The organism is Ruegeria sp. AI2, from assembly GCF_056541275.1.
The window spans coordinates 399,113-454,077 of sequence record NZ_JBQFYB010000001.1 but is presented as its reverse complement, the minus strand read 5'-3'; the positions used below and the strand labels follow the sequence as shown (position 1 = coordinate 454,077).

Annotated in this window: 60 protein-coding genes and 3 tRNA genes (1 of these 63 cut by a window edge); 33 read left to right on the top strand and 30 right to left on the bottom strand. The window is 57.5% G+C overall.

All coding sequences use genetic code 11. From position 1 onward, the window contains the following. Nucleotides 1-688: the 5' portion of a ribose-5-phosphate isomerase RpiA gene (rpiA, locus tag ACR0LL_RS02270; protein ID WP_480583566.1), read on the bottom strand. Its footprint begins 101 nt before the window's first position; only the first 688 of its 789 coding nucleotides appear in the window; it begins with the start codon at nt 686-688; its stop codon lies off the left edge, out of view. 167 nt (nt 689-855) lie between these two features. On the opposite strand from rpiA, the gene ACR0LL_RS02265 reads away from it, so the two are divergent. From ACR0LL_RS02265 to ACR0LL_RS02250, 4 genes are read left to right on the top strand one after another with little or no spacing between them, the layout of a single operon-like run. Then, nucleotides 856-1,557: a glutathione S-transferase family protein gene (locus ACR0LL_RS02265; protein ID WP_480583563.1), complete on the top strand. Its 702-nt coding sequence runs from the start codon at nt 856-858 to the stop codon at nt 1,555-1,557. 1 nt (nt 1,558) lies between these two features. Further along, complete coding sequence (locus tag ACR0LL_RS02260) at nt 1,559-2,932, top strand: L-serine ammonia-lyase (RefSeq protein WP_480493463.1); 1,374 nt, start codon at nt 1,559-1,561, stop codon at nt 2,930-2,932. A gap of 20 nt (nt 2,933-2,952) precedes the next feature. Next, nucleotides 2,953-3,369 carry a GFA family protein gene (locus ACR0LL_RS02255; RefSeq protein WP_480583561.1) on the top strand — a complete coding sequence of 139 codons (417 nt, stop codon included), beginning with the start codon at nt 2,953-2,955 and terminating at the stop codon, nt 3,367-3,369. 45 nt (nt 3,370-3,414) lie between these two features. After that, complete coding sequence (locus ACR0LL_RS02250; RefSeq protein WP_480583558.1) at nt 3,415-4,329, top strand: DMT family transporter; 915 nt, start codon at nt 3,415-3,417, stop codon at nt 4,327-4,329. Here ACR0LL_RS02250 and ACR0LL_RS02245 read toward each other — a convergent pair. Then, entirely contained in the window at nt 4,274-4,981 is a 708-nt protein-coding gene (locus ACR0LL_RS02245) for a thiamine diphosphokinase (RefSeq protein WP_480583555.1), read from the bottom strand. The two genes, ACR0LL_RS02250 and ACR0LL_RS02245, sit on opposite strands and share 56 nt — an antisense overlap. A 207-nt stretch (nt 4,982-5,188) precedes the next feature. On the opposite strand from ACR0LL_RS02245, the gene ACR0LL_RS02240 reads away from it, so the two are divergent. Then, nucleotides 5,189-6,808 (top strand): hypothetical protein, encoded by a 1,620-nt coding sequence (locus ACR0LL_RS02240; protein ID WP_480583553.1) that lies wholly within the window; start codon nt 5,189-5,191, stop codon nt 6,806-6,808. A gap of 200 nt (nt 6,809-7,008) precedes the next feature. Here ACR0LL_RS02240 and ACR0LL_RS02235 read toward each other — a convergent pair whose 3' ends face one another. The 5 genes from ACR0LL_RS02235 to nthA form a co-directional block, all read right to left on the bottom strand. Beyond that, entirely contained in the window at nt 7,009-7,245 is a 237-nt protein-coding gene (locus ACR0LL_RS02235; RefSeq protein ID WP_480583550.1) for a DUF2842 domain-containing protein, read from the bottom strand. Then, entirely contained in the window at nt 7,245-8,540 is a 1,296-nt protein-coding gene (locus tag ACR0LL_RS02230; RefSeq protein ID WP_209504287.1) for an adenylosuccinate synthase, read from the bottom strand. The genes ACR0LL_RS02235 and ACR0LL_RS02230 overlap by 1 nt, the downstream gene beginning before the upstream one ends. A gap of 223 nt (nt 8,541-8,763) precedes the next feature. Beyond that, on the bottom strand, nt 8,764-9,093 hold the full coding sequence (locus tag ACR0LL_RS02225) for a nitrile hydratase accessory protein (RefSeq protein ID WP_480583547.1): 330 nt from the start codon (nt 9,091-9,093) through the stop codon (nt 8,764-8,766). Next, nucleotides 9,090-9,767, bottom strand: coding sequence for a nitrile hydratase subunit beta (gene nthB, locus ACR0LL_RS02220; protein ID WP_480583544.1), 678 nt, complete (start codon nt 9,765-9,767; stop codon nt 9,090-9,092). Before nthB ends, ACR0LL_RS02225 begins: the two co-directional genes overlap by 4 nt. Then, nucleotides 9,764-10,378 (bottom strand): nitrile hydratase subunit alpha, encoded by a 615-nt coding sequence (gene nthA / locus ACR0LL_RS02215; protein WP_480583541.1) that lies wholly within the window; start codon nt 10,376-10,378, stop codon nt 9,764-9,766. The genes nthB and nthA overlap by 4 nt, the downstream gene beginning before the upstream one ends. A 150-nt stretch (nt 10,379-10,528) precedes the next feature. Between nthA and secG the strand changes: the two genes are divergently transcribed. The 4 genes from secG to ACR0LL_RS02195 all read left to right on the top strand — a co-directional run bounded on the left by secG (nt 10,529) and on the right by ACR0LL_RS02195 (nt 14,218). After that, the gene (gene secG / locus ACR0LL_RS02210; protein ID WP_267365950.1) at nt 10,529-10,888 is read left to right on the top strand and encodes a preprotein translocase subunit SecG; all 360 of its coding nucleotides are present in this window, start codon (nt 10,529-10,531) and stop codon (nt 10,886-10,888) included. Between the two features lie 160 nt (nt 10,889-11,048). After that, nucleotides 11,049-12,692, top strand: a complete 1,644-nt coding sequence (locus ACR0LL_RS02205) for a CTP synthase (RefSeq protein WP_480481546.1) — start codon at nt 11,049-11,051, stop codon at nt 12,690-12,692. A gap of 112 nt (nt 12,693-12,804) precedes the next feature. After that, the gene (locus ACR0LL_RS02200) at nt 12,805-13,287 is read left to right on the top strand and encodes a bacterioferritin (RefSeq protein WP_480583538.1); all 483 of its coding nucleotides are present in this window, start codon (nt 12,805-12,807) and stop codon (nt 13,285-13,287) included. 160 nt (nt 13,288-13,447) lie between these two features. Continuing rightward, a complete protein-coding gene (locus ACR0LL_RS02195) occupies nt 13,448-14,218 on the top strand; it encodes an isocitrate lyase/PEP mutase family protein (protein ID WP_480583536.1) in 771 nt (256 codons plus the stop codon). A gap of 161 nt (nt 14,219-14,379) precedes the next feature. Here ACR0LL_RS02195 and ACR0LL_RS02190 read toward each other — a convergent pair whose 3' ends face one another. Continuing rightward, the gene (locus tag ACR0LL_RS02190; RefSeq protein ID WP_480583533.1) at nt 14,380-15,384 is read right to left on the bottom strand and encodes a methyltransferase domain-containing protein; all 1,005 of its coding nucleotides are present in this window, start codon (nt 15,382-15,384) and stop codon (nt 14,380-14,382) included. Nucleotides 15,385-15,510: 126 nt separating this feature from the next. On the opposite strand from ACR0LL_RS02190, the gene ACR0LL_RS02185 reads away from it, so the two are divergent. From ACR0LL_RS02185 to ACR0LL_RS02155, 7 genes are all read left to right on the top strand, one after another. After that, a complete protein-coding gene (locus ACR0LL_RS02185) occupies nt 15,511-15,960 on the top strand; it encodes a tellurite resistance TerB family protein (protein WP_480583530.1) in 450 nt (149 codons plus the stop codon). 20 nt (nt 15,961-15,980) lie between these two features. Further along, on the top strand, nt 15,981-16,418 hold the full coding sequence (locus tag ACR0LL_RS02180) for a tellurite resistance TerB family protein (protein ID WP_480583528.1): 438 nt from the start codon (nt 15,981-15,983) through the stop codon (nt 16,416-16,418). Continuing rightward, nucleotides 16,415-17,164 carry a phosphate/phosphite/phosphonate ABC transporter substrate-binding protein gene (locus tag ACR0LL_RS02175; RefSeq protein WP_480583526.1) on the top strand — a complete coding sequence of 250 codons (750 nt, stop codon included), beginning with the start codon at nt 16,415-16,417 and terminating at the stop codon, nt 17,162-17,164. Before ACR0LL_RS02180 ends, ACR0LL_RS02175 begins: the two co-directional genes overlap by 4 nt. A gap of 128 nt (nt 17,165-17,292) precedes the next feature. Further along, nucleotides 17,293-18,069 (top strand): ABC transporter ATP-binding protein, encoded by a 777-nt coding sequence (locus ACR0LL_RS02170; protein WP_267365283.1) that lies wholly within the window; start codon nt 17,293-17,295, stop codon nt 18,067-18,069. A gap of 34 nt (nt 18,070-18,103) precedes the next feature. Beyond that, nucleotides 18,104-18,853, top strand: coding sequence for a transporter substrate-binding domain-containing protein (locus ACR0LL_RS02165; protein WP_267365285.1), 750 nt, complete (start codon nt 18,104-18,106; stop codon nt 18,851-18,853). Between the two features lie 79 nt (nt 18,854-18,932). Then, nucleotides 18,933-19,820: an ABC transporter permease gene (locus tag ACR0LL_RS02160; protein WP_480476942.1), complete on the top strand. Its 888-nt coding sequence runs from the start codon at nt 18,933-18,935 to the stop codon at nt 19,818-19,820. Nucleotides 19,821-19,911: 91 nt separating this feature from the next. Next, entirely contained in the window at nt 19,912-20,718 is an 807-nt protein-coding gene (locus ACR0LL_RS02155; protein ID WP_480583523.1) for an ABC transporter permease, read from the top strand. A 92-nt stretch (nt 20,719-20,810) separates the two neighbouring features. Here the strand turns inward: ACR0LL_RS02155 and ACR0LL_RS02150 are convergent. Continuing rightward, nucleotides 20,811-20,887, bottom strand: a tRNA-His gene (locus tag ACR0LL_RS02150). A gap of 48 nt (nt 20,888-20,935) precedes the next feature. Continuing rightward, the gene (locus ACR0LL_RS02145; RefSeq protein WP_480583521.1) at nt 20,936-21,418 is read right to left on the bottom strand and encodes an N-acetyltransferase family protein; all 483 of its coding nucleotides are present in this window, start codon (nt 21,416-21,418) and stop codon (nt 20,936-20,938) included. A 77-nt stretch (nt 21,419-21,495) separates the two neighbouring features. Between ACR0LL_RS02145 and ACR0LL_RS02140 the strand changes: the two genes are divergently transcribed. Further along, a complete protein-coding gene (locus tag ACR0LL_RS02140; protein WP_117869403.1) occupies nt 21,496-21,684 on the top strand; it encodes a DUF6324 family protein in 189 nt (62 codons plus the stop codon). A gap of 4 nt (nt 21,685-21,688) precedes the next feature. Here ACR0LL_RS02140 and ACR0LL_RS02135 read toward each other — a convergent pair whose 3' ends face one another. After that, complete coding sequence (locus tag ACR0LL_RS02135) at nt 21,689-22,120, bottom strand: MmcB family DNA repair protein (RefSeq protein ID WP_480481559.1); 432 nt, start codon at nt 22,118-22,120, stop codon at nt 21,689-21,691. 114 nt (nt 22,121-22,234) lie between these two features. Here ACR0LL_RS02135 and ACR0LL_RS02130 point away from each other — a divergent pair, with 114 nt between their 5' ends. Further along, the gene (locus tag ACR0LL_RS02130) at nt 22,235-22,555 is read left to right on the top strand and encodes an ArsR/SmtB family transcription factor (protein WP_480476940.1); all 321 of its coding nucleotides are present in this window, start codon (nt 22,235-22,237) and stop codon (nt 22,553-22,555) included. Then, nucleotides 22,552-22,977, top strand: coding sequence for an SRPBCC family protein (locus tag ACR0LL_RS02125; RefSeq protein ID WP_267365293.1), 426 nt, complete (start codon nt 22,552-22,554; stop codon nt 22,975-22,977). Before ACR0LL_RS02130 ends, ACR0LL_RS02125 begins: the two co-directional genes overlap by 4 nt. Nucleotides 22,978-23,364: 387 nt before the next feature. On the opposite strand, the gene ACR0LL_RS02120 is transcribed toward ACR0LL_RS02125, so the two are convergent. The 6 genes from ACR0LL_RS02120 to ACR0LL_RS02095 all read right to left on the bottom strand — a co-directional run bounded on the left by ACR0LL_RS02120 (nt 23,365) and on the right by ACR0LL_RS02095 (nt 28,008). Next, entirely contained in the window at nt 23,365-24,531 is a 1,167-nt protein-coding gene (locus ACR0LL_RS02120; protein WP_480583519.1) for an adenylate/guanylate cyclase domain-containing protein, read from the bottom strand. Nucleotides 24,532-24,796: 265 nt separating this feature from the next. Further along, the gene (locus ACR0LL_RS02115) at nt 24,797-25,102 is read right to left on the bottom strand and encodes a hypothetical protein (RefSeq protein ID WP_480481563.1); all 306 of its coding nucleotides are present in this window, start codon (nt 25,100-25,102) and stop codon (nt 24,797-24,799) included. 59 nt (nt 25,103-25,161) lie between these two features. Further along, nucleotides 25,162-25,644 carry a transcription antitermination factor NusB gene (gene nusB, locus ACR0LL_RS02110; protein WP_267365295.1) on the bottom strand — a complete coding sequence of 161 codons (483 nt, stop codon included), beginning with the start codon at nt 25,642-25,644 and terminating at the stop codon, nt 25,162-25,164. After that, nucleotides 25,641-26,192: a 6,7-dimethyl-8-ribityllumazine synthase gene (locus ACR0LL_RS02105; RefSeq protein WP_480583515.1), complete on the bottom strand. Its 552-nt coding sequence runs from the start codon at nt 26,190-26,192 to the stop codon at nt 25,641-25,643. The genes nusB and ACR0LL_RS02105 overlap by 4 nt, the downstream gene beginning before the upstream one ends. 2 nt (nt 26,193-26,194) lie before the next feature. Then, on the bottom strand, nt 26,195-27,316 hold the full coding sequence (ribB, locus tag ACR0LL_RS02100) for a 3,4-dihydroxy-2-butanone-4-phosphate synthase (RefSeq protein WP_480583513.1): 1,122 nt from the start codon (nt 27,314-27,316) through the stop codon (nt 26,195-26,197). Nucleotides 27,317-27,420: 104 nt separating this feature from the next. Next, nucleotides 27,421-28,008 (bottom strand): riboflavin synthase, encoded by a 588-nt coding sequence (locus ACR0LL_RS02095; protein WP_480583510.1) that lies wholly within the window; start codon nt 28,006-28,008, stop codon nt 27,421-27,423. A gap of 141 nt (nt 28,009-28,149) precedes the next feature. Between ACR0LL_RS02095 and ACR0LL_RS02090 the strand changes: the two genes are divergently transcribed. The 3 genes from ACR0LL_RS02090 to ACR0LL_RS02080 all read left to right on the top strand — a co-directional run bounded on the left by ACR0LL_RS02090 (nt 28,150) and on the right by ACR0LL_RS02080 (nt 32,666). Next, nucleotides 28,150-29,448: a capsule biosynthesis protein gene (locus ACR0LL_RS02090; protein ID WP_480583507.1), complete on the top strand. Its 1,299-nt coding sequence runs from the start codon at nt 28,150-28,152 to the stop codon at nt 29,446-29,448. 80 nt (nt 29,449-29,528) lie between these two features. Next, complete coding sequence (locus ACR0LL_RS02085) at nt 29,529-30,662, top strand: polysaccharide biosynthesis/export family protein (protein ID WP_480583505.1); 1,134 nt, start codon at nt 29,529-29,531, stop codon at nt 30,660-30,662. Between the two features lie 3 nt (nt 30,663-30,665). Further along, nucleotides 30,666-32,666, top strand: a complete 2,001-nt coding sequence (locus tag ACR0LL_RS02080; RefSeq protein ID WP_480583502.1) for a capsular polysaccharide biosynthesis protein — start codon at nt 30,666-30,668, stop codon at nt 32,664-32,666. 2 nt (nt 32,667-32,668) lie between these two features. On the opposite strand, the gene ribD is transcribed toward ACR0LL_RS02080, so the two are convergent. The 6 genes from ribD to ACR0LL_RS02050 form a co-directional block, all read right to left on the bottom strand. After that, nucleotides 32,669-33,769: a bifunctional diaminohydroxyphosphoribosylaminopyrimidine deaminase/5-amino-6-(5-phosphoribosylamino)uracil reductase RibD gene (gene ribD, locus ACR0LL_RS02075; RefSeq protein WP_480583499.1), complete on the bottom strand. Its 1,101-nt coding sequence runs from the start codon at nt 33,767-33,769 to the stop codon at nt 32,669-32,671. Next, nucleotides 33,766-34,236, bottom strand: a complete 471-nt coding sequence (gene nrdR, locus ACR0LL_RS02070) for a transcriptional regulator NrdR (RefSeq protein ID WP_267367325.1) — start codon at nt 34,234-34,236, stop codon at nt 33,766-33,768. The genes ribD and nrdR overlap by 4 nt, the downstream gene beginning before the upstream one ends. 120 nt (nt 34,237-34,356) lie before the next feature. Then, nucleotides 34,357-34,770 (bottom strand): secondary thiamine-phosphate synthase enzyme YjbQ, encoded by a 414-nt coding sequence (locus ACR0LL_RS02065; protein ID WP_480583497.1) that lies wholly within the window; start codon nt 34,768-34,770, stop codon nt 34,357-34,359. Between the two features lie 21 nt (nt 34,771-34,791). Then, nucleotides 34,792-35,196, bottom strand: a complete 405-nt coding sequence (locus tag ACR0LL_RS02060; protein ID WP_480583495.1) for a hypothetical protein — start codon at nt 35,194-35,196, stop codon at nt 34,792-34,794. A gap of 78 nt (nt 35,197-35,274) precedes the next feature. Beyond that, nucleotides 35,275-35,820 (bottom strand): DUF4166 domain-containing protein, encoded by a 546-nt coding sequence (locus ACR0LL_RS02055; protein ID WP_480583492.1) that lies wholly within the window; start codon nt 35,818-35,820, stop codon nt 35,275-35,277. A 2-nt stretch (nt 35,821-35,822) separates the two neighbouring features. Next, a complete protein-coding gene (locus ACR0LL_RS02050; RefSeq protein WP_480583489.1) occupies nt 35,823-36,260 on the bottom strand; it encodes a thiol-disulfide oxidoreductase DCC family protein in 438 nt (145 codons plus the stop codon). A 345-nt stretch (nt 36,261-36,605) separates the two neighbouring features. Between ACR0LL_RS02050 and ACR0LL_RS02045 the strand changes: the two genes are divergently transcribed. Beyond that, nucleotides 36,606-37,625, top strand: a complete 1,020-nt coding sequence (locus ACR0LL_RS02045; RefSeq protein ID WP_480583486.1) for a helix-turn-helix domain-containing protein — start codon at nt 36,606-36,608, stop codon at nt 37,623-37,625. Nucleotides 37,626-37,803: 178 nt separating this feature from the next. Here ACR0LL_RS02045 and rpoD read toward each other — a convergent pair whose 3' ends face one another. The 4 genes from rpoD to ACR0LL_RS02025 all read right to left on the bottom strand — a co-directional run bounded on the left by rpoD (nt 37,804) and on the right by ACR0LL_RS02025 (nt 43,777). After that, nucleotides 37,804-39,786 (bottom strand): RNA polymerase sigma factor RpoD, encoded by a 1,983-nt coding sequence (gene rpoD / locus ACR0LL_RS02040; protein WP_209504318.1) that lies wholly within the window; start codon nt 39,784-39,786, stop codon nt 37,804-37,806. Nucleotides 39,787-39,900: 114 nt separating this feature from the next. After that, complete coding sequence (gene dnaG / locus ACR0LL_RS02035; protein ID WP_480583483.1) at nt 39,901-41,850, bottom strand: DNA primase; 1,950 nt, start codon at nt 41,848-41,850, stop codon at nt 39,901-39,903. Between the two features lie 80 nt (nt 41,851-41,930). Next, nucleotides 41,931-42,227, bottom strand: a complete 297-nt coding sequence (locus ACR0LL_RS02030; RefSeq protein WP_267366003.1) for a hypothetical protein — start codon at nt 42,225-42,227, stop codon at nt 41,931-41,933. Between the two features lie 119 nt (nt 42,228-42,346). Beyond that, nucleotides 42,347-43,777: a Glu/Leu/Phe/Val family dehydrogenase gene (locus tag ACR0LL_RS02025; RefSeq protein WP_480583480.1), complete on the bottom strand. Its 1,431-nt coding sequence runs from the start codon at nt 43,775-43,777 to the stop codon at nt 42,347-42,349. Nucleotides 43,778-44,112: 335 nt separating this feature from the next. Here ACR0LL_RS02025 and ACR0LL_RS02020 point away from each other — a divergent pair, with 335 nt between their 5' ends. From ACR0LL_RS02020 to ACR0LL_RS02010, 3 genes are read left to right on the top strand one after another with little or no spacing between them, the layout of a single operon-like run. After that, nucleotides 44,113-45,750 carry a pilus assembly protein TadG-related protein gene (locus ACR0LL_RS02020; protein ID WP_480583477.1) on the top strand — a complete coding sequence of 546 codons (1,638 nt, stop codon included), beginning with the start codon at nt 44,113-44,115 and terminating at the stop codon, nt 45,748-45,750. Further along, nucleotides 45,747-46,277, top strand: coding sequence for a TadE/TadG family type IV pilus assembly protein (locus ACR0LL_RS02015; protein ID WP_480583474.1), 531 nt, complete (start codon nt 45,747-45,749; stop codon nt 46,275-46,277). Before ACR0LL_RS02020 ends, ACR0LL_RS02015 begins: the two co-directional genes overlap by 4 nt. A gap of 4 nt (nt 46,278-46,281) precedes the next feature. Beyond that, nucleotides 46,282-46,878 (top strand): TadE/TadG family type IV pilus assembly protein, encoded by a 597-nt coding sequence (locus ACR0LL_RS02010; protein WP_480481591.1) that lies wholly within the window; start codon nt 46,282-46,284, stop codon nt 46,876-46,878. On the opposite strand, the gene ACR0LL_RS02005 is transcribed toward ACR0LL_RS02010, so the two are convergent. Continuing rightward, nucleotides 46,840-47,319 (bottom strand): hypothetical protein, encoded by a 480-nt coding sequence (locus tag ACR0LL_RS02005; RefSeq protein WP_480481593.1) that lies wholly within the window; start codon nt 47,317-47,319, stop codon nt 46,840-46,842. The two genes, ACR0LL_RS02010 and ACR0LL_RS02005, sit on opposite strands and share 39 nt — an antisense overlap. A 157-nt stretch (nt 47,320-47,476) precedes the next feature. Here ACR0LL_RS02005 and ACR0LL_RS02000 point away from each other — a divergent pair, with 157 nt between their 5' ends. Beyond that, nucleotides 47,477-48,388, top strand: coding sequence for a pirin family protein (locus ACR0LL_RS02000; RefSeq protein WP_480583471.1), 912 nt, complete (start codon nt 47,477-47,479; stop codon nt 48,386-48,388). Nucleotides 48,389-48,409: 21 nt separating this feature from the next. Here ACR0LL_RS02000 and ACR0LL_RS01995 read toward each other — a convergent pair whose 3' ends face one another. Beyond that, nucleotides 48,410-48,997: a TetR/AcrR family transcriptional regulator gene (locus tag ACR0LL_RS01995; protein ID WP_267366137.1), complete on the bottom strand. Its 588-nt coding sequence runs from the start codon at nt 48,995-48,997 to the stop codon at nt 48,410-48,412. Between the two features lie 48 nt (nt 48,998-49,045). Here ACR0LL_RS01995 and ACR0LL_RS01990 point away from each other — a divergent pair, with 48 nt between their 5' ends. The 6 genes from ACR0LL_RS01990 (at nt 49,046) to ACR0LL_RS01965 (ending at nt 53,924) form a co-directional block, all read left to right on the top strand. Further along, nucleotides 49,046-49,348, top strand: coding sequence for a hypothetical protein (locus tag ACR0LL_RS01990; RefSeq protein WP_480583468.1), 303 nt, complete (start codon nt 49,046-49,048; stop codon nt 49,346-49,348). A 126-nt stretch (nt 49,349-49,474) separates the two neighbouring features. After that, nucleotides 49,475-50,761, top strand: a complete 1,287-nt coding sequence (locus ACR0LL_RS01985; RefSeq protein ID WP_267366139.1) for a homoserine dehydrogenase — start codon at nt 49,475-49,477, stop codon at nt 50,759-50,761. Between the two features lie 69 nt (nt 50,762-50,830). Next, nucleotides 50,831-51,814, top strand: a complete 984-nt coding sequence (gene glpX, locus ACR0LL_RS01980; protein WP_267366140.1) for a class II fructose-bisphosphatase — start codon at nt 50,831-50,833, stop codon at nt 51,812-51,814. A 93-nt stretch (nt 51,815-51,907) separates the two neighbouring features. Then, complete coding sequence (gene recJ, locus ACR0LL_RS01975) at nt 51,908-53,650, top strand: single-stranded-DNA-specific exonuclease RecJ (RefSeq protein WP_480583465.1); 1,743 nt, start codon at nt 51,908-51,910, stop codon at nt 53,648-53,650. A gap of 98 nt (nt 53,651-53,748) precedes the next feature. Next, nucleotides 53,749-53,823: transfer RNA gene (locus ACR0LL_RS01970), tRNA-Glu, on the top strand. 26 nt (nt 53,824-53,849) lie between these two features. Further along, a tRNA-Glu gene (locus ACR0LL_RS01965) sits at nt 53,850-53,924 on the top strand. A gap of 65 nt (nt 53,925-53,989) precedes the next feature. Here the strand turns inward: ACR0LL_RS01965 and ACR0LL_RS01960 are convergent. Continuing rightward, nucleotides 53,990-54,772, bottom strand: coding sequence for a DeoR/GlpR family DNA-binding transcription regulator (locus tag ACR0LL_RS01960; RefSeq protein WP_480583462.1), 783 nt, complete (start codon nt 54,770-54,772; stop codon nt 53,990-53,992). Nucleotides 54,773-54,965: the final 193 nt, after the last annotated feature.

Sequence of the window (54,965 nt, the reverse complement as noted above, 5' to 3'; positions counted from 1 at the left end):
CGCCATGGCCGATCACGACCTTGTCGCAGATGTCGATGAACAGGCCATTTTCCACAACACCGGGCACCTGGTTCAGGATCAGCGCCATCTGGCGTGGGTTGCCGATGCGCTTGAGGTGCAGGTCAAGGATGTGGTTGCCCTCATCGGTCACAAACGGGGCCTCGCCATTCATGCGCAGCGCCGAGGATGTCCCAAGCACATCCATCGTATCCAGCGCTTCCTCGATCAATGTGCGTGTTGTCTGCCAGCCAAAGGGAATGACCTCGACAGGCAGCGGAAAGGCCCCCAGAGTTTCAACTTCTTTGCCTGCATCGGCGATGACGATCATCTGGTCGCTGGCCGTGGCCACAATCTTTTCCTGCAGATGCGCACCGCCACCGCCCTTGATCAGGTTCAGGTCCTGATCGAACTCATCCGCGCCGTCGATGGTCATGTCCAGCCAACCGGCCTGATCCAGTGAAATGACGTCAATACCAACCTCGCGGGCAAGCTGCGCCGTGCGGGTCGAGGTTGGAACACCCTTGATCCGCAGGCCGTCTTCGCGCACCCGTTCACCCAGACGGCGCACCAGCCAGGCGGCTGTCGATCCTGTGCCAAGGCCCACGCGCATCCCGTCTTCAACCATGTCGGCGGCACGGTACGCAGCAACGTATTTCGCGGTGTCGATTGGCGACAGATCTCTGGTCATGGCAGCTTTCCCAGTTTATTCTGACGGAGTTATAGGGAATGCGTCAGACGACTGCGACCCCATTTTGCGATCCGACAGGTGTTAAGATGTCTCAGGACTACGCGTTTCCTGTCGGAAAAGTCGCAATCATGTCTTACACCCACATCTTTGCGCTGTAAGTTGCGCGCATGTTGACCCCGTACCGCCTGCACTATGCCCCTGACAACGCCTCGCTGGTGATCCGGCTGGCGCTGGACGAGATAGGCGTGGCTTATGAAACCGTGCTGGTGGACCGCCGCCAGAACGAGCAGGACAGCGACGCGTATCGGTCGCTTAATCCCAACGGGCTGATCCCGGTTCTGGAAACGCCGCAGGGCCCGATCTTTGAAACTGCGGCGATCCTGCTTTGGCTGACGGAGCGCCATGGTCAACTGGCACCGACGGCGGATAATCCTGAACGCGCCGGATTTCTGAAATGGCTGTTCTTCGCGTCCAACACGTTGCACGCGGATCTGCGCATCCTGTTCTACGCTGAAAAATACATAGACGCCTCACAGGCCGACACGCTGCGCGCGGGCATCCGACCCCGGTTGCTGCAGCACCTGCGGTTGCTGGATGCGCTGGCGCGACGCGGGCCTGAGTGGTTTCGCGCAGGTGTCCCATCGGTTCTGACCTATTATGTCGCCTGCATAATGCGCTGGATGGCCCTGTACCCCGTAAGTGCTGACCGCAGCTGGTATCAACTGGCCGACACGCCGCATCTGCAGAAAGTGCTTCTGCACCTTGAGACATGCCCCGCCACCCGTTCGGCAATCGCTGCGGAAGGTTTGGGCGTTACACCCTTCACATCCCCTACTTACGCTAATCCCCCGGAAGGCTCGGCTATCTGATATGTTCCTATCTGTCTTCGATATGTTCAAAGTGGGCATTGGCCCGTCTTCATCTCACACAATGGGCCCGATGGTGGCTGCGGCGCGCTTTCTGGACATGATGCGCGCGTCCCCCTTTGAATTTACGGGTCTGAAAGGTTCACTGCACGGCTCGCTGGCCTTCACCGGCGTCGGCCACGCGACCGATCGGGCGACCATTCTGGGTCTGGCGGGCTTTGTTCCCGACACCTATGACAACGAAAAGGCCGAGGCCGCGCTGGCCGATATCGCACGCACGCACACCGTCACGCCCGAAGGCCTGCCGACGCTTCATTTCGATCCCAAGGCGGATCTGATCTTTGACTACGACAACAATTTGCCCGGGCACGCCAACGGGATGATCCTGATGGCCACCGACGCACAGGGCGATGTCATCCTGCGGCAGGTGTATTATTCGATCGGCGGCGGCTTTGTCCTGACCGAGGAAGAACTGGCCGAGGGGAAAGACACCGATGAAGGCGACCCGGTTCCGTTCCCATTCAAATCCGCCGCAGAAATGCTTGAGATGGCCAAATCCAGTGGCAAGACCATAGCCGGGATGAAGCGCGCAAACGAGATCGCGCGGGGCTGCGCCGACAGTTTCGCGAAAGGATCGGCCCGTTTGTGGGACGTCATGAATGCCTGTATCGAACGTGGCTTGACCACTGACGGCATCCTTCCGGGTGGTTTGAAAGTGCGCCGCCGCGCGAAAGGCATCTATGATGCGCTGATGGCCGAGCGCGGCATGAACCTGACCGCGCCGCACACGATCAACGACTGGATGAGCGTCTATGCCATGGCGGTCAACGAGGAAAACGCGGCGGGCGGGCAAGTTGTCACTGCGCCCACCAACGGGGCCGCAGGTGTTCTGCCCGCTGTTCTGCGCTACTATCTGGATCACGTACCGGGCGCGTCCGAAAGCCATATCGAGGATTTCCTGCTGACCGCAGCGGCCATTGGCGGGTTGGTGAAGTACAACGCCTCAATCTCGGGGGCCGAAGCGGGATGTCAGGCTGAAGTTGGCAGCGCCGCCGCCATGGCGGCAGCCGGGCTTTGCGCCGTGATGGGCGGAACCCCCGAACAGGTGGAAAATGCCGCCGAGATTGCGCTGGAGCATCATCTGGGCATGACCTGCGACCCCGTTGCCGGGCTGGTTCAGGTTCCTTGTATCGAACGAAACGGGTTAGGCGCTATCAAAGCAGTTTCAGCCGCCTCACTGGCCTTGCGCGGGGACGGTCAGCATTTCGTGCCATTGGACGCGGTGATCGAGACGATGCGCCAAACCGGCCATGACATGCATGAGAAATACAAGGAAACCTCGCTGGGTGGTCTGGCTGTGAACGTACCGAACTGCTGAAACAGAAAGCGAGGGGCGACATGCGTGGGCATTGTCTGTGCGGCAAGATCCGGTTCGAGGTCGACCCTCCGGTACTTTCATGCGTCACCTGCCATTGCGACAGTTGCCGTCGCCAATGCGCAGCGCCGATGACAACGTATTTCGGAGTTCGCGATGGTCATTGGCGGTGGATCGGTGAAGAGCCCAAGCGCTTTAACTCCTCTCCCGGTGTCGAGCGCAGCTTCTGCCCGCACTGCGGCACGCCGATGTCCTTCCGTTCAACCGCCATGTCGGATGTGGTGCACCTATATGTCGCGACACTGGACTCTCCTGAAGCGCTGGAACCAACGTTGCATGTCGCGCATGAAGAAAAGCTGAAATGGCTGAAATTGGAGGATGGTCTGCCCACCTGCAACGGGCCGGATTACACCAAGGTTCAGCCCCCGCCCGACCGCTGACAACAGCGCTTCCCTCTGCGTCGCGAAACAGTTAGCGTCGCGCTCATGACTCAGGACAGACCCGTCTTTGGCATCTTCTTGATGCTTGGTTTTTGCGTGCTCGCGCCCTTGGGGGATGCGATGGCGAAGCTGTTGGGCGAGACCACACCGCTGGGTCTGCTGGTCATGGTCCGTTTCGCGGTGCAAGCGGTGATCCTGATCCCGCTGGTTGCGGTGACCGGGCGACCCTGGCGGATGCGCGGACGCATCCTGCGGCTGACCCTGCTACGGACGCTGCTGCATATCATCGGCATTTCAGCCATGTTCAGCGCGCTGCAATTCCTGCCATTGGCGGATGCCGTTGCTATTGCCTTCGTCATGCCGTTCATCATGCTGCTGCTGGGCAAATATGTTCTGGAGGAAGAGATCGGTTCCCGCCGTCTTGCTGCCTGCATCGTCGGGTTCATTGGCACGTTGCTGGTCATTCAACCCAGCTTTGCCGAGGTAGGTGCACCTGCGTTGCTGCCACTGATCGTTGCCGTAGTCTTTGCCTTGTTCATGCTGGTCACCCGGCAAGTCGCGAAAGAGACCGACCCGGTGTCGTTGCAGGCTGTGTCCGGCGTATTTGCGACAGTCCTTCTGGCTCCGGTCCTTCTGATTGGAACGCAAATGAACATTCAGGAGCTCTCGATGACCCTGCCGTCCAGCGATTTGAACTGGCTGCTGATTGCGATCGGGGTGTTGGGTACGGTCGCGCATCTGCTGATGACGTGGTCGCTGCGCTATGCACCCTCTGCCACACTGGCCCCGATGCAGTATCTGGAAATCCCGGTTGCAACCCTGATCGGATGGGTGATTTTCAGCGACCTGCCCGATGGATTGGCTGCGGTTGGCATCGTCATAACCATTGCCGCAGGCCTGTATGTCATTCTGCGCGAGCGGGCCAGCGCCCGGTCCGCCCTGACAGAAACACCTGCATAAGCGGATCAAGCGCTGCGCGCGGGATCATCACCAACAGGCCCGGCCCATCCATCTTCAGCTCGACAGGCGCCAATGCGCGGTTGGATGTTCCCACCTGCCCGTCCGGTCGAAAAGCCAGATCGTCAATCGGCCATTCCAGCCCGGTACTGCGCCCCGTCACGGGCTGCATCGGAAACAGCGAGACCACATCGCCGGGTGCAACCGGCAGCTTGATCTCCGGCGGCGCGTGAAAAACCAGTTCACGTTCGCCCAGCAATATGCAGGCCTGATCCTGCCGCCGGACCAGAACGTTCAGAACGGCCAGTTGATGATCAAGTCGCCCGCCAAGAAACCCGGCCCCAAGAACCAGCGGAGCGTGCAGATTGCGAAGAGCCTTGTCGAAATCGGTGCTGTCCTGTTCGCGGATGGCAAACAGGCGATCCGCGGGAATTTTCGCTTGCGTCGCTTTGCTCAGCGAATCGAAGTCACCAATCACCGCATCGGGAATCCGGCCTGATTCTGTCAAAACGTCCGCTCCGCCATCGGCGGCAACGACCGAATTGACGCGATTCAGCACCAGATTCAGGTCTCCAGATCCGATAAATCCCCCTCCGAACAGCCCAATTGGATCGGCAGAGCGTACAATTGGCTCGATTTCCCTAAGATTGGCCATTTTTCCCGGATTTGGACACATTAAGACCACAAAATGATAGGTTCATGCATAAAGTTCAGAGCCTTCGTGTGCTCCCGATTCCGGGTAAGTGGGCTCTCGTAGTTTGTAAAGGACGTGCGTCTGATGGTACAGAATAACAAGGTACTAACCGTTTCATATGGAACCTTCTCCTGCACTTTGGAAGGATTCGATGATTCCTTTGAAACGATGAAAGCCATCGCCGAATATTTCCGCGATCTCGCAGCGGATGATCGTTACTTCGGCTCGGAACCCCCGCAACCTGATGCCGAAATGCTGACCCGCATCGCCCGGCGCGATGCGTCGCAGCGCGTCGAAGCCCGTCAGAACGAATCCGGCCTGTTGCTGCGCGCCACTCAGACAACCGAAACCCCTGTCGCTGCTGAAGAGCCGGCCCCGCACACGGCCACGATCAATGTCGCCGAAACTCCCGCTCACGTTCAGCCACAACCGGCCCCTGCGCAGACCGGGTTCGCCGAAGCGGAACCTGTCGCGGACACCCCACCCCCGGCCGCTGACAGCATCGCGGCGAAACTGCAACGCATTCGCGCAGTCGTCTCTCATTCCGATGTGCCCGCGGCCGAGTATTCCGAAGACGAAGACTCACCGCTGTTGGCCAATACCGCCCCCCCGGTAGATGCAGTGGCCGCCGCGTTTGAGGCCGGTGCGCTCAGCGCGGAAGACTTTGCCGAGCCCACAGAGCCTGAAGCCCAGGAAACCGAAGTGCCTGCGACCCCTGTGATTGACGAGATGCAGGATCAGGAGGCTGAAGAACTGCAAGCGGCTGAGACAGCTGATGCGCTGATCCCCGAAGTTTCTGAAACTCAGATCGAAGAAGACGTTGACCTGCAGGCGCCCCTGACCCCCCAGCCCTTGCAAATCGACGAGATCGAAGACGCGCCGGTGGCGGATCAGACCGCCGCCGAGCCTCTGTTCGCTGATCTTGAAGACGTTGCCGAAGACGATTTTGACGAAGAGGATGCCCCCAACATCCTCAACGTAGAAGACGTAGCAATTGAATCCGACGATGAACCGGTCGAGGAAGACCTGACACAGGGTGTTTTGACGGCAGAAGACGAAATGCACCTGCTGACCGAAATTTCCGAGATCGAACAGCACCTGTCCGGTCGTTCGAGCCAAAAACTGGCGGACGATGCGGATCCCGATCAGGATATGTCACGCCTGATGGCAAAGACCGGTGAGCATATGGATGACCCCAGCAGCAGCGATGCGCGCGAAACCTATTCGCACCTGCGCACCGCCGTCGCAGCCACCGAAGCCGACCGCGACGGTCAGGCACGCTCGGAAGAGGCGGCCGACCGGGATTACCGCGGCGATCTGGCATCCGTGGTCAGCCCACGGCGACCCGAGATCAAGGTAACCAGCATGCGTCCGGCACCGGAAGCTCCGGCGCCGCTCAAGCTGGTGGCCGAGCAGCGGGTGGATGAACACGGAACATCCGCAAGCCCGGTCTCGCCACGTCGTGTCACCGCAGACCAGGACGCAACCGGATCGGAGGAAGGCGGTTTCGCACAGTTTGCACAGGAACAGGGTGCGCAATCGCTGCCTGATCTTCTGGAAGCGGCTGCCGCATATCTGTCCTTCATCGAAGGTCAGGAGCAGTTTTCGCGCCCGCAGCTGATGAACAAGGTGCGTTCACTGAAACAGGACGAGTTCAATCGCGAAGAAAGCCTGCGTTCTTTTGGGCAGTTGCTGCGCGATGGCAAGATCGAGAAAGCCGGAGGCGGGCGTTTCGCGGCATCCAACCTGATCGGATTTCGCCCCGATGACGAGCGTGCCGTTGGCTGATCACACTGGAAGGTTCACAAGCGAGGCCGGGTTTACCCCCGGCCTTTTTGCTTTTTGCCATTGGACCATACTCCTGCCCTGAATGACAAAGCCCGAGCGTTTCGACTGATACCAGACAGCCGACAATATACCTCCGAGGACCGCGCGTAATCCTGCGCAGTGCTCAGCAGGCCCGGTCATTTACACGTACCTGACGAGCGCTAGGACTTATCGGGGTCTTCTTTACCGACGCCGCGAAACACAAACTTGAACGGCAGGGCCCAAAGGATGCCCAGCACGATATAAACCAGCAGTTCGATCCAGATCGGAGGACGCCCCAGCAAGTTCACGATCGTCACAACAGCAATGATGTACAGCGGAAGACCAAGCACAAGGATCACCAGCGACCAGCGCCGGCGTGCCTTGTAACTCAACCCTGTCTTCTGTTTTTCGCGCATCAGTCGGCAAAGGGGTCTGTCACCAGAATGGTGTCATCCCGCTCCGGACTGGTGGACAAAAGTGCCACCGGGCATTCGATCAGTTCTTCGACCCGACGCACATATTTGATCGCATTTGCAGGTAAATCCGCCCAGCTGCGCGCGCCTTCGGTCGATTCGCTCCACCCCGGCATTTCTTCGTAAATCGGGGTACAGCGTGCTTGCTGATCAGCTGCGGTCGGAAGGTAATCCAAACGCTCGCCATCCAGCTCATACCCGGTGCAGATTTTAAGTGTCTCAAATCCGTCCAGAACATCCAGCTTGGTCAGCGAGATACCGTTCACGCCGCTGGTGGCGCAGGTCTGGCGCACCAGACAGGCGTCGAACCATCCGCAGCGGCGCTTGCGGCCTGTTGTCGTGCCGAATTCGTGCCCGCGTTCACCCAGACGCTGACCGTCTGCGTCTTCCAACTCGGTCGGGAACGGCCCTTCTCCAACGCGGGTGGTATAGGCCTTAACAATGCCAAGCACGAAATTGATCGAGCCCGGACCGATTCCAACGCCGGTTGCCGCCTGCCCCGCAATCACATTTGACGACGTCACAAAGGGATAGGTGCCAAAATCGATATCCAGCAGCGCGCCCTGCGCCCCTTCAAACAGGATGCGTTTCCCGGCTTTGCGCTTTTCGTTCAGCACTTTCCAGACAGGTGCTGCAAACGGCAGAATTTGTTGCGCGATCTCTTTGAGCTGGGCAATTAGCGCGTCGCGGTCAACCGGTTCGATACCCAGACCCTTGCGCAACGGATCGTGATGTTGCAATGCGCGGTCCACGCGGGCCTCCAGCGTGGCTTCGTCCGCCAGATCGGCAACGCGAACGGAACGCCGCCCAACCTTGTCTTCATAGGCCGGGCCAATTCCACGACCGGTTGTTCCGATCTTGGTGCCTTTGCTCGCAGCTTCCTCGCGCGCACGATCCAACTCGCCGTGAATCGGCAGAATCAACGGTGTGTTTTCGGCAATCATCAGCGTGTCGGGCGTAATCTCAACACCCTGCGCCCGGATGGTTGCGATCTCATTGACCAGATGCCAGGGGTCCAGAACCACCCCATTGCCAATAACGCTCAACTTGCCGCCGCGTACCACACCCGAAGGAAGCGCGTGCAGCTTATAGACCTCGCCGTCTATCACCAGCGTATGACCGGCATTGTGACCGCCCTGAAAACGCGCGATTACGTCCGCCCTTTCGCTGAGCCAGTCGACAATCTTGCCTTTTCCTTCGTCGCCCCATTGGGCGCCGACAACAACCACGTTGGCCATATCCGGTCCTTTTCGTGCTGAGTGATCAAACCCGGCTCATATAGCGGGGCAAAAACGGCAGGGAAACCGATATTTCGCCGCAGAGGAAAATCGCGCAGGCGCGCGATGCCTCCGGCGGGGATATTTAAAGCCAGATGAAGAGCGGATCCCCTGCTTCATCTGGCTTTAAATATCCCGGGGGAGGCGCCCGGAACGGGCGGCGGGGGCAGAGCCCCCTACCCTGTCATCGCAAGTGGACAGGTTGTCCGTGCGGAGTGGTCAGGTAAGCCTCTTCCCAGGCCTTATGCAGATCAAGCACATCCTTCGGCATGGCAGCGCCCTGTTCGACCAGCAATGCCTCAAGCGTTTCCAGCCATGCGTGGAAGTAATCGTCACCGCCATCCAGTTCCCGGGCAAGCCCGTTGCGTTTCAATGTCGCTGAAAAACGCGCCGACCAATCCGCCCATTCGAACCGCCCGGCCTCGTTCAGCGCGACGGTGACGGCAAAGACCTGAGCGTGCCACGGCTCAGCAAAAACCGGCTCGGGGGCTCCGTATGTGATACAGTCGTTCATGCCGGTTGCAGGTAGCTTTGCCAGAGGTCCAGAACCACCTGGTCGGCGGGATGTTCGGGGGCGGCCCAGAGTTCTGATGCCGCAAAGACCACTGCATAAATCGGCTCTGGCGCCTCACCCAACCCATGCGCATTGGAATCGGGCAGAACATGGGTTCCGTGCAGGCGCAGGATTCGGCCCCTGGCACCGGATGCATAGACAGGCAGGCGCGTGTGACCTCCATCCACGAGGCGATTTGCCGCCGGTCGGACCGTGACAACCTCTTGCCCCACAGAATACAGCGCCGCGACATTGGAAGGCCTGTCCGCAGGCCCGCCTTTGGCCAGCGAAGCGGACACCGCTTCCGCCTTGAGCGCTCTGTCCGCCAAGGGGTGCGGTTCGTCGCCGCTCACGCCACGCAGATCATCCAATGTCAGAACACCCTTATCGACCAGCAGATCGGCCAGACCGGATATCCATTTTTCATAATACGAAAACCGGGCGTAATCCTTCGGGGACAGGCGTTCGCGCGCGTGGCGCGAAACGTCGATGTTCCACTGCCCCAGAAAACCAGATGCAAGTGTCACCGCAAGAGCGCGGGCGTGCCAGTCTTCGGCAAAGACCGGCGCATCCTCTGTCTCGGGGTTTATCGGACCGTCACCGAAACGTCCTCCCATATCGTGAACGCGGGTCATGCGGGCACCCTTGGAAGGCCCGTGCCAATCATGCTGTCGCGCGTCACAAGCGCGGCAAGCCCCTCTTCGCTCATCCCGTCTGTGCCTACAGGGCGCATGGGCAAGACGAGATAGCGAACCTCGGCTGTCGAATCCCAAACCCGTACAGATGTGTCTTGGGGCAAGGTGACGCCGAATTCGGCCAGCACCTTGCGCGGTTCTCGCACTGCGCGGGCGCGGTAGGCGTCGGATTTGTACCATCCGGGCGGTATGCCCAGCAGCGGCCAGGGGTAACAGCTGCACAGCGTGCAGACAACCATATTATGCCGGTCGGGTGTGTTCTCAACCACCACCACATGTTCACCCTGGCGGCCATAATAGCCAAGGTCGGCCACGACCGGAGTGGCGTCTTCAAGCAGGGCAGCTTTGAAGGCAGGGTCGCTCCAGGCTTTGGCAACGACGCGCGCGCCGTTTTGCGGCCCGATCCTGCTCTGATAAGTGTCGATAATCTCATCCAGAGCCGCCGGATCGATCAGCCCTTTGCGGGTCAGAATCGTCTCGAGCGCTTTGACGCGCAATGCGGGTTCAGGTGGCAACAGGGCATGCGGGTGGTCGTGATCGTCATGTGGCATGGCCGCAGCCTGCGTCACAAATCGACACACTGTCCAGTCCCTTTGACGTGATGGGATACATCAAAGAAGTTGATGCCAACTCCTGACTTGCCCCCGCTGGCAAACTTGCATAAGTACCACGCGATACACGCCACGCTGTACAGGACCACCATGGAAAACGTCGTTCTCATCATCCATCTTCTTCTGGCTCTGGGCCTGATCGCCGTTGTCCTGATGCAGCGGTCCGAAGGCGGCGGCCTGGGTATGGGTGGTGGCGGTGCCATGGCTGGTCGCGCAGCAGCGACGGCATTGGGCAAGGTGACCTGGATTCTGGCGGCCTGTTTCATCGTCACCTCGATCACGCTGACCATTCTTGCGGCTCAGAAATCTTCGGGCAGCTCGGTAATCGATCGTCTGGGTGTTCCAGCGCCAGCTTCGACAGAAGAAAGCACACCGGCGATTCCGTCGGTTGATGATCTTCTGCCACCGGCACAGGACGACAACGCGCCACTGATCCCACAGGCGGATTGATCCACAAAACCTAGAAACCTGAAAGAGGACTGCAACAGCATCTTGCGGTTCTCTTGCGCTTTTGGCGCGAATCCTTTATATGTGAAGTCCCGTGATGCAGCGGTTTTTCGGAACCGTCGGGCAGCTGATTTTGACGTCTCACGGGAGCAGCCGAAAAACTATGGCACGTTTTATTTTCATCACCGGTGGTGTGGTTTCGTCCTTGGGCAAAGGGCTGGCTTCGGCAGCATTGGGCGCTTTGTTGCAAGCCCGCGGTTATTCGGTGCGTCTGCGCAAGCTGGACCCCTATCTGAACGTCGATCCCGGTACAATGTCGCCCTTTGAGCATGGCGAAGTGTTTGTCACCGATGATGGTGCCGAGACCGATCTGGACCTTGGCCACTACGAACGGTTCACCGGAGTCGCGGCACGCAAGACCGACTCGGTCAGTTCCGGGCGGATCTATTCGAACGTGCTCGAGAAAGAACGCCGTGGCGATTACCTTGGCAAGACCATTCAGGTGATCCCGCACGTCACAAACGAGATCAAGGATTTCATCGCCATTGGCGAGGATGAGGTTGATTTCATGCTGTGTGAGATTGGCGGCACTGTGGGCGATATCGAAGGCCTGCCCTTCTTTGAAGCCATCCGTCAGTTCAGTCAGGACAAACCGCGCGGCCAGTGTATCTTTATGCATCTGACGTTGCTGCCCTACATCAAAGCGTCGGGTGAGTTGAAAACCAAGCCGACCCAGCACTCGGTGAAAGAACTGCGTTCGATCGGTCTGGCCCCCGATATTCTGGTCTGCCGGTCCGAAGGGCCGATCCCGACCAAGGAACGGGAAAAACTGGCCCTGTTCTGTAACGTGCGTCCGGACAGCGTGATCGCAGCGCAGGACCTGTCGACCATCTACGACGCCCCGCTGGCCTATCACCGCGAGGGGCTGGATCAGGCGGTTCTGGACGCGTTCCAGATCAGCCCCGCCCCCAAGCCCGATCTGGCCAAATGGGAAGATGTGAGCGACCGCATCCACAACGCCGAAGGCGAAGTGAAAGTGGCCATTGTCGGCAAATATACGCAGCTTGAAGACGCCTATAAGTCGATTGCCGAGGCGCTGACCCATGGCGGTATGGCCAACCGCGTGAAGGTCAAGATCGAGTGGGTGGATGCCGAGGTTTTCGATACCGAAGACGCGGCCCCGTATCTGGAAGGCTTCCACGCCATCCTCGTCCCCGGTGGGTTTGGCGAGCGTGGCACCGAAGGCAAGATCAAGGCGGCACAATATGCGCGCGAGCACAAGGTTCCCTATCTGGGCATTTGTCTTGGCATGCAGATGGCGGTGATCGAGGCTGCGCGGAACGCTGCGGGAATCGCCGAAGCCGGGTCCGAGGAATTCGACCATGAGGCCGGGAAGAAACGGTTTGAACCGGTGGTCTATCACCTCAAGGAGTGGGTACAGGGCAACCACAAGGTCGAGCGCAAGGTCGGCGACGACAAGGGCGGCACAATGCGCCTTGGGGCTTACAACGCAGTATTGGCGGATGGATCCAAAGTGGCCGAGGTTTATGGCGGCACTCAGATTGAGGAACGACACCGCCACCGTTATGAGGTGGACATCAAGTATCGCGACAAGCTTGAAAAAGCGGGCCTGAAGTTTTCGGGCATGTCGCCGGACGGACGTCTGCCCGAAATCGTGGAATGGGCGGATCACCCGTGGTTCATCGGCGTTCAGTACCACCCGGAACTGAAGTCCAAGCCGTTTGACCCGCATCCGCTGTTTCGCGAATTTGTGCGGGCCGCGAAAGACACCTCGCGCCTGGTCTAATCTCTGACTGTGTCGGACTGTCACCCCACGTTGTTTCGTGCGGACTGACCTCTTAACTGTGTGGAGAGGCAGGTTTTCTGCTTTTGCATTTCACGGTTTCAGGAGATTTCCGATGAGCAACGCAACAACGATCACCAACCTTCAGCAAGCGCTTCATATGGAGCTTACTGCCGCGCACCAATACCAGTTGCACGCGCACGTACTGGACGACTGGGGCCTTGATATTCTGGCCGAGAAAATGCGGGGCGAGATGCAGGAAGAGCTGGTGCATTCTGACGCCTTTATCGAACGTATCCTGTTTCTGGGTGGAACCCCCGAGCTTGCGTTTCAGAAAAGCCCGGCCGCAGCAGGCACACTGGAAGAGATGTTCGCGTCTGATCTCAAAGACGAGAGTGAGGCCGTTGATTTTTACACCAATGCAGCGCAACAGGCGGCCGAAGTTGGTGATGTTGGTTCGCGTACACTGTTCGAACGCATCCTGATGGAAGAAGAAGGTCATAAAGCCTGGCTAGAGACACAGCTGAGCCTTCTGCAACGTCTGGGCGAATCTGCGTTTAGCGCGAAATTCGTCTCTGGCGCTGCGGGCGAAGCCTGAGACCTTGGTTTCAAACCGGTGGATGTCACAGGTGCTTTGCGCAGTTGACGCATTCTGTGTCTGTGCCGTCACCTCAAAGTGACCTGTCTGGGTGCAAAAACTCTGGCCGGGTCATTTTCGCAGCGTTAGCTGTAGGATACGTGACAACAGGAGAGTTCCGATGACCAGCCAGTCCCAGAAAGCCGTGACCTTTACCAGCCTTCACAAGAAGGGCGATCCTGTCATTCTTTTCAATATCTGGGACGCTGGCAGCGCTGGCGCCGTTCGGGACGCCGGTGCCCAGGCCATCGCGACCGGCAGTGCCCCTGTTGCGATGGCGCAGGGCTATGGCGACGGGCAGAACATTCCACTTGAGGCCGCGTTGGACAATGCTCGTCGTATCGTTGCGGCGGTTGATCTGCCGGTAACACTGGATTTCGAGGGTGCTTATGCCGAAGACCCGCAAGGGATCGCGCAAAACGTTCGGCGCGCGCTGGACTGCGGTGTTGTCGGGTTCAACTTTGAAGACCAGATCATAGGTGGCGACGGTCTCTACGATATCGCCACTCAGGCCAAACGCGTTGAAGCGATGTGCGACGCTTGCGCGCGCGCAAGCATTCCCGCCTATGTCAATGCGCGCACAGATATCTTCCTGAAGGCCGCTGCGGACACCCATGACGACGCGATGCTGGATGAGGCCATTGCCCGTGCCAATGCCTATGCTGACGCAGGCGCCAGCGGATTCTTTGCACCCGGGCTAAAGAACGAAGCCCTGATCGCCCGGCTTTGCGAATCCACCACGTTGCCGGTCAATATCATCGCTCTGCCCGGCACGCCGGATACGGCCACTCTGGCAAAGCTCGGGGTCGCGCGGATCAGCTACGGTCCGGTCCCCTATCGCCAAATGCTGGCCTGGTTGCAGAACGCAGCCAAAGAGGCCCTGACCCGGTAAACGTCTCAAAAACCTCACCAAGGCCATTTCTCCGGATTCTGAGTGACCTGGGTGTCAATCTATCTTCAAAGTTGGTTAGGGTTTTCATTGAAAAACCCCGACCAACTAAACCGATCAAGAAACCGGAATCCCCGTAAACCCTGACGAGTCGAAAGATAACGTTATGGTTTTGAACGCCTTTTTTTAAGGCGCCGATAATTCAGCTCCCTTAGAATCCGACCTATTCTTGAACCCTTCAATTGAGATCGTTTACCACCCGAAGGCGGCGTATGCTTTCCTTGAACTGAACCAAACCGTGTTTCACGCCAGCCCTGATCCTTCCAGACCCGGTGCAAAAGCTCCAACCGAACATCTGCGTAATCTTCGGCAATCATGACCTGCACTTCATACGCTGGCTTACGCATCACGACCATGAATTCGATACCCATGGGTTCCTGCACGTCTTCGATTTGCAAAGATGACAAGCCCAGGTATTGGCAGTCTTGCAGCATCAAGCGCAGTGAACTGGGTGTCATCACAGTGCAATGAGCATCCTGATAAGGAGACTCTGGCGTTGTTTGCTGCCACTGTTCCCACAAAACAGCGGGATCAAATTGCAGTCTGTGAAGTTCAGGTGGTGTATTGTGGTTAACAGGCTTGAACACCGCTCCGCAGGTCTCGCGAGAGAGAACGTAACGCGAGTCAAAAACCTGCTTTTCTGTCGGTTTCTTTCGATCTTCCCGGTAGGCTTCAAGCCATTCTGACGTAGTTGTCGGGGGGCGGAAATGGTCGAAACATAACCGCCCATCCGGCACGATCATGATCAAGCGCCCCCCTGGCTTCAGTAGCGCCTCACAAGCCTGAAGAAATTTGATCGGATTCGGCAGATGTTCAAAATTATGGGAACTATATATATAATCAAAACTGCCATGTTCGTCCTTTGGCACAACTGAACCCAACTCGGTGGCGCTGCCGACGAAGTCTATCTCCTCGATAAGGCCGTAACTATCGGGGTTAATTGTGTCATTTCTCTCCGCCGACGCCAATAGTTCTTGCGCGGTCAGCACGTCTGCTATTTTGACATTGTAGCCTTCAGCTTTCGAAACGAGCGGATTGAACCAAGGTGCGATTTCCAGCCCCTTGTCTGACTTACTGATCCCCATTGCGGCAGGTAAACGCGGTATCACGTAAATTTCCTTTCAAATGCAACTTTATCGTGCGCAGCTCTGATTCAGCGTGGGACATACGCCATACTATAGCAAGACCGGCATTTCGTGCTTGGCCGATCACGACCTGTCGTCTAGGTGTTTGTTATGTTGAAAAGGTTCTTTAAGGCGCTCAGACCGCCTCATCATGAACAATTGCCGGACCCGGATGCAGAACTTGCTCTGGGTGCTCTGATGGTGCGCGTCGCGCAGGCAGATCGCGATTATAAGCTGGAAGAGATCAGTCTGATCGACAAGATACTGGCCCGTCTTTACCAGCATAACGCGATTGAGGCGGCCAAGGTTCGGGCCACCTGCGAAAAGCTTCATGCTGCGGCACCGGAAACTGATACGTTCGGCAAACTGATCCGGGAAACCACGGACCTGAAAGAGCGGCTGGCAGCCCTTGACGCGTTGTGGGAAATCGTTCTGGCGGATGGCAGTTCGGACGAGGGCGAGATAAAGATCGTCGAAGAAGCCCGCATATCCATGGGCCTGAGCTATAATGACAGTCAGGCATCGCGCGAGCGCGTCCAAAGCCGCTTGGATGTGAGTTAAGCGCCCGCTATATCTTACCCATGTTCAGCGACTTTCTTTCCAAGCTCACACAGCCCAAGCCCGACCCGCTTGTCGAAGATGATGCCCGCCTGGCCCTGACGGCCCTACTGGTGCGTCTGGCACGATCTGACAACGATTATTCTGATTCCGAGATGGCGCGCATCGACCGCATCTCGGCTGAACGATACGGTTTGTCCCCGTTCGAAAGCGCGGCTTTGCGCGCCCGTGCCGAAGACCTTGAGGCCGAGGCCCCCGACACGGTCCGTTTTACCCGCGCCATCAAGGAAGCAGTCGCTTATGAAAACCGGCTGGCGGTGGTTCAGGCGCTGTGGTCGGTGGCCCTGGCTGATGGCCACCGTACGGGTGAGGAGGACTCGCTGCTGCGTCTGGTTGTCAGCCTGCTAGGGGTCAGCGACGTGGATTCGGCTTTGGCCCGGCAAAAGGCCGCTAAATCTTGATAGCCATGCTTGGCATGTATGACATGCCCGAGGTTCAGGCCGCCAATGATCGGTTCTGGGGGTTGATTCGTGCGCATTTGGGATGCGGGCCAGAACAGCTGACCCGAGGCACCGATGTTTGGCAGGTCTGGCTTGATCCCGAACTGGTGCTGGCGCAGACCTGTGGAATGCCCTATCGCACACGCTTGCATGGTCGGGTTCAACTGGTGGGCACCCCGGATTACGGCCTGCCCGGTTGTCCTGCCGGGCATTATTGCTCGGTCTTTGTGGCGCGGCGCGACGACAACCGCACGCTGGCGGGCATGACTGACGGTATCTTCGCGTATAACGAAGCGCTGTCTCAATCCGGCTGGGCAGCACCGATCACGCATCTATCCCGGGAGAACCTAAATCCTGCGTCGTTGTTGGAAACAGGCGGTCACGCGCTGTCAGCGCAGGCGGTCTCGGACGGGAAGGCAGATTTCGCCGCGCTGGATGCATTGACCTGGATGATGTTGCAGGAACATACCGATCTGGGCAAAAGCCTGCGCGAATTGGCAAAAACCTCTCCTACACCAACCCTGCCCTATATTACTGGACCCGACCAAAACGCGGATCTGGTCGCAGACGCAGTTCGAACCGCAATAGTCGGCCTTGCCGAACACGACCGCAAAACGCTGCATATTCAGGGGCTGATCGACATCCCGGCGGAGGAGTACCTGTCCGTACCGACCCCGCCACCGCCATGCGCACAGCGGATAATCTGATGACCAAATTGTCCGGTGCATTTGGTCATTTTGGCTGTTTCCGCCCCTGAATTTGCGAATTGCGCATTGCATTGAGCAAAATTTTCGGCCCTATTACCGCACCAACACCACAAACTACTGGACTGCCCGTGACAGAAATCGCTCCCGTCATCGAAATCAAAAACCTTCACAAAAGCTTCGGCAATCTGGAAGTGTTGAAGGGGGTGGATATCACAGCGCATGGCGGCGACGTGGTCTCGCTGATCGGGTCGTCGGGGTCAGGAAAATCAACTTTGCTGCGCTGCTGCAATCTGTTGGAAGACAGCCAGCAGGGTGAAATCCTGTTCAAAGGCGAACCCGTCAAATGGTCGGGCGATAGCCATGGGCGCCGCCCCGCGGACCCCAAGCAGGTTCTGCGCATCCGCACCAACCTGTCGATGGTGTTTCAGCAGTTCAATCTGTGGGCGCATATGACCATCCTGCAAAATGTGATGGAAGCCCCCGTGACCGTTCTGGGCCGCGACAAGGCCGAAGTGGAAGACAGCGCGCGCAAATACCTTGAGAAAGTAGGGATTGGCGACAAATGCGACGCCTATCCGGCACAATTGTCCGGCGGTCAGCAACAGCGTGCCGCGATCGCGCGGGGGCTGTGCATGGAACCGCAGGCGCTGTTGTTCGACGAACCGACCTCGGCGCTGGATCCCGAACTGGAACAGGAAGTGATCAAGGTGATCAAGGATCTGGCCGCAGAAGGGCGCACCATGATCATCGTGACCCATGACATGAAAATGGCGGCAGATATCTCGAGCCACGTGGTATTTCTTCATCAGGGCCTGATCGAGGAAGAAGGTTTGCCCGAAGATATCTTTACGTCACCCGAATCCGAACGGCTTCGGGGCTTTCTCTCCGCTACTCAAGCGGCTTAACTTCAAGAACAGAACCAAAACTGGGGAGTAACCAATGAAAAACCTGATTCTGTCCACTGCAGCCCTGGCGCTGACTGCTGGTATCGCGATGGCCGACACGGTCCGCATGGGCACCGAGGGCGCCTACCCTCCGTACAACTTCATCAACGATGCAGGTGAAATCGACGGGTTCGAACGTGAAGTCGGCGACGAGCTGTGCAAACGCGCTAACCTGGAGTGTGAATGGGTCAAGAACGACTGGGACTCGATCATTCCGAATCTGGTCTCGGGCAACTACGACACCATCATCGCCGGTATGTCGATCACAGCCGAACGTGATGAGGTCATCGATTTTACCCAAGACTATTACCCGCCGACCGCTTCGGCCTATGTCGCGACCTCTGACTCGGCAGACGTAACCGGCGGTGTCGTTGCTGCGCAAACCGCCACGATCCAGGCGGGCCACGTTGCCGAATCTGGTGCAACCCTGGTCGAATTCGCGACCCCGGAAGAAACCATTGCAGCCGTCCGTAACGGCGAAGCCGATGCCGTTCTGGCCGACCGCGACTATCTGGTGCCGTTGGTCGAGGAATCGGGCGGTGAGCTGGTCTTTATCGGCGATCCGGTTCCGCTGGGCGGCGGCGTCGGCATGGGCCTGCGTGAAAGCGACGGTGAACTGCGCGGCAAGTTCGACGAAGCCATCACTTCGATGAAAGCTGACGGCACGCTGAACGAGATGCTGATCAAGTGGTTCGGTGAAGGCACCGCCACATACGGTACTGACGGTTCGGTCGTCACCAACTAAGACCTGACCAATCCCGGTCCGGTGCTTTGGCGCCGGGCCGCTTCCGGCCTAGCCGGAACAGACGTTGGAAAGACGCCATATGTTCTCGTACTGCGCTGATCCTGACACGCTGGGCACGTTCCGCTGGTTTTCATGCTACCTGACCAATGGCGTCCACTGGTCGTTCTACCTGTCTTTCATCAAGGTTTTGGCCTTGCTGGCTGTGACCGCGCCCGTCGCTCTTGGCTTCGGGTTTGCAGGTGCCATGGCGGCGCGCTCGCATTTCCCCCCGCTCAGCTGGCTGGGCAAAGGGTATATCGCGATTGTGCGCGGCGTGCCCGACATTGCGTTTTTCCTGTTCTTCGTCATCGCGTTGGATCAGGCGTTTGAGTGGACGCGACATAAGATATTGTGCCCGGACTGGACCGACCCAATCCGCCAGGGCAATGACTTCCTCGTTTGTCAGGCCGCCAAGCTGCCACTCGGAACCGCGCCTGAATGGGTGCATGAAACCTATGGGTTTTTCCTTGCGGTCATCACCTTCTCTATCGTTTTTGGCGCCTTTGCGGCCAATGTCCTGTTCGGCGGAATGCGCGCCGTACCACATGCGCAACTGGAAACGGCCGAAGCTTATGGCATGAATCGCCGCCAGACCTTCTGGCGTATCCTTGTGCCTCAGATGTGGGTTTACGCGCTGCCCGGCCTGTCCAATCTGTGGATGGTGCTGATCAAGGCGACACCCCTGCTCTTCCTGCTGGGCGTCGAAGATATCGTGTATTGGGCGCGCGAACTGGGCGGCACCAAAACCTCGAAATTCACGCAATACCCGCATGGCGACTGGCGCATGTGGTATTTCCTGTTCCTGCTGATCTTCTACCTTGGCATGACCCGTTTCTCGGAACTTGGGCTTGAAAAACTGATGCGGCGATTGTCCCACGGACAGGCCACTTCCGGCGGAGAGCTTCTGCGCAAGGAGACCACGGCATGATGATCCGCGTTCAAGACCGCAACCGGGTGCCGCACGCGATTGCACAGCAATCTCTTTCGCGCCCGCAATCTCCTTGCCAGGGAGCCCGATCATGAGCTGCATCCAGACCATTCAGGATTACGGCCTGCGGTCGCTTGGCTTTGGCGAACGCCTGCTGCCCAAGACCGATTTCACCCTGTGCGAACAGTTCACCCTGATCGGCTCGGGCATGATCTGGAACATCTATTTCGGCGTAATGGCGCTGGCGACCGGGTTCTTTCTGGCCACCGCGCTGGCCGTCGGCAAAGCCTCGACCAACAAATGGCTGCGCAAACCTGCCGAATGGTTCATCTTTCTGTTCCGGGGCTCGCCTCTCTTTATCCAGTTCTTCTTTGCTTATTTCTTCTTCCTGTCGCTGAAGAAAACATATCCGATGTTCGACGCCTTCACCTCGGCCTGGCTGGGGGCGCTGATCGTGCTGTTCCTGAACACCGCAGCCTATTCGGGTGAGATTTTTTACGGTGCCCTGCGCTCGATCCCCAAGGGAGATATCGAAGCGGCAGATGCCTATGGCATGTCCGGCTGGTCGCGGTTTCGGCGGATCGTCTGGCCCACCATGCTGCGTCTGGCCTGGCCGGCCTATACGAACGAAGCGATCTTTCTGTTCCATGCCACCACGCTGGTCTTCTTCTCGGCCTTTCCGGCCTGGCAACAACGTGGCGACGCGCTCTATTACGCCAGCTATTTCGCGGACAAAACGTTCAACCCGTTCATCCCCTATCCAATTCTGGCGTTCTATTTCATCCTGCTGACATTGGTGATTGTCGGGGGATTTGGCCTGATCAACAAACGCCTGAACCGTCACCTGCCCACCGCCAAACGGGCAAGAATGCGGTTCAAACTGAACCTGGCGCGCTAAAAGACGGCGCGCCGCAAATTCCGGCGTTCAAGCCTACACTACGCTTGTAATACGCTTGGTGATGAGAACACGGACAGTCGATTGGGGGGGAATGGTACCGCCTCCCTGGCTTGAACAGGGGACCTCTGGATCCACAATCCAGCGCTCTAACCAACTGAGCTAAGGCGGCACTTTGTGAGGGGCGATGTACCGAACGCGCCGGGGGAATGCAAGAGGATTAAAGCCGAATTCTCCAGCTTTGTTCGACAAGATCGACGCCAAAGGAATGCACCGGTTTGCTGTCGATCAGTTCCCAGCCAAACGCCCTGTAAAGCGCGCAGGCAGCCGTATGACTTTCATGGGTCCACAAAACCATTTCCCGATATCCAGCCTCGCGTGCGAAGTCTGTACAGGTCTGTAACAGCCGTTTCCCCAACCCAAGTCCGCGCGCCTCGGGGACAAGCAGGAAGAGGCGAAGTTTGGCGGTTGTCTGGTCAACACGCACGCAGAAAATGCTACCCAGTCTTTGTCCAGCCCGTTCAGCAATCCAGCCTTTTTCAAAGGACGGGTCATTGTCGGCAATGAACTCCTCTAGGATGCGCGCAACCAACGGGGCAAAGCTGTCATCAAATCCTTCGTCGTGCGCATAGAGCAACCCGTGCTGTTCAACCAGCCACGCGGCATCATCGGGGCGAAACGTTCTGAGAATCACTTCTTCCATGTCTTATCTGACCGCAAAGGTGACTTGATTCTCAACCCCGTGCGCGCTAGCACGAACGCTCAGTCTCGGAGGCACAGATGGGCATCAATACCGAACGCGATATTCAGGCCAACCTGCAAATCGGCCCGACCGATCAGGGGATGGTACGCTTGTTCATCGAAGCCGACGGCATCGAAATTCCGATGGATTTCGACCCGGAAGAAGCCGAAGAAATCGCCGACGAGATCCGCGCCGCGATACAGGCCGCCCTCGCCGTCAAAGGCTGAACTTTTACAAGCGCGGATCGCGCAGCGCATGCAGACGGCGTGCTGCATCTGTTGCAAATTTCTGGATCATCTTCTTGCGCCGCGCCGGGGCAAGCTTGTCTTCGGGCGCCATGCGCACGATCTCGGCATCATAGGCGTCAGCAATAATCAATCCTGTTTCGTCAGGTAACAGATCGGTCGGAAACTCGGTATCCACGGCCCAGAAGAATCGGTCACACCATTCCAGATAGCCCTGCCATTTGGCATCCGATTGATAATCGGCACGGCTGGATTTGCATTCGATCACCCAAAGCTCACCTTTGGGACCCAGCCCCATCACATCGACACGCAGACCACGTGCCGGAACGAATTCTTCAACAGAAACAAAACCATGCGCGGCAAGGTGGCGTGCGACGCCACGCGCGAGCTTCTGTCCGGGCTGCAAATCTAACAACATACCCCAAATGTGAACAATTGGTGAACAAAAGTAAAGTGCTGCATCGCGCTTGACATGATACCATTAGGTATCGCATTAATATGATACCAAATGGTATCTCTTCTGGGGTTGCTTATGGATAACCGAACTCAAAACGCGTTCCGTGCGCTGGCCGATCCCACACGTAGGGACATTGTTCAATTGCTCTCGTCTCAGGACATGACCATCGGGCAGTTGACAGACCGGTTCGACATGACCCGGGCCGCGGTCAAAAAACACCTGACGGTCCTATCCGACGGCGGCTTGATCACCGTTGAAACCCGTGGCCGCGAACGCATTAACCGTCTTGAACCACAAGGCATGGCCCCCGTTCTGGACTGGCTCAGATATTTTGACCAGTTCTGGGACGATCGCCTCAACTCTCTCAAGGAAGCTGTTGAAAGGAAATCGAAATGACCGATGCAGTTCTGAAGAAATCGATCTTTCTGAGGGCCGAGCCGGAAACGGTTTGGGCTTATCTTACAGACCCGGATCGCCTGGCGGAATGGTTCCACAAACCGAAACATCCTCTGACCGCGGGTCAAAAGCTGGAGATGTTTGGCACAACAAGCGGCGACCTGTTGATCTGGGGTGAGGTTCGCGTTGCCAACCCTCCCAAATATCTGGAATACACGTTCACCGTAAAACCGATGGGCGACGCGGTGAGCGTCGTCAAGTGGACCCTGGAACCCGTCGCAGGCGGGACGCGCCTTGACCTGCGGCATGAAGGCCTGCCGCAGGGGGCCGATGCCTTTGGCCTGATCCTGGCACTGGACAAGGGTTGGGACGAGCACTTTGGCAAGATGCGCACGGCATTGCACGAAACTGTTGATGCCTGACCCCTTGTGCGAACCCGTCAGACGCCCTACTTAAGCGCGTGGCGGGTTCTGCCCTTCTTGTGACAGGTAGCATTCTGGTGGCCTTAAGCAATTCCGAGGGGGCTGGCTCTGTTCAGGTCCTGGCCTGATTACCTGGCGCCCACCTGTATATACAGGTCCTCGGGAATCAAACCACACGGTTGTTTGGTGGTCCCGCCACATTGCTGAATTGGCTCAGAGCACCACCAACGTCGGTCTTTACACGCCTGGATGTCATGCAGATCAAATTAATCCGCTCTGTTAGCCCAATTCTTCCAAAAGCAATGCTGACTTAGTGTACCAGCCTTCCTGTTGAAACATAGCACCCATTCCCTGGCCCCAAGAATATTCATGCAAACTGGTTCAAGGCTATCCTTCGATGAGAGAAAACAATTCGATTGGATCAGCAAGGCCACGAACTTCGTGAACCCCACAAGGCAAAAACAGATCAGGTGAGGTCCCAGCAATCGCTGATGTTACCAGCACTCTGTGACCGATAGACTTGGTTAGACCTTCTATGCGACTGGCAACGTTCACTGCGCCCCCGAGAACCGTGAAATCAAGTCTTCCCGGACTGCCGATATTGCCATAGCTGACTTGCCCAACATTGATCCCGATTCCTACATCCAAAGACGACTTATTAGCCTCAACGCGGCGACTGTTGAGCGTCGTCAAACCGGCCAATACACTTTGTGCGGCTTGCGCAGCCTTTCGGCATCGGTCGGCGTGGTCAACCTGAGTTGCGATGGTGAAGATCGAGAGAATACCGTCACCCATAAACTTGAGAACATCGCCGCCGTTCTCTTCTACGGATTGCACAACCAGATCAAAGTATCCGCTCAGCGCGTCAAAAACATCCACCTCGGGAGCGGCTTCCGAAAGAGCCGTGAAACCTCGCAAATCAGAAAACATGACAACTGCATCAACTGTCGTTCGTTCGCCCCGCTTGATCCGCCCATTCCAAACCGCATCAGAGGGCCCATCACCAAGATATGTTCGTAGCAGCCCCTTGGCTGACTTGCGCATTGTGACGGGTTCCAAGGCGGACGATAGAGCAGGCAGAGCTTCCTCAATCAATTCCAGATGTTGCGGTGAAAAACCGTCTGGGTCCTGTGTAACAAATGTACAGCCGTGCAGAGATCCATCACCATAATACATAAGGGTGGCATAGTAGTCTGTGCCACCCGACTCAGCGAATTCAAGATACGATGAATGCTCGGTCCTTGGATCAAGTTGTCGCAGACTTTTATGAAGTGGCTTTCTGTGCTCCAGAATGTACTCAAATGAGCTGCCAACATACCCGTCTGTCGACATCGTTTCATGAGTTACGTCGTAGCTGTCGGTCCGGTCAGGGGTCCAGACTATCCCCCATGCAATAAGTAACGGATTGGCGAACCGCTGACCAATATTGACTCGCCAGAGTGGAACGCCTTCGTCAACTAATGACGAGCAGAAATGAGAAACTACTTTCACGGGGTCGCCTGAGCGGCGTCCTTCGGTAATCATCCAGTCGGTTAATTGTGGTACGGAGGCCATGTTGTCAAACTAGTCGCTTGGACAAGATGATCAAAGTCCCTTCCTATTAGCAGGTCATTCAAAGCGCTATATTGAAGGAATATGTTCAGACCAAGGCCCCAGATACGCCATTCTGAATATCCGCGATAGGCTGAAATCAACCGCATACAAACGTGACAGCGGCTGCATCTGCTTTGAAGCTGCAACAGTCAATGTCGGCGCAACCATCTCACGATATGCCAGAGAACCCATAAGAGGCTTGGTGTGATAAAGCCTGGTATCAAAATTAGCGTGAAACACTCGCCTCTTGCTTGATCGCAACTGGTTTCAAATCATCTAAAACCGGTGTTCCCCGGCGCGGGCCTTGCGGCTTTTCTGCCATGCTCATGATCTTGTAGGCGAACTGGACACCGGCAAAGACAATGCCGTTCATGAACCAGATCATCACCAAAGCGATAAGACCGATTTCCGAACTGGTTATCAGATGGCGCAGGTTTGCGACATTCAGCGCCAACAGGACGCCGACAAACACAGCCGAAATGACAAAGCCCCAGGCAACTTGCGTGATATAAAGGCGGATCAGTTTGGGCATGGCGAACCTCTTTGCGCTATGACATTCAAGTTAGCGCATATCTGGTTCTCGTAAAGGCGTCAGAATGCCTCGGGCTGTGCTTCGCGGGCCATGTGATCCAGCACAGCATTGACGAATTTCGGCTCTTTGCCTTCCGGGAAAAACGCACGCGCAACGTCAACAAATTCAGTGATGACAACCTTTGGCGGCGTGTCGCTTTGGGTCAGCTCTGCCCCAGCCGCACGGAACAGCGCCCGCAAGGTCGGGTCAATCCGAGCGATCGGCCATTTGGCGACCAGCGCACGGTCCGTCATCTGGTCGATGGCCGCCTGATAGTTCACCGCGTCATCGACCAACGAGCGGAAGACACTGATATCACCGTCCAACATTTCCTCACCCTCATAGACAGCGCCAAAACGGTGATCCAGAAACTCATTCACGACAGCTTCGGTCGTTTGCCCGGATTGTTCCATCTGGAACAGCGCTTGCACGGCATAAAGCCGGGCGGCGGATTTCATCAGGCGTTTCTGGTTTGCCGGTTTCGGCGCGTCTGTCTTGGTCATGCTGTCGAAGGTCCGTTGCTGTCGCCCGCCACGAGGATGGACTCGGACGGCGGTTTGAAGCCAACGCCCTTTTTGGAAGAGCCCCACTTACGGCTGAGCGCGATCAGATGCAAGGCCGCAGCAGCAGCCCCACCCCCTTTATTCATCTTTTTCGGGTTCGCGCGGACTTCGGCCTGCGCGTCGTTTTCCACAGTCAGAATGCCATTGCCGATGCACAGGCCCTGTAGGCCCATCAACTGGATCGCCCGGCTGGAGTCATTGCAAACGGTTTCGTAATGCGTGGTCTCGCCGCGAATGACGCAGCCCAGCGCGACGTAACCGTCAAAGTTGCATTGACGGTCGGCCATTGCGATGGCGGTCGGGATTTCCAGCGCGCCGGGCACCTCGACCACTTCGCAGGTTCCACCCGCGGCTTCGATTTCGGCCTTCGCGCCCGTGATCAGGTTATCGGCAATCGCACGATAAAACGGCGCCGCCACGATCAGCAGCTTGACCGGCTTGTCAAATTTCGGTGTCGGCAGAACGCCATGTTCGTCTTGAGCAGCCATGATCAGTCTTCCTTCAAAATCGAACGGGTACCGACGATGGACAGGCCAAACGCGTCAAGCCCCAGATATACGGTTTCTGGCGAGTCGGTCAGCAGAACCAGTTCCTGAATTCCCATCTTGGACAAGATCTGGGCCCCCAGACCGGTTTGTTTAATGGTGCGCGGTCCCTCGTCACCCGTCGCATATAGCGAGTTGCGCGGTTGACGGAACAGGCAGACCACGCCCCGTCCTTCTTCAGCAATCTTTTCCATGGCGCGCGGCAGTTCGCGCGATGATTTCGGACCAAGACCCAGAATATCGGGGGCCTCGTGCAAAGCATGGGTGCGGGTCAACACCGGTTCGGGTGTGGTGATATCGCCCTTAATCATGACCACATGTTCGATGCCATGGGTCTGATCGGTGAACAGCCGCATCTCCCACTCGCCGCCATATTCTGACGTCACGATCTGACGCGAGGTTTCAACCACCAGATTGTCGTTGCGCGACCGGTAGGCAATCAGGTCACTGATCGTGCCGATCTTCATGTTGTGCTCTTGCGCAAACTCAACCAGATCAGGCAGACGCGCCATGGTGCCGTCGGGTTTCATGATCTCGCAGATCACGCCCGAGGGGTTTAGACCTGCCAGACGCGAGATATCAACGGCAGCCTCGGTATGACCGGCACGCACCAGCACCCCACCCCGCTTGGCGCGCAAGGGGAAGACGTGGCCTGGTGTCGCGATATGGGCCATTGTGTTCTGCTCGTTGATCGCAGTCGCCACGGTCAGCGCACGATCGGCGGCAGAGATCCCGGTGCTGACCCCTTCGCGCGCCTCGATGGACACGGTGAATGCGGTTTCGTGCCGGGACGAGTTGTTCACCGCCATCATCGGCAGCCCAAGCGCTTCGACCCGTTCTGCCGTCATAGGCAGACAGATCAGGCCACGGCCATGGGTGGCCATAAAGTTAATGGCCTCGGCATCTGCGAACTCGGCAGCAATCACCAGATCGCCCTCGTTTTCGCGATCCTCGTGATCGACCAGAATATACATCCGGCCGGCACGCGCCTCTTCAATAATGTCTTCGATCGGGCTGATCGCGTCGCGCAGCCGGGCCTCGACCGGGCCGGGTGTCTCAAAGCTCATTGGGCAGCCTTTCGCATGGCATGTTTGAACGGCGGAATAGACCACTGAGGGCACAAAGACCAGTCCACAAACGGCGCAGGTCTGCTCCGACGCGACGTATGGTATCAGGACATCTCGGCCAGACGCGCCACATAACGGGCCAGTGTATCGATCTCAAGATTGACCCGGTCCCCGACCTGCACGTCACCCCAGGTGGTGACCTCTTTGGTGTGTGGAATGAAGTTGATGCCGAAATCGCAATCTGTCACGTCATTGACCGTCAGGGATGTGCCATTCAATGCCACCGATCCTTTGGGCGCGATGAACCGTGCAAGATCCTTTGGCGCGCGCAGGGTGACGCGGGTGCTGTCACCGTCTTCCCTGATCGCGATCACCTCGGCTACGCCATCCACATGGCCCGAGACGATGTGACCGCCCAATTCGTCACCAACCTTCAGCGCGCGTTCCAGATTGACACGCTTGCCGACAGTCCAGGTGTCGAGATTGGTTTTCGAGACGGTTTCCGCGCTGATCTGGACATCATACCAATCGTCGCCCAGCGCGATCACGGTCAGACAAACACCGTCACTGGCAATAGAGGCTCCGATATCGATGCCCGCAGTGTCATAGGCAGTCCTGATCCGCGCGCGCAGGTCTCCCTGCTGCTCCAGCTCGGCGACAGTGCCCATGTCGGTGACGATCCCTGTAAACATTCCGTTAACCCTCAGTTCCTAACCTGTGCCTGACTATCACCGTCGAGGTAAGGCCAACGGGCCGCGCGGGCAAGCCCTGCCTTGCCGTACACCCACCAAACGGGCATAGTTTTGGCAACAACAACAATACGAGCAGTTCGGATGCCGCACCCGCCTTCAAGGTCTCATGATCGGGTCTTCCTGTTCCTTCAGGGCCCGCACGGACCTTTTTTCCCGGCCTTGGGGCGTATGTTGCGCGCCACGGGGGCTCGGGTCTGGCGGGTTGGGTTCAATGCAGGCGATCAGGCGTTCTGGTTTGGCAAGGCAAGCTACATCCCGTTTCAGGACAAACCGGAAAACTGGCCCGCAACACTGTCCTCTTTGATCGATGAAAAAGCAGTTACGGATATTGTTCTATATGGCGACACCAGACCCATACATGCGCGTGCGGTCGAAATCGCCCGGTCTTGCGGAGTTACCGTACATGTATTCGAGGAGGGGTATCTGCGCCCATGGTGGGTGACTTATGAGCGGGACGGATCAAACGGAAATTCCCGGCTGATGTCGCTGGACGTTCAGCAAATGCGCCAGGCCTTGGCCTTGTCCGACCGAAAGGCGCCGCCGCCACCGTCGCATTGGGGAGACATGCGGCACCATATCTTCTATGGCGCCCTTTATCATTGGTTCGTGATGGCCCTGAACAGTCGCTACCGCAACTTTCAACCGCACAGGGAATTACCTGTCTCGCAAGAATTCAGATTGTACCTCAAGCGACTGTTTTTGATGCCTTTTCATCGCCTTCAACGAAGTGTGGCAACGGCGCGGGTCAGATGGGGCGGATACCCCTACCACCTCGTTCTGTTGCAGCTTGGGCATGACAGCTCGGTGCAGGCTCATTCCAGCTTTTCGGGCATGTGTGAATTTCTTGAGCTGGTAATCGAAGGATTTGCGCAGGGCGCGCCTGCCCATCACAGGCTGGTGGTAAAGGAACACCCGTTGGAAAACCATCGCGAACCGTTGCGACGCCGGGCCCGCGAGATAGCCGGAAAACATGGCATCGGCGACCGGGTTCATTATGTGCCGGGCGGCAAACTGGCCAGATTGCTGGATGAGGCGAATTCGGCCGTCACCGTGAATTCCACCGCCGGACAGCAGGTTTTGTGGCGAGGCATTCCATTGCGCATTTTCGGGCGTTCGGTTTATGACAAGCCCGATTTCGTCTCGCAGCAGCCAATCGCGGCGTTTTTCGCCGATCCCCACCACCCGGATGCCGAAGCCTATCGCTGTTATCGGCAATTTCTTCTGGAAACCAGTCAGGTACCCGGCGGGTTCTATTCAAGGCGTGGCCGCCGTCAGCTGCTGCGCCGCGCCGTAGATATGCTTTTGGACACCAACGACCCCTACCAATCGGTTCTGAACACGAACGAGGCGCGAACGACACAGTTGAAAGTCGTCGAATGAAACGGGTGGTGTGTGACTGGAAGTTAAGCAACTTACCAGCTAGTCTGCACGCAACTACAAAAGACTGAGGATATCGGGCGGTGAAAGTCTCTCCTGGGCGATGGATGCGGGGTGTGTCCCTTGTGGCTGCAATTGGCCTGCTGGCCGCGTGCCAGCTGCCAAAATCCGGACCGAATAAATCCGAAATTCTGGCCGGTTCAGTTCAAAACGGGGGCAACGCATATGTCGTTGAAGTTGACGACAACGTCACACGCGCGACGTCCGCCATTCCTCAGTATGGCTTTTCTTCCTCCTTCAGCAGTGCCCAGACATTGACCGCAGATACCGTTCGCCCTGGAGACGTGCTGGGGCTGACCATCTGGGAAAACGTCGACGATGGACTGCTGTCCGGCGAAACCGGCCTGGCGACCGCGTTGAATGAGGTTCAGGTCGACAGCGACGGATTTATCTTTGTTCCCTATGCAGGCCGGATTCGGGCTGCAGGAAACACGCCGGAACAGCTGCGCGTTCTGATCACAGACAAGCTTCAGGAACAGACGCCGGACCCGCAGGTCGAAGTGCGTCGCGTCGCTGGTGACGGGTCCACTGTCTCGCTGACGGGCACGGTCGCCGCACCAGGCATTTATCCGATTGAACGGCCAACTCGGTCGCTGCTTGGTATGTTGTCCCGGGCGGGCGGAGTCTCGGTCGCGTCTGACATCGCGCTGGTGACCCTGATCCGGGGCGATCAGAAAGGTACCGTCTGGTACGAGGACCTGTTCCGCAACCCCAAGCTGGACGTCGCCCTGCGCGGTGGTGACCGCATTCTGGTGGAAGAGGACAGCAGATCGTATATCGCCCTTGGCGCAACCGGGGGCCAGTCGCGCGTGGCGTTTGAAAGTCAGGATCTGTCGGCACTGGAAGCCTTGGCGCAGGTCGGCGGTCTGCTGACGCTGTCCTCGGATCCAACGGGTATCTTCATTCTGCGCAAGGAACGTCAGGATGTTGCCCGCAGTATCACCGGACGGGCCGACCTCAAAGGGGATCAGCGCATGATCTACCTGCTGAACTTGACAGCCCCCAACGGCCTGTTCATTGCACGCGATTTCGTGATCCGGGACGATGATACGATCTACGTGACCGAAGCGCCCTATGCTCAGTGGAGCAAGTCGATCTCACTTATCGCAGGCGGTCTGACTCCCGTTGCAAACGTTGCCACGCTAACCGGCAATTGATGCATGCGACCCGATCCCGACACGTCAGCCGGGAGCGGGCAAAATCGGCTGTTTGTTTATAACGGCGGCTTTCTGACCCAGAAACGTCTGAGACGAATTCTGTCGCTTTCGGGTTACGACATTCGACTGGGATTTCCGAAAGAAGGCGATTGCGTAGGCGTCTGGGGCAACAGCCCGACAGCACATCGCGGTCTTAAGATTGCTGAAAAACACGCTGCCCCGATTCTGCGGGTCGAGGACGCCTTTCTCAGATCTCTGCACCCGGGCCGGAATGGCGAGCCCCCTTTGGGGCTGTTGCTGGATCGTTCCGGCCTGCATTTCGATGCCGCCACGCCGTCTGAACTTGAAACAGTGCTGGCCACGCACCCTCTGGATGACACGGCCCTGCTGAACCGTGCCCGCGCCGCGATCACGCGGATCAGAGAGCTTAACCTCAGCAAGTATTCCGCCTTCGATCTCGATCTTGAACCACCCGATCCGGGTTATGTTCTGGTGATTGATCAGACGGTCGGCGATGCGTCGGTAACAGCAAGCGGAGCGGACCGCGCCCGGTTTCTTGAAATGCTTGTCTTGGCGCAGGAGGAAAACCCCGGCGCACGTATCCTGATCAAGACGCATCCTGAAACACTGGCGGGTCACCGTCAGGGGCATTTTACCGATCAGGACCTGTCAGACCGGATAACGCAGTTCAGCGACCCGATCAGCCCATGGCCGTTGCTTGAAGGGGCTGTTGCTGTCTACACCGTGTCCTCGCAACTGGGGTTCGAGGCAATTCTGGCAGGCCACAAACCGCGTGTGTTCGGCCAACCTTTCTATGCCGGATGGGGCCTGACGCAGGATGACAGACCCGTTCCGCGCCGCCAGCGCAGCCTGACACGGGCGCAATTGTTCGCGGCCGCCATGCTGCTGTACCCGACTTGGTATGACCCCTATCGCGATCAGCTGTGCGAACTGGAAACGGTACTGGACACGTTAGAGGCAAAGACCGGCGCCTGGCGACAGGACAAGAACGGCTGGACGGCATCCGGGATGCGCTTGTGGAAACGCAGGCATCTGCAACAGTTTTTCGGGCAACATGGAAAGCTGCGCTTTACGGCATCTCAACCCGGCACACTGGACCGCCCCCACATGGTCTGGGCCAGCCAGGCAAGGAACACCGAAGGGGCGGTTCGGGTCGAAGACGGGTTCCTGCGTTCACGCGGGCTTGGGGCGGAACTGGTCCCGCCATTGTCGCTGGTGACGGACGAGATCGGTATCTATTACGACCCGACAAAACCCAGCCAGTTGGAAGATTTGATCACCTTGCGTGAAACGTTGAGGCCGGATCAGGACCTGCGCGCGGAACGTCTTGTCGAAAACCTTTTGGCCGCAGGCTTGAGCAAATACAATACCGGCAATCCGACCAGCCCCCTGCCCGAAGGCCATCGTATTCTTGTGCCCGGACAGGTCGAGGACGACGCCTCGATCCTGTTGGGTACCAGCGCGGTCCGCAACAATCTGGACCTGCTGAAAACTGTGCGCGATGCCAATCCCGACGCGATCCTGATTTACAAACCCCACCCCGATGTCGAAGCGGGTCTGCGCGAAGGCAGGATCGATTCCGAGGCAATTGCCGACATTGTTTTAACCCAAACAGACCCCGCATCATTGTTGCCGCACGTGCAGGAAGTATGGACCATGACATCGCTTCTGGGGTTCGAGGCTTTGCTGCGCGGTGTGAAGGTTACAACTCTGGGCGCGCCCTTTTATGCGGGTTGGGGGCTGACCACGGATCTGGGGGCTGTTCCCGCCCGGCGTGGCGCACGACCGACGTTGATGGGCCTCGTCCATGCCACCCTGATTGATTACCCTCGTTATTTCGACCCGGTCACGGGGCAACCCTGCCCGGTCGAGGTTGCCGTTGATCGTCTGGCGCAGGGCACTTGTGCTCCGACCGGTCCGTTCAATCGAGTTCTGTCAAAACTTCAGGGCGTGTTTGCGACACATGCGCACTTGTGGCGCTAAACCTAGTCAGACGCCCTGCGCCAACGGTGCAGGATATCCCCACCCACCACTTTCGCTTCAACCAGTTCGAACCGTGGCGCGGCGTCCAGTGTCGTCAACGCCAATGTTCCCACAGCAGCCAGACCTTCGGCCCCAATGGTCAATCCAGCGGTAAATCCGACCAATTCATCCACCAGATCCTCGGCCAGCAGCGATGCAGCCAGCGCCGCCCCGCCTTCGCAGAAGACGCTGGTCAGACCGGCTTGCCCCAACTGTTGGAGCAGATCGACCGCGTCAATCTGATGATCCTTCAACGCGCAGGGGATCAGCCTGGCGCCCAATCCTTCCCAGGCTTTCGCGCGCTCGGCATCCGGGTGATGCGCATGGCAGAGCCACACAGGTGTCTTTGATGCCGTGCGGGCCAAATGCCCCATCAAGGAAATATCCATATGGCGCGAAACCACAACGCGCACGGGCTGATGATCAATGCCAAGATCCCGAACTGTCAGTGAGGGATCGTCAGCCCGCGCCGTACCCGCTCCGACCATCACCGCGTCGTGTCGCGCACGCATGGCATGGACGACGCGGCGCGCCTGTGGCCCGGTAATCCATTGGCTGTGCCCGGTCGAGGTTGCGATCCGCCCGTCAAAACTGCTGGCCAGCTTGAGGGTCACGAAAGGTCGGCCCTGTTCGGTCTTCAGAAAAAAGCCCGCCAGATCACGTTCCGCCTGCTCTGCGAGGACACCGGTTACGACCTTAATTCCGGCCTCGCGCAACTTGGCAAAGCCCTGCCCCGCGACACGCAGATCGCTGTCTTCCACGGCTGCCACGACACGGGCGACACCCGCAGCAATCAAAGCCTCGGCACAGGGGGGTGTTTTGCCGTGATGGGCGCAGGGTTCCAAAGTCACATAGGCGGTCGCGCCATGTGCGGCCTGCCCGGCTTGCGCCAAAGCCTCGGTCTCGGCATGGGGGCGGCCGCCCAGCTGGGTCCAACCGCGCCCGACAATCCGCCCTTTGCGCACGATAACACACCCCACCGCAGGGTTTGGCCAGCACATCCCCTGACCGCGCCGCCCCAGTGACAGGGCCAGCGCCATGAATCGCTTATCTGTTTCGCTCACTCGTCCGTCGGTGGCTGCGGCGGGCGCAGTTCGTGGACAAACTCCTCAAAATCATCGGCCGCCTGGAAATTCTTGTACACACTCGCAAAGCGAACATAAGCGACGGTATCGATCCGCGCCAGAGCTTCCATAACGATCTCACCGATCTTGTGGGACGGGATATCCGTGTCGCCCATGCTTTCCAGCCGGCGCACGATACCCGAAATCATCTGATCGATCCGCTCAGGATCAACTGGCCGTTTCTGCATTGAGATGCGGATCGAACGTTCCAGTTTGTCGCGGTCGAAATCCTCGCGCTTACCATTGGTCTTTATGACAACCAAATCACGCAGTTGCACACGCTCATAGGTCGTGAACCGCCCGCCACAGGCCGGGCAGAACCGGCGTCGGCGGATTGCCACGTGGTCCTCTGCCGGACGTGAATCTTTTACCTGAGTATCAATATTTCCGCAAAACGGGCAGCGCATCCGCCGTCTCCTCGTCCCTTGTTCCGCCTCTTTTTGTAAGCGCTGCGACTTACTTATCCACAACTATAGGGCAGCAACTAGAGTTTGGGTAGTCGGAAATTTCAACCGCTAGATAAAGGGTCAGGCAAGGTGCGCTGCAATCCGTCTCTGGTGTGGTGCCGTGCGGTGTTCAAACAGATATATCCCCTGCCATGTTCCAAGGCACGGGCGACCCTGCACCACAGGTATCGACAAGGATACCGGCAACAGCGCTGCCTTTATATGCGCTGGCATGTCGTCGGGGCCTTCATAAGTATGCCGAAGATACGACATTGCCGGGTGATCGGATTGCGGCACCAGCCTTTCGAAAAACGCCCGAAGATCAGTTTGAACTTCGGGGTCTGCGTTTTCCTGAACAAGCAATGAACAGGAGGTGTGGCGAACAAAAAGCGTCAGTAAGCCATCCGTCGCCACCTGCCCCAGCCACTGCGTCACCTCGGACGTGAATTCGTAAAGACCTGATCCTTGGGTCCGGATTACAAATTCAGTCTGCATTCGCGGTGTCTCGCCGTTCTGTCAGTCGTTATAGAACGGTCGATAGTTACACCTGGCATTCGCGCCTTGTACAGACATGCTGGCGCCAGGTTGAAAACCGATTGTAACAAAGCTGCTTGGCTGTACATCGACATTCTGGGGCGGCTTGGTCGAGAACTGAACCGCCGTTTTACGACCGGTGGTGACGCTTGGCCCATACCCGCGCAACACGTAGATCCGATCGCGCCAGCCCGCGCCCAATGTACGCCGTGCATAATCCGCTGCCGCGCACCAGTATCCTTCGGTACGCTGGTCGCCGCGCGGAATAACTTCGAAATCGGTGGCGTTTATCGGCTCGGTCCGGTACCCGTGCGGTGCCGCGTCAGCCGTCATTGGAATGCTGAACGCCAGGGCGGCAATCGCGGCAAATGTCCGTGTGTGTTTCATTGTCATTTCTTCCCTGATTGTGTGTCTCAAAAAGGTTAGGCCATAAGCTTCGTCGGCACAGGGTCGCTCACGTTCTGTTTAATCCGTCTCATGCGTTGCGTGAACCGGCGTGAGCCATCCCTGGTATCTGATCAACAACCCCAGTCCCGGCACGTCCGCAGACACATCAAACCGAAAGCGCCCCGCTTTGTCCTGCCATTCGTACGTTCTTGAACGCGGCAAGGTAAAAGATGGCATCGGGATGCCAAACACGGTCAGGCGGAGGATATTGATATGCATCCCGCTTTCCTGCCAAACGGGCCTTAACCAGATCGAGACCACGCCGAAAGATTCCCGGACACACTCGCTTTTCGTATCATACTTCAGAGTTGATCGGGTTTTGTGGCCCGCGAAATTCCGATCCCATGACCAGATTTCGCCATTTGCATCAATCTGCAGGGAAACGGGGACGTCTTTGCCGTTTTGCGGAAACCCTGCCAGACGTGTTACAAGGGCAACCCATATCCCTTTGCCACGTTCGATATCGCAGCGTCCCGCAAAGCAGCCCTCGCTCATGTGCAGATCTCGAACCGCCTTTGGCAACCTTTCGGTCGATCCTATCGCGTCAAGAAAGGGATCGCCCATCGCTAGTACCCGTTTTCGGCAAAACGAGCGCTGATATCGGGACCGGGAACCAGACATGTCTCGGAACGCCCGAAGAACGCGTATCTGTTTCGTGCGATCAGGCGATAGACAGGATCCTTGATAAGCCGAGGCAGAAACCGGCACATTGAGAACAGCGACCACGGGCCGCGCAACTGTTGCATCGCCGCTGCAAACGCATCCAGATGCTGAAAAACAGCGCCATCCACAACGACCAGATTTGTTTGAAAATCCTGTGTGGGAAGGCCAAGATCACGATATAGTTTTTGCCCAAGCGGGGATTGCGCCGTTGCAAACTGGAAAACTTGGCGCCGGTCACGTTTCAGCATAAATTGGAAAAACCCCGAACACAGCACGCATTCGCCGTCAAACACAATCAGGTTTTGGTCATAAACCCCTGTATTCTTGAAAATATCTTGCAAGGTTTTACACCGGAATTATTGACTTAAAGCCAGCCTGACAAAACCACCTGAGCGAAGCAATGCGACATGTACGAAAGGTGTGGGGGCGTGCCGGGGAGCCTTGACCAGAGGCTGGTGATTTCCCCGAGGCTCTGACCTCATCCCCATAAAGGTCTGGACCCGGCAACACTGCTGAAGTGGTTCGTTGCACGTGGCGACGCTTGTCCATATTGGTCAAAAATTTTTGAGAAACTGCCATCGACGGCTTGTTTCTGTCTGAAATCCACTTGTCAGCACCGTCGATCATGAAAGAAAATTCTCTAATAGTTTGCCTATGTATTTGAAAATTTGAGGTACTGTTTCGCGATGGATGTCGATATCGGCCGTCTTCATTTGTTTATTCAGGCACTGGACCGCCATTCTGGTAATGGCGACATGTCCCGCGATGTCCTGAAAATGGCGGGGCTACGCCCTCAGGATATCGCACCGCCGGTCACTACCTACAGCGTACAAAGCGAGGCTTTGTTTATCCGTTATGCATGTGACGCCACCCACGACATCACATTTGCTGCCCGCACGGGGCTTGAGGTTACGTCAGCCTCGACCGTGACCGCCTATATCAGCAAGTATTCCCGCGACCTGAAACAGGTGATGGAGAACCTCACGCGCTTTCACGGCATCATCGACCCTGCCATCGCGCTTAACCTGCGCGTCGCGGGTAATTTTGCGACCTTGGAAGCCGAGTGGAAAGATCCCGGGTATGCGCGGTATCACAGACGCACCGAATTCCTGATTTTTGCTGCCCTGGCCAGAATGCGGAACCTGACGCAAGTCAATCTCTATCCGATAGAAATTCGGTTTCAGCACAGGGTCGGCGGCCACGCCCGAAGATTTGAGAAACTTGCCGGATTTCCGGTGACTTTTGGGGCCGAGAACCTCGAGATTATCCTGCCACTTGCCGCGCTGGACCTGCCTGTGCCGACGTATGACCCCCAACTCAGAGAGCATTTGCTGGGATATGCAGATCGCCTGCTTTCTGAGAGAGGCGCGCCCAAACATCTGACCCGTGCCAAGGTCGAAGGGCTTGTCACCCGTTCCCTGCCCGGCGCAATCCCGCAGGCCGAAAGCCTCGCGGCTGATTTGGGGATGAGCCTTAGAACCTTCAGTCGGCGCCTCAGGGACGAAGGCACCAGCTATCGCGATGTTGTCGACGACCTGCGGTGCGACCTGGCGCAGACCTTTATCAAGAATGAAATGCCCTTGTCTGAAATCGCCTATTCGCTGGGCTATGCCGATCAGGCCGCATTTTCGACCGCTTTCAAACGTTGGACAGGCCAGCCACCCAGCGCGTTCAAGACACGAATGGAACACCCGATACGGACGTGAGACCGGGGGTCATCAGCTTGAAAAACCTCGCCCCGGCCCGTCCCATGAGTGGACAGAACGGATATAGAAGGACAGAAGGTCCAGCCCTTGTGCGTTCCCGCCAATGTGATGGGAGAACAGGCCATCGTGAAAAACGCCTGGAATGAAAAAAGGCACCTCGGGTGAGGTGCCTTGATACTTATTGATCCAGGAAGGACCGAAGTTTTCGGGATCGGCTGGGATGTTTCAGCTTCCGCAGCGCCTTCGCTTCGATCTGGCGGATACGTTCGCGGGTCACGCTGAACTGCTGACCCACCTCTTCCAGCGTGTGGTCGGTGTTCATACCGATGCCGAAACGCATCCGCAGCACACGTTCTTCACGTGGGGTGAGTGAGGCCAGGACCCGTGTCGTGGTTTCCTTGAGGTTCTCCTGAATGGCGCTGTCCAGAGGCAGTACGGCATTCTTATCCTCGATGAAATCACCCAGCTGGCTGTCTTCTTCGTCACCAATCGGAGTTTCAAGCGAAATCGGCTCTTTGGCGATCTTCATCACCTTGCGAACCTTCTCAAGCGGCATTTGCAGCTTTTCGGCCAGTTCCTCAGGTGTCGGCTCGCGGCCGATCTCGTGCAGCATCTGGCGGCCAGTCCGGACCAGCTTGTTGATCGTTTCGATCATATGAACCGGAATACGGATTGTGCGCGCCTGATCCGCGATTGAACGCGTGATAGCCTGACGAATCCACCACGTTGCATAGGTCGAGAACTTATAGCCGCGACGGTATTCGAACTTGTCTACCGCCTTCATCAGACCAATGTTACCTTCTTGAATAAGATCAAGGAATTGCAGGCCGCGGTTCGTGTACTTTTTGGCGATCGAGATCACCAGACGCAGGTTGGCTTCGACCATTTCCTTCTTGGCCTGACGCGCCTCTTTTTCGCCCTTCTGGACCTGCTGAACGATGCGGCGGAATTCGCTGATGTCCAGACCTACATATTGGCCGACCTGAGCCATGTCGTTGCGCAGTTCTTCGACCTTCGCGGTCGAGCGTTCGATGAACATCTGCCAGCCCCGGCCTGGCTTTTCCGCCATTTCGGCCAGCCAGTTGGGGTCCAGTTCACGCCCGCGGTATTCGTCGATGAACTCGCGACGGTTTATCCGTGCCTGATCGGCCAGCTTCACCATCGAACTGTCCAGCGACATGACGCGACGGTTGATACCGTAAAGTTGGTCGATCAGCGCTTCGATCCGGTTGTTGTGCAGGTGAAGACCATTCACCAGTTGCACAATCTCGGCCCGCAACTTCTGATAGGTCTCTTCGTCTTTTTCGCTGAACGTGCCATCCTCGTTCAAGGTGGCCGAAATGCGGCTGTCCTGCATTTCGGACAGCATCGCAAAATCGGTTGAGATCCGCTCCAGCGTGGTCAGAACCTGATCCTTCAATGCCGCTTCCATCGCGGCCAGCGACATGTTGGCCTGATCGTCTTCGTCATCGTCGTCGTCGCTGGTGATCGGGTTGCCATCGGCATCCAGTTCCGGCCCGGCCTCTTTCGCGGGTTTCGCAGCCTGCACAGCAGACGCGTCAACGACTGGCGCGTCGCCATCTTCGTCCAGCTGGTTGCCGAATGTGGTTTCCAGATCGATGACATCCCGCAGCAGAATATCCTCGGACAGCAATTCGTCATGCCAGATGGTGATCGCCTGAAAGGTCAGCGGGCTTTCGCACAGGCCGGCAATCATGGTATTGCGCCCTGCTTCGATCCGCTTGGCGATGGCAATCTCGCCCTCACGGCTCAGCAGTTCGACCGAACCCATCTCGCGCAGATACATGCGAACGGGATCGTCGGTGCGGTCCAGCTTTTCGGTGGCGGCCCCCGCCAACGCAACCTCGCGGTTGCTTTCGGTGGTCGTCAGTTCGGTCGAGCCCTTGTTCTCTTCCTCTTCGGCCTCTTCATCTTCGATGATGTTGATGCCCATCTCGGAGAGCATAGACATAACGTCTTCGATCTGTTCCGAGCTGACCTGATCGGGCGGCAAAACCTGATTGAGCTGATCGTAGGTAATGTAACCTTTCTCGCGGGCCTCGGCGATCATCTTCTTGACGTTGGCCTGGCTCATGTCCAGCGAGATTTCCTGGTCCTGCTCGTCGGATTTGCGATCTTCGGTCGTGTCTTTGGCGGCCATTCAATGCTCCTGCAGGGATGGGTGATTCGTTTGAACCGAATCATTAGCGCGTAGAAGTGATTCGGCCACCCGTTTACCCGTTTTTCTTTTCCAGTGCCTTACGAAAACACCATTTTACCGGCGTTTCCGCTCGAATTTGATGCCGGACATGATTGCCTCGAACGCGTCTTTCTCGTCGCGGTTGATTCGCGCCCCGTTGTCGGCGATGTCGAATATGGCCCTGTCTTCATTCTGGCTTCGGTTTGTCCGGTTGCGTTCTTCTGCCGCTTGCGCCAGCCGATATGTCAGCGCCTCATCGGCCAGATCGGACAACTCCTCTGCGGCTTCGGCAATCTCAGCATCCAACCCCCGGAGCGCTTTGATTTTCGCGAGTTCTTCGGCCAGAGTCATCTCGGCCTTTTCAACGTCGCCCGGTTTGAACACACAGGGGATTACGGCGACATGGCGAAGGGCCAGCAGGTTTTCAAGGGCCTCAGGCCCTAAAGTTTCGGCAATGTGGTCCTTCAGATTGTCCGGGTCATCGATCGCGTGGCGCAGAATTGCAGTTCGCAATGCGGCGTGATCAACATCGCGGCATTCCATCTCTTCCAGTTGGTGTTCGAACTGCACGACGACTTGGGGGTTAAGCGCGGCAATAGCCAGAATGGCCGCTTCGCGCAGTTGAATCTCGGCATTCTCGGACGAGGCCAGAAACGAGGAACGCGCGCCGGGCGTGGCGGGTTGTTTTGGCGGCACCCATTTGCCGCGCGGTTGCCATTGCCGGGATTGCGGCTGCCGTTGCGGACGGAACAACTGCCAGCGCAGGTCCTTGATCTCTTGCCCATAATGCGCCCGGATCGACGGATCGCGGATCAGCTTGATTTTCTCGCGCAGGGACTTGTCCAAAGCCGCCTTGCGTTCAGGACTGTCGAACACCTTGCCGTCGGTCTCGCGCTGCCACAGCAGCTTGACCATCGGAATGGCACCATCCAGCACGGCCTTCACAGCGCCTGCCCCTTCGGCGCGCAGCAGGTCGTCGGGGTCTTTGCCCTCGGGCATCAGGGCAAACCGCAGCGACTTTCCAGCTTCGAGCATCGGCAAAGCCAGATCAACCACCCGCATCGCAGCGCGCAGACCTGCTGTGTCGCCGTCCAGCGCAATGATCGGCTCGTCCGATATCCGCCAGAGCAGTTGCAATTGATGTTCGGTGATGGCCGTTCCCAAAGGGGCAACCGACGCGCCAAAACCTGCTTCGGCCAGCGCGATCACATCCATATAACCTTCGGCCACGATCAGCGGCTGCCCCTTACCTGCTGCCTGTCGAGCCGGGCCTTGATTGTAAAGACTGCGCCCCTTGTCGAACAGCTCGGTCTCGGGCGAGTTCAGGTATTTCGCGTTGTCATAGGGGTCCATCGCCCGCCCGCCAAACGCGATGCAACGTCCGCGCGGGTCGCGGATCGGGTACATGATGCGGTTGCGGAAGGTGTCATAAGGCTTTTTGCCCTTGTTCGAGGGCTTGGCCAGCCCGGCCCCAAGGATCAGGTCCTCGGCCACGTTCTTGCCGCGCAGATGGTCCCACAGCGCCTGCCAATCGTCCGGGGCAAATCCAATCTCCCACCGGTCCAGCGCTTGCGCGTTCAACCCGCGGCGCGCGAGGTAGTCTCGTGCGGCGGCTCCTGCCCCGGTCTTGAGCTGCAGGCGGAAGAACTGCGCTGCCTGCTCCATCACTTCAGCCAGCTGTGTGCGGTGGTCCTGTTTTTCCTGCGCCTTCGGATCGCGCGCAGGCATCGGCATCCCGGCTTCGCGGGCCAGAATCTCGACTGCTTCGATGAACGAGACATTCTCGGTCTCTTTCACAAAACTGATCGCGTCGCCTTTGGCGTGACAGCCAAAGCAGTAATAAAACCCCTTCTGATCATCCACGTGGAACGAGGCCGTCTTTTCATGATGGAACGGGCAAGGCGCCCACATGTCCCCTTTGCCCTGATTGGACTTGCGCTGGTCCCACATGACTTTGCGCCCGACAACCTGAGACAGGCTGAGCCGCGTGCGCAATTCGTCCAGAAATCCGGGGGGCAATGACATCTGCTAAACCTGCCAGAAATGAAAACGCGCGCCAAGAGGAAGGCGCGCGGTTGTCCACAGGGAAATGTCCGAGTTGTGGATTATTGTTGCAGGCACAGTTCAAGCCACGCCGCGCCCAGGTCTTTCTTGCGCACGTCCCGCATCTTTTGCTCATAAACCCAAGGTGTGATCAGCGGGATTGCAGCATTGTAGTTTTCGGGCCATGTCGGGCCGCTATCCGCCACCGCTTGTACAACGTCACGTTCTTTTACACGGTCCAGTCGCGCCTTTTGAACCGCAGCCACCACATCAGCTTGGTACTTGCAGCTTTGTTCCTTGGTTTCCTGAGCGGCCAAAGGGGTGGCCAACAGAGCCGCGACAAAAGCGATACGCAACATGGAATTCTCCGGAGATTCGTTTCTTTGAAGTAGATTGCCCGTCAACCTAACGGGCTGTCAGGGACATTCAAGCCGCAGCGCATGCTGGCGGGGCGAATTGATCACCCCGCCTGTCCGATTCAGAGACCTTTGGCGCGGTAGCTTTTCGCAACGCGGTCAATCGCCACGATATAAGCCGCCGTACGCAGGTCCTCGACATCATCACGGCTGTGCCAAACCTCACGCATCGACTGATAAGCAATACGCATTGTGTCATCGAGACCCGAGCGCACCAACTCAAGCTCATCCGCGCCTTTGAGGTACTTGGCCTTGAAGTCCGGCGACATCGACCAGGCATCGCCTAGGTACCGGTCCAGCCGTTCCAACTCGCTGACGATCAGTTCGTGGCGCGATTCTTCCTGGCGACGCTGCATCCGGCCAAAGCGAATATGGCTAAGGTTCTTGACCCATTCGAAATAGGATACTGTCACACCGCCTGCGTTGGCATACATGTCGGGGATAATCACTGTGCCCTTCTTACGCAGGACTTCATCCGCGCCAGCAGTAACCGGACCATTGGCAGCTTCGATAATCAGCGGCGCCTTGATCCGATCGGCGTTCGACAGGTTGATGACACCTTCCAAAGCCGCCGGGATCAGAATGTCGCAATCGGCCTCCAGCACTGCTGCACCTTCAGCGGAATGGGTCGCGTCGGGATAGTCTTTTACGCCGCCATGTTTGACAATCCACTGACGCACGGCTTCGACGTCAATCCCGTCGGGATTAAATAGCGCACCGTCCCATTCGATGATTCCGGTGATGCGCGCGCCATCTTCCTCGCTGAGGAACTTTGCAGCGTGATAACCTACATTACCAAGCCCCTGCACGATAATGCGCTTACCATCCAGTTTACCTGACAAGCCTGCTTTCTGGATGTCTTCAGGGTGGCGGAAAAACTCGCGCAACGCGTATTGAACACCGCGCCCAGTCGCTTCGACCCGCCCCGCGATACCACCGGCATTCAGCGGCTTTCCTGTCACACAGGCGCGCGCATTGATGTCCGTTGTGTTCATCCGCGCGTATTGGTCAGCCATCCAAGCCATTTCACGCTCCCCAGTGCCCATATCGGGCGCAGGCACGTTTTGCGATGGGTTTATCAGGTCTCGCTTTGCAAGCTCATACGCAAAGCGCCGCGTGATCTGTTCCAGCTCATGCTCTTCATATTCTCGTGGATCAATGCAAAGCCCACCCTTGGAGCCACCAAACGGCGTTTCGACAAGTGCGCACTTATACGTCATCAGCGCAGCCAGGGCTTCGACTTCGTCCTGGTTAACCGCAGTGGCATATCGAATACCGCCCTTGACCGGTTCCATATGCTCCGAGTGGACAGACCTGTAACCAGTGAAGGTATGGATTTCACCACGCAGCCGCACGCCAAATCGAACTGTGTAGGTTGCGTTGCAGACACGGATCTTTTGCTCCAACCCCGGCGGCAGCTCCATAAGGGCGGCTGCCCTGTTGAACATCAGGTCAACACTTTCACGAAAGCTGGGTTCTTTGATGCCGGTCATAAAATCCTCCGTAGCGGTACGTGACGATGCGTCACGACGTTTTGTCGCACCACTGGCGGCCTGCTGCAATCAAACAATGCACTTTTTTTAATCATTTTATGAACGCACGCTTAGTTGCCCTAGGGTGAGTCGCTCAGATCGGCCAACTCCTTAACGAATTGTTTTCATTTCATCGACAGATCACCTGAAACGGTCCAAATTATACCCCTTCGGCGCGTAAAAAGGCCAAAACCAAGCCTTTTTCGCCCAATTCACGCCACGTTTGAAAATTAACTTTGTCCCAAATCTCTTTTTCTTTGACGCACGAATTCGACGTGTGAGGCGGAGTAACCAGAATGCTAAATTCCTTGCTTTGTAACGACGGCTCGAAACCGAAGCGCAAAACGTTCAAGTTAGAGCAGTTCGCTCGGAACGAAGATGGCGTCTTCACTATTTTCGTATTGTTTATGGTGGTCCTGATGCTGGCAATTACCGGCATGGCCATGGATGTCATGAAGTATGAGCGTGACCGCGCCAGCCTGCAATCCACACTGGACCGCGCTGTGCTTGCTGCCGCGGACCTCGACCAGGACCTTCCCGCCAAGGCGGTCGTCGATTCTTACATGGACAAGGCCGGGCTGGGCAATCTGAATGCCATTACGACGGTTGTTGAAGGGTTCGGCTCCAAAAAAGTAAGCGCTACAGCCGAAGCGGTTGTTCCGACCCGCTATCTGAGGTTCGGCAAAGTCACTGAACTGGGCCTTGTTGCGACCAGTGCGGCTGAAGAATCCATTGGCGCTGTAGAAATCTCGTTGGTTCTCGACATTTCCGGCTCTATGTCGCGCTCGTCTGCCACACCATCGAAGACAAAAATCGCAGTGTTGAGAGAAGCTGCGTCGGAATTTGTAAGGCTCATGCTGGACAAACCTGACGAAACACAGATTTCAATCTCGATTGTTCCTTATGCAACGCAGGTCAACGCGGGTGCGCCAATCCTGGACAAGTTCACAAATGTCACGCAGGAGCACAGCTATTCGCACTGCGTAAACTTCATTCCGGAACAGTACAGCGATTCTGATCTGGAACGCGATGACACGTTGGAGCGCACCGCCCATTTCGATCCTTTCACCTATTCTGAAGGTTCAATCGACCTGCCCGTTTGTCCGGTCCGCGCAGGAAGTGCAATCACCCCTGTCACCGACAATATGAACAAACTGCTTGCTCAGATTGCGTCCCTCACCCCCGGTGGGAACACATCAATCGACATCGGTATGAAGTGGGGTACTGCCCTGCTGGACCCGAGCATGCGCGGAATTGTTCGCGACCTGTCACTGGAACAGGATCCATCCTATGCAGGTACAACAATTGTGCCATCAAAATTCTCGGTCCGTCCCTCGGACTATGACACCGACGTTCTGAAGATCGCTATTGTTATGACCGATGGTCAGAACACCGATCAATACATGCTTAACCCATCGCTGCGCGAAGGCTTGTCAGACGTTTGGTACAACTCGGAAGCCGGAGAATATACTGTGTATCATTCTCAGGGCCGTCCGAACTTTTTCTGGCCTCAGCAGGGCGTTTGGGCGGATCATCCCTACGGAAATCCGGAAACTGAGACACCTTTGAACGAAGAACTCGGAACTGCCGTTCGGCTGACATATCCTGAACTCTTCAATCGAATTTCATTGGCCTCGAATGCACGCGACAACTATTACTGGCAGTCCAGCGGTTGGGCGGAATGGTATTCCAAGGCCTACGAGAAAGTTGAAACGTCGGCCAAGAACCAGCGCACCAAGCACATTTGTGATGCGGCCAAGGATCAGGGCATCATCGTTTACGGTATCGCGTTCGAGGCGCCCAGAAGCGGGTACAGGACCCTCAAAGACTGTGCCAGCTCTGACAGCCACGTCTATGACGTAAGTGGCCTGAACCTTGAGAAAGCCTTTGAATCCATCGCATCGTCGATCCGCAAGCTGAGGCTAACCCAATGATCAGCAGAAAGCTGTCGATGCTCCGCCTGTTTCGACAATCCGAGGCAGGCAATGCGACAATCGAGTTCATCATGCTCGTACCCTTCTTCCTGGCGCTTCTCGTGGCAGGAGCCGAACTGTCCATCATCACGATGCGGCATGCTGCTTTGGAGCGTGGGGTGGACCTGATCGTAAGGGATATTCGGCTGGGTACGGGTACGGACTGGAATCACGACGTGATCAGGGATCGGATTTGCGAAGTGTCCGGAATCAAGGATTGTACAGGGAATTTGCGACTGCAAATGGTCAAACAGGACGCGTTCGCTGGTATCGTGCTTTCAGACAGCATCCCCTGCACGGACAGTTCCGAAGATCCCAAACCGGTTCTGGATTTCAAAAGCGGCCAATCCAACGAGTTGATGATCTTGCGGGCCTGTTTGCGCATAGATCCGGTTCTTGAGACCTCAGCCATTGCCAAGCTTGTCCCGGACGCTACCGGTCACTACGCGGTGACCGCAACGACGGCATTCGTACAGGAGCCACTGTAAGATCATGTCTGTATTCCGAAACCTGAAGAAGCGCTTCAAAGTCTTCAAGAAGGACGAAAGTGGCATTCTGACCGTAGAAGCCCTCATGATTTTTCCGCTGATGTTATGGACGATCACGTTCACGTTCACAGCATTCGAGGGGTTTCGTCAAAGCGCATCCAATCTGAAGGCAGCTTATACGATCAGCGACCTGATTTCGCGTGAAACGCAGGCCGTGACCGATGTGTATATCGACTCGCTGCACGATTTGGCGGGCAAGATGATCAATAACCGGTCAGACGTGAAAATGCGGGTTTCTCTTATCGTTTACGATGAGGACGATAAACGCCATTATGTGCGCTGGTCGACCGTACGCGGCTTTGATCAGGAATGGGATGACAACAGGATCGATGAAATCGAAGACCGCCTGCCGCCAATGCCCAATCAGGACACCGTTATTCTGGTTGAAACGTCCAATGAATACATCCCCACGTTCCGACCGGGCTGGGATTTTGCGACAGGTATCACCTTTGAGAACTTCATCTTTACCCGTCCCCGCTTTACAAACGAAGTTGCTTGTAACTTAACCCAGACCCCGTTCGTCTGCACAAATAGCGGATAGAATTTCGGACATGAACTTGGCCTCGGCGGCAGATGTCATGCCGCCCACGCCAACCCGGTGACCAACCCGCCACCACAATCCCGGAGCCCAGCGGTTCGCTGCTTTGTTTCGCGTACGGACCAGAAAGCCGTTTGACGGTTTGAACGCGAACACACCCCGATCTACCGTTTCAATATCGGCCACTTCTGCGATGATCTGACCCGACCCCGTTCGCAACTCGGTCCGCGTCAGTTCGATCCAGTCTTCTGTGGCGCGCCAGACACGAAGCGCCAGCCAAAGCGATGCACCGCCAACGACAAACAGAAACACCTGCCAAACCGGTTCGGGTGGCGATGCCAGCGCGACATAGGTAACCAGCATTCCAACCGTTGTCAGCATCCCTACCCCGGTCCATCGTCTGGGGGATGAGGCCTGAATTGTTGCCAACACATCGTCCTGCATGGATGTCTCCTGTCTGATCCGCTTCGATCTAGCCATTTTGCGCCGGAAACAACAGAGGCTTGGCCGCAAAACAATTTCGCACAGGTCCGGTTATTTCATGCAAATTGACTGCCGTGGCGCAGAGATTACATGCTGCCCGGATGAAACGGAGGTGAACATGTCCCTTAGACCGACGTTGGAAACACGCAAAGCCATCCCCACAATGGAAGGGGCTGGTGTCAAACTTCACCGTGCATTCGGGTTTCAGGATCCGTCCGAACTGGATCCTTTTCTGCTGTTCGATGATTTCAGAAATGAACGCCCGCAGGATTACCAGGCCGGGTTTCCGTGGCACCCCCACCGGGGAATTGAAACGATTACTTACGTCCTGACCGGCACGGTCGAGCATTCGGATTCGCTGGGTAACACCGGCACGCTTGGCGCCGGTGATGTGCAATGGATGACCGCAGGATCCGGTATCCTGCATCAGGAAATGCCAAGCGGCAACATCTCGGGCCAGATGCACGGCTTCCAGTTGTGGGGCAACCTGCCTTCGGACCAGAAGATGACCGCCCCGCGCTATCAGGACGTTCAAAGCAAGGACATCCCCGAAATCACCGATGACGATGGCACCACAGTGCGGGTGATCGTAGGTGAGTTCTGGGGTAAGACCGGACCCGTAGACGGGATAGCTGCTGACCCGCAGTATCTGGATATCTCTGTCCCGGCAGGTGTGAAGAAAACCTTCCGGATCGATACGTACCGCCGTGCTTTCGCCTATGTGTTTCAGGGTCAGGCCGCCTTTGCCGATGCCTCGCAGCCGACAGGTGTGCTGTTGGAAAAGGAAATCGCCGGGCAAGAGGTCAATATCCGCGACATGTCAGGGGATCGCACGCTTGTCCGTTTTGGCACTGGCGATGAAATCACCGTTCAGGCTGGCCCCCAAGGTGTGCGGTTCCTGCTGATCTCTGGGGCTCCAATCAATGAACCCGTCGCGTGGCATGGCCCCATCGTGATGAACACGCGGGCCGAACTGGAACAGGCATTTCGCGAGCTGCGCAATGGCACGTTCATTCGCCCCGCGCACTAACAGCGTGACGGTTTGATCCTGTCAGGCCGTCACTGCCTTGTGCACCATGTTCCAATAGATCTCCTCGACTTCGTCCAGTGACAGGCGACCGCCCGAACGGTACCAGGTCATCACGCCGTTCAGCATGGCTATCACGGCCAGCGTTGCAATCTTCGTGTCCGAAATTGCGAATTGTCCGGCCTGCTGCCCTGAATCAAGGATGCTTTCCAGCACGTTTTCGTATTGGCGCCGCAAGTCTTCGATTTCAGCAAAGTTTTCGGGCGAAAGATTGCGCAACTCCATATAGGCGATGAAAACTTCGTCGGGGCGTTGCAAATGGAAGCGGATGTGAAAGCCGATAAACTGGCGCAAAGCGTCTTCGGCATCGTCGCAACGGCCCATTGCATCAAGCGCCTCAAGCAGGTCCTGCATGTGTTCGCGCATCAACCGGTGCAAAAGGCTCTGTTTGTCGGGCGTATAGTTATAAAGCGCGCCTGCCTGTACGCCGACCTCTTTTGCGATCTGCCGCATCGAGACAGCGGCATACCCATAGCGGGCAAACAGGTGCAGCGCGGCCTTGCGGATTCGCGGGCCGGTTATGTCGGAATGTGAGCCTTGAGTGCGTGCCATGGTTCTACAGTATATGAACAGATGTTCATATAGAACCCCGCTTGAACGATGTCGTCAAAACGTGCATCACGATGGGGCAACAAAGACCGAAAAGCCTGCGACATGAAACTGCTGCCTGTTTTGCCCCTTATTCTATTTTGCGCCGCCTGTGCGGACATTCCCGAGTTGGAAGGCAGCGAACCGGCTCCAGTTAGATCCGCCCCCTACCCGCGCCTTATTCCGTTGCAGGAAACCTTAGGGCCACCGGTGGACCCGATCCATCAGGCAGCAGCAGTCGAAGACGATCTGACCCAACGCAGCAATGCCTTAGCCCAAAAGGCGCAGGCGCTACAAAACGCGCAAACCAACTGACGCGTCATAAATCACCCCTACTATCCCCCGGTGACGGATTGCACCCTTGGCCTGAACCCGCTAAGGCAGCGCTGATTGGACAAGCATCCGACACCAGAAGAATTCGAGCGGAGAAGGACCCACGACATGACACAGGCACTGCGGCTGGGAATTGCGGGCTTGGGAACGGTCGGCGTGGGTGTCGTCAAGATCGTCCGCCGCCATGCAGAATTGTTGCAGGCCCGTACAGGCCGTTCGATTGAAATCGTGGCTGTATCCGCGCGCGACCCGAACAAGGACCGTGGCGTGAACCTGTCGGATTATGCCTGGGAAACCGATCCGGTTGCACTGGCAAAACGCGACGACATAGACGTTTACGTCGAATTGATGGGTGGCGAGAACGGTCCTGCCAAAGCCTCGGTCGAAGCAGCATTGGCCAGTGGCAAGGATGTGGTCACCGCCAACAAGGCATTGCTGGCCATCCACGGGCAGGAACTGGCTGAAAAGGCCGAGGCCGCCGGTCGTGTGATCCGGTTTGAGGCCGCTGTCGCTGGTGGTATCCCGGTGATCAAGTCCCTGACCGAAGGTCTGGCGGGGAACGAGATCACCCGCGTGATGGGTGTCATGAACGGAACGTGCAACTACATCCTGACCCGGATGCAATCGCAGCGTCAGGGCTACAATGCCCTTTTCGATGAATGCGCCGAATTGGGATACCTTGAGGCCGACCCCAATCTGGATGTCGGAGGTATCGACGCTGCGCACAAACTGGCTCTACTATCCTCGATTGCGTTTGGGACCAAGCCGAATTTCGACGGGATCGAGATTGAGGGTATTCAGCAGATCAGCCTGGACGACATTGATCAGGCCGAAGACATGGGCTTTCGCATTAAATTGCTTGGCGTGGCGCAGCGCACCGCGCGCGGGCTGGAGCAACGCATGCAGCCTTGCCTGGTACCCAGCGACTCGCCACTGGGCCAGCTGGAAGGCGGCACCAATATGGTCGTGATCGAAGGTGACGCGGTTGAGCAGGTTGTTCTGCGTGGCCCCGGCGCGGGCGAAGGCCCGACAGCCAGCGCTGTGATGGGCGATGTCTGCGATCTGGCGCGTGGATTGCAGATCCCGACCTTTGGCCGCCCAGCCACCACGCTTGAAACCGCAGTTCCCGCCGTCACCGGTCGACCTGCGCCGTACTATCTGCGGCTGGGCCTGCTGGATAAACCTGGTGCATTGGCCAAGGTTGCGGCCATTCTGGGCAATGCCGGGGTGTCAATTGACCGGATGCGCCAATATGCACATGCCGAAAGCACAGCGCCTGTGCTGATCGTCACCCATAAGACCACCCGAACGGCGCTGGACGTCGCGTTGGAGGGTTTCCGCGAAACCGATGTGGTTGCAGGCGACCCAGTTGCATTGCGGATTGAAGCGGTTTGACCTTGCGGCCTGCATGAAACGCAAGCTATGCCGGAAGACACGGCTATACTGACCAGAGGATACATAAACATGAGTGCTGCCAAGACCGATTTCAATGACCGCCTGCTTTCTCTGGGGCTGGCCAGGGTGGCGGAACAGGCTGCACTGGCCTCGGCTTCGCTGGTAGGCCGGGGCGATGAGAAAGCCGCGGATCAGGCCGCTGTGAACGCAATGCGCGAACAGCTGAACCTGCTGGATATCGCAGGTGTCGTTGTCATCGGTGAAGGCGAGCGCGATGAGGCGCCGATGCTGTATATCGGCGAAGAGGTTGGCACCGGCAATGGCCCCGGTGTGGATATTGCATTGGATCCGCTGGAAGGCACCACGCTGACTGCCAAGGACATGCCGAACGCACTGACCGTCATCGCCATGGGCCCGCGCGGCTCGATGCTGCACGCGCCGGATGTGTATATGGACAAACTGGCGGTCGGCCCGGGGCTGCCGGAAGGTGTCGTCAATCTGGACATGTCGCCACGCGAGCGTGTCGAAGCGCTGGCCAAGGCCAAGGGATGTAAAGCCGCTGACATCACCGTCTGCATTCTGGAACGCCCGCGCCACGAAGCGATGATTGCCGAAGTGCGCGAAACCGGCGCCGCGATCCGTCTGATCACTGATGGTGACGTGGCGGGTGTCATGCATTGCGCTGAAAGCGAAGTAACCGGCATCGACATGTATATGGGCCAGGGTGGCGCGCCCGAGGGTGTGCTGGCCGCCGCTGCGCTGAAATGTATGGGTGGGCAGATCTTTGGTCGCCTGTTGTTCCGTAACGATGACGAACGTGGCCGGGCCGCAAAGGCAGGCATCACCGATCTGGACCGTGTTTATGCACGCGATGAGATGGTGACGGCGGATGTGATCTTTGCCGCCACCGGCGTGACCGGTGGCTCTTTGCTGCCCCGGATCAAGCGCGAGCCCGGCTGGGTGGAAACCACGACGCTGCTGATGCGGTCCAAGACCGGGTCGGTGCGCCGCATGTCCTACCGCACGCCGACATGGCCGCATGACAACACATAACGGCTTGCGCCGTTGCCTTCGGCGAGAGTATTTCTGAAAAGGTGAAGAGGCCGGGTCCACAAGGGTCCGGCCTTGGCGCATGAGAGGCGAGCAATGAGTTTTCTTGGAGTCGAGCAATCACTGACGGGAAGGCTTTGGGTTGGACCCAGCCCGGAGATTGAGCGGGCGGCCGAGATGATGTCGCAACAAACCGACCTGCCCCGTGCAGTTTGCCAGGTTCTGGCCCGGCGCGGCGTGCCGGTATCGGAGGCGCCCGGCTTTCTTGACCCAAAGCTGAAGGAATTGCTGCCAGATCCGCGGGCCATCAAGGATATGGAAGTTGCCGCCACGCGCTTTCTGGATGCCGTCCGCAATCGCCAGAAAATTGCTGTGTTTGCAGATTACGATGTCGATGGCGGCAGCTCTGCCGCGTTGCTGCTGGTCTGGCTGCGGCAGATGGGCGTGCAGGCGACGCTTTATGTGCCGGACCGGATCGACGAAGGGTATGGCCCCAACGTTGCCGCGATGCAGGAGCTTGCGGCTACGCATGATCTGATCATCTGTGTTGATTGCGGCACGCTCAGCCATGATCCGATTGCGGCGGCTACGGGGGCGGATGTGATCGTTCTGGACCACCATTTGGGGGGCGAGACGCTGCCCGATTGCGTCGCAGTGGTGAACCCAAATCGACAGGATGAAAGCGGCGATCTTGGTTATCTTTGCGCGGCGGGCGTTGTGTTCCTGATGCTGGTCGAGGCCGGTCGGCAGCTGCGTGACGCGGGCGCAAGGGGACCGGACCTGATGGCCCTTCTGGATCTGGTGGCCCTGGCGACCGTTGCCGATGTGGCACCACTGATCGAGGCCAACCGCGCCCTGGTGCGACAGGGGCTGAAAGTGATGGCACAGCGGCAGCGCCCCGGCCTTGTCGCGCTGTCCGATATCTCGCGCATGGATACCGCGCCGAACAGTTATCACCTCGGGTTTCTGCTTGGGCCCCGCGTGAATGCCGGTGGACGGATCGGTCAGGCCGATCTGGGCGCGCGCTTGCTGAGCACCGATTCCCAGCAAGAGGCGCAGGCGTTGTCCGAACGTCTGGATGCCTTGAACACTGAGCGCCGTGACATTGAAAACACGGTACGTGCCGCCGCGCTGGAGCAAGCCGAGGCGCGTGGCTTGGACGCCCCTTTGGTCTGGGCGGCAGGTGAAGGCTGGCACCCCGGTGTCGTTGGTATCGTGGCCTCTCGGCTGAAGGAGACAGCCAATCGACCGGCGATTGTGATTGGCTTTGACGGGGATGAGGGCAAGGGTTCGGGCCGCTCGGTTTCCGGCGTCGATCTTGGGGTTTCGATCCAGCGTCTGGCGGCCGAAGGGTTGCTGGTCAAAGGAGGCGGTCACAAGATGGCCGCGGGTTTGACCGTCATGCGCGATCAACTGGAACCCGCAATGGAGCGCCTGAGCGAGTTGCTGGCCAGACAAGGGGCGGGCCAGGGTGGACCTGCGGACCTGAAATTGGATGGCGCGTTGATGCCCGGCGCGGCAACCGTGGAACTGATCGAGCAGATCGAACAGGCCGGACCGTTTGGTGCCGGTGCCCCGGCCCCGCGCTATGCGTTGCCTGACCTGCAGGTTCGCTTTGCCAAGCGGGTCGGTGAATCGCATCTGAAACTGTCGCTGACCGATGGAATGGGCGGCGGGCTGGATGCGATTGCCTTTGGTGCTTTCGACGGGCCGATGGGCGAAAAACTGTCAAATCACGGCGGTGCGCGCTTTCATTTTGCGGGTCGGCTAGAGGTCAACACCTGGGGCGGGCGCCAATCTGTGCAGCTCAGGCTGGAGGACGCGGCAGAAGCCCGTTAACACGCGGCTTTGGTGTGCTAAAAAACTTTCCCGTCCCTGCGTTTTTACGCTTGCGGGGGTCACGGCGAAACCGTAAAAGGCCCTCCACAAGCCAGCGTGGCCCGTTCGTCTATCGGTTAGGACGCCAGGTTTTCAACCTGGAAAGAGGGGTTCGATTCCCCTACGGGCTGCCATTTGCGCTTGTGACCTGATACCAAGTGGCCCGTTCGTCTATCGGTTAGGACGCCAGGTTTTCAACCTGGAAAGAGGGGTTCGATTCCCCTACGGGCTGCCACTCTTCCTTAGCTTCTTCCATCCCAAAGCAGCAAGATCATCCGGGCCGCTTCGGGAAACAGCAACCTAGCTATCATCAGCGATCTGAATTTCAATGCCCCAACGGTCAAGGAATCTGGCCACCCCACCCTTTGGCACAGCATCCGTGACCAGCGAATGCACCAGCCGAGGATCCGGCCCCACATAAGGTGCCCTTTCACCAAACTTGGAATGCGCTGCAGCCATGACAACCTGGTCCGCACACCTGACCACCACAGATGCAAGTTCCGCTTCGACCGCGCTGTGGTAGAGAAACCCTTTGCTGTCGGAAATCGCGTCCGTGCTCAGGATCACGATGTCAAAGGCATAGCGTTGCAGCTGCTTGTGGGTGACGTGACCAAACGTCCCCCTTTCATCGATCTGCAACTCACCCCCCAAAAGGTGCACACGGTTTCCGTTGACCCCGGCCAAGGTCTGAACGACACCGATGGAGTTGCTTACTACCGTGAGGTTGCTGACCTGTCGCAGCTCTTCTGCGACGAAGGCGGTTGTCGATCCCACATCCAGGAAAACGGTCATCTGATCGCGAACCAGTTTCGCGGTATGCCCGGCGATCAAACGCTTTTCATCAGCGTCTTGTGATATCCGGTGAAAGAAGTTGGGGGCGCCCTGCACTCCGGCAAGGTAAGCTCCGCCATGAACGCGTTCGACCGTACCCGCCTTTGACAAGGCTTTGATCGTTCGGCGCACCGTCTCTTCGGATACGCCGAGCATATTCGCCAGATCCGAATTCCGGGCCGTTCCACCCAAACGTCTGAGGGCATCAAGCAATTCCAGCTCACGATGGGTGTTGAGGGTATTCTTCTTCACGAACCGGCTCCGGAGATTTTCTTTATATGGACACGGATTACCGTGAACGGCAAGGCAGTGCTACATCCGCATTGCCACAACTGGCCTTTTGTCGGAACGGATTGGTGCCATGTGAGCACTGAGTTTCAGCAGTAATGATCCGGGAAGCTGGTTTGCCTGACTTCTCACGAGTGCCGGATCAGTGTCCATGCCT

Bases quoted from the DNA above. Each gene is read 5' to 3' on its own strand.
- ACR0LL_RS02265 (WP_480583563.1), top strand. From the start codon at position 856: ATGTTGACCCCGTACCGCCTGCACTATGCCCCTGACAACGCCTCGCTG.
- ACR0LL_RS02260 (WP_480493463.1), top strand. From the start codon at position 1,559: ATGTTCCTATCTGTCTTCGATATGTTCAAAGTGGGCATTGGCCCGTCT.
- ACR0LL_RS02255 (WP_480583561.1), top strand. From the start codon at position 2,953: ATGCGTGGGCATTGTCTGTGCGGCAAGATCCGGTTCGAGGTCGACCCT.
- ACR0LL_RS02250 (WP_480583558.1), top strand. From the start codon at position 3,415: ATGACTCAGGACAGACCCGTCTTTGGCATCTTCTTGATGCTTGGTTTT.
- ACR0LL_RS02245 (WP_480583555.1), bottom strand. From the start codon at position 4,981: ATGGCCAATCTTAGGGAAATCGAGCCAATTGTACGCTCTGCCGATCCA.
- ACR0LL_RS02240 (WP_480583553.1), top strand. From the start codon at position 5,189: ATGAAAGCCATCGCCGAATATTTCCGCGATCTCGCAGCGGATGATCGT.
- ACR0LL_RS02235 (WP_480583550.1), bottom strand. From the start codon at position 7,245: ATGCGCGAAAAACAGAAGACAGGGTTGAGTTACAAGGCACGCCGGCGC.
- ACR0LL_RS02230 (WP_209504287.1), bottom strand. From the start codon at position 8,540: ATGGCCAACGTGGTTGTTGTCGGCGCCCAATGGGGCGACGAAGGAAAA.
- ACR0LL_RS02225 (WP_480583547.1), bottom strand. From the start codon at position 9,093: ATGAACGACTGTATCACATACGGAGCCCCCGAGCCGGTTTTTGCTGAG.
- nthB (WP_480583544.1), bottom strand. From the start codon at position 9,767: ATGACCCGCGTTCACGATATGGGAGGACGTTTCGGTGACGGTCCGATA.
- nthA (WP_480583541.1), bottom strand. From the start codon at position 10,378: ATGCCACATGACGATCACGACCACCCGCATGCCCTGTTGCCACCTGAA.
- secG (WP_267365950.1), top strand. From the start codon at position 10,529: ATGGAAAACGTCGTTCTCATCATCCATCTTCTTCTGGCTCTGGGCCTG.
- ACR0LL_RS02205 (WP_480481546.1), top strand. From the start codon at position 11,049: ATGGCACGTTTTATTTTCATCACCGGTGGTGTGGTTTCGTCCTTGGGC.
- ACR0LL_RS02200 (WP_480583538.1), top strand. From the start codon at position 12,805: ATGAGCAACGCAACAACGATCACCAACCTTCAGCAAGCGCTTCATATG.
- ACR0LL_RS02195 (WP_480583536.1), top strand. From the start codon at position 13,448: ATGACCAGCCAGTCCCAGAAAGCCGTGACCTTTACCAGCCTTCACAAG.
- ACR0LL_RS02185 (WP_480583530.1), top strand. From the start codon at position 15,511: ATGTTGAAAAGGTTCTTTAAGGCGCTCAGACCGCCTCATCATGAACAA.
- ACR0LL_RS02180 (WP_480583528.1), top strand. From the start codon at position 15,981: ATGTTCAGCGACTTTCTTTCCAAGCTCACACAGCCCAAGCCCGACCCG.
- ACR0LL_RS02165 (WP_267365285.1), top strand. From the start codon at position 18,104: ATGAAAAACCTGATTCTGTCCACTGCAGCCCTGGCGCTGACTGCTGGT.
- ACR0LL_RS02160 (WP_480476942.1), top strand. From the start codon at position 18,933: ATGTTCTCGTACTGCGCTGATCCTGACACGCTGGGCACGTTCCGCTGG.
- ACR0LL_RS02155 (WP_480583523.1), top strand. From the start codon at position 19,912: ATGAGCTGCATCCAGACCATTCAGGATTACGGCCTGCGGTCGCTTGGC.
- ACR0LL_RS02145 (WP_480583521.1), bottom strand. From the start codon at position 21,418: ATGGAAGAAGTGATTCTCAGAACGTTTCGCCCCGATGATGCCGCGTGG.
- ACR0LL_RS02140 (WP_117869403.1), top strand. From the start codon at position 21,496: ATGGGCATCAATACCGAACGCGATATTCAGGCCAACCTGCAAATCGGC.
- ACR0LL_RS02135 (WP_480481559.1), bottom strand. From the start codon at position 22,120: ATGTTGTTAGATTTGCAGCCCGGACAGAAGCTCGCGCGTGGCGTCGCA.
- ACR0LL_RS02130 (WP_480476940.1), top strand. From the start codon at position 22,235: ATGGATAACCGAACTCAAAACGCGTTCCGTGCGCTGGCCGATCCCACA.
- ACR0LL_RS02125 (WP_267365293.1), top strand. From the start codon at position 22,552: ATGACCGATGCAGTTCTGAAGAAATCGATCTTTCTGAGGGCCGAGCCG.
- ACR0LL_RS02120 (WP_480583519.1), bottom strand. From the start codon at position 24,531: ATGGCCTCCGTACCACAATTAACCGACTGGATGATTACCGAAGGACGC.
- ACR0LL_RS02115 (WP_480481563.1), bottom strand. From the start codon at position 25,102: ATGCCCAAACTGATCCGCCTTTATATCACGCAAGTTGCCTGGGGCTTT.
- nusB (WP_267365295.1), bottom strand. From the start codon at position 25,644: ATGACCAAGACAGACGCGCCGAAACCGGCAAACCAGAAACGCCTGATG.
- ACR0LL_RS02105 (WP_480583515.1), bottom strand. From the start codon at position 26,192: ATGGCTGCTCAAGACGAACATGGCGTTCTGCCGACACCGAAATTTGAC.
- ribB (WP_480583513.1), bottom strand. From the start codon at position 27,316: ATGAGCTTTGAGACACCCGGCCCGGTCGAGGCCCGGCTGCGCGACGCG.
- ACR0LL_RS02095 (WP_480583510.1), bottom strand. From the start codon at position 28,008: ATGTTTACAGGGATCGTCACCGACATGGGCACTGTCGCCGAGCTGGAG.
- ACR0LL_RS02090 (WP_480583507.1), top strand. From the start codon at position 28,150: ATGCCGCACCCGCCTTCAAGGTCTCATGATCGGGTCTTCCTGTTCCTT.
- ACR0LL_RS02080 (WP_480583502.1), top strand. From the start codon at position 30,666: ATGCGACCCGATCCCGACACGTCAGCCGGGAGCGGGCAAAATCGGCTG.
- nrdR (WP_267367325.1), bottom strand. From the start codon at position 34,236: ATGCGCTGCCCGTTTTGCGGAAATATTGATACTCAGGTAAAAGATTCA.
- ACR0LL_RS02065 (WP_480583497.1), bottom strand. From the start codon at position 34,770: ATGCAGACTGAATTTGTAATCCGGACCCAAGGATCAGGTCTTTACGAA.
- ACR0LL_RS02060 (WP_480583495.1), bottom strand. From the start codon at position 35,196: ATGAAACACACACGGACATTTGCCGCGATTGCCGCCCTGGCGTTCAGC.
- ACR0LL_RS02055 (WP_480583492.1), bottom strand. From the start codon at position 35,820: ATGGGCGATCCCTTTCTTGACGCGATAGGATCGACCGAAAGGTTGCCA.
- ACR0LL_RS02045 (WP_480583486.1), top strand. From the start codon at position 36,606: ATGGATGTCGATATCGGCCGTCTTCATTTGTTTATTCAGGCACTGGAC.
- rpoD (WP_209504318.1), bottom strand. From the start codon at position 39,786: ATGGCCGCCAAAGACACGACCGAAGATCGCAAATCCGACGAGCAGGAC.
- dnaG (WP_480583483.1), bottom strand. From the start codon at position 41,850: ATGTCATTGCCCCCCGGATTTCTGGACGAATTGCGCACGCGGCTCAGC.
- ACR0LL_RS02030 (WP_267366003.1), bottom strand. From the start codon at position 42,227: ATGTTGCGTATCGCTTTTGTCGCGGCTCTGTTGGCCACCCCTTTGGCC.
- ACR0LL_RS02025 (WP_480583480.1), bottom strand. From the start codon at position 43,777: ATGACCGGCATCAAAGAACCCAGCTTTCGTGAAAGTGTTGACCTGATG.
- ACR0LL_RS02020 (WP_480583477.1), top strand. From the start codon at position 44,113: ATGCTAAATTCCTTGCTTTGTAACGACGGCTCGAAACCGAAGCGCAAA.
- ACR0LL_RS02015 (WP_480583474.1), top strand. From the start codon at position 45,747: ATGATCAGCAGAAAGCTGTCGATGCTCCGCCTGTTTCGACAATCCGAG.
- ACR0LL_RS02010 (WP_480481591.1), top strand. From the start codon at position 46,282: ATGTCTGTATTCCGAAACCTGAAGAAGCGCTTCAAAGTCTTCAAGAAG.
- ACR0LL_RS02005 (WP_480481593.1), bottom strand. From the start codon at position 47,319: ATGCAGGACGATGTGTTGGCAACAATTCAGGCCTCATCCCCCAGACGA.
- ACR0LL_RS02000 (WP_480583471.1), top strand. From the start codon at position 47,477: ATGTCCCTTAGACCGACGTTGGAAACACGCAAAGCCATCCCCACAATG.
- ACR0LL_RS01995 (WP_267366137.1), bottom strand. From the start codon at position 48,997: ATGGCACGCACTCAAGGCTCACATTCCGACATAACCGGCCCGCGAATC.
- ACR0LL_RS01990 (WP_480583468.1), top strand. From the start codon at position 49,046: ATGTCGTCAAAACGTGCATCACGATGGGGCAACAAAGACCGAAAAGCC.
- ACR0LL_RS01985 (WP_267366139.1), top strand. From the start codon at position 49,475: ATGACACAGGCACTGCGGCTGGGAATTGCGGGCTTGGGAACGGTCGGC.
- glpX (WP_267366140.1), top strand. From the start codon at position 50,831: ATGAGTGCTGCCAAGACCGATTTCAATGACCGCCTGCTTTCTCTGGGG.
- recJ (WP_480583465.1), top strand. From the start codon at position 51,908: ATGAGTTTTCTTGGAGTCGAGCAATCACTGACGGGAAGGCTTTGGGTT.